The sequence below is a fragment of the Methylotenera sp. genome (genome assembly GCF_029946165.1).
Lineage (GTDB): Bacteria > Pseudomonadota > Gammaproteobacteria > Burkholderiales > Methylophilaceae > Methylotenera.
The window spans coordinates 230,687-277,577 of sequence record NZ_JAQSDZ010000006.1 but is presented as its reverse complement, the minus strand read 5'-3'; the positions used below and the strand labels follow the sequence as shown (position 1 = coordinate 277,577).

34 protein-coding genes, 1 tRNA gene and 2 pseudogenes (1 of these 37 only partly in view) are annotated in these 46,891 nt (G+C 40.4%); 21 read left to right on the top strand and 16 right to left on the bottom strand.

Features of this window, described 5'->3' with window-relative positions; all coding sequences use genetic code 11:
• Positions 1-313: 313 nt before the first annotated feature.
• Together PSV17_RS05490 and PSV17_RS05485 are read right to left on the bottom strand one after the other, a co-directional pair.
• Positions 314-1,363, bottom strand: coding sequence for a PepSY-associated TM helix domain-containing protein (locus PSV17_RS05490; protein WP_300480393.1), 1,050 nt, complete (start codon positions 1,361-1,363; stop codon positions 314-316).
• A 22-nt stretch (positions 1,364-1,385) separates the two neighbouring features.
• A complete protein-coding gene (locus tag PSV17_RS05485; RefSeq protein ID WP_300480390.1) occupies positions 1,386-1,544 on the bottom strand; it encodes a hypothetical protein in 159 nt (52 codons plus the stop codon).
• Positions 1,545-1,967: 423 nt separating this feature from the next.
• On the opposite strand from PSV17_RS05485, the gene PSV17_RS05480 reads away from it, so the two are divergent.
• A complete protein-coding gene (locus PSV17_RS05480) occupies positions 1,968-4,145 on the top strand; it encodes a TonB-dependent siderophore receptor (protein ID WP_300480389.1) in 2,178 nt (725 codons plus the stop codon).
• A 396-nt stretch (positions 4,146-4,541) separates the two neighbouring features.
• Here the strand turns inward: PSV17_RS05480 and PSV17_RS13925 are convergent, their stop codons facing one another.
• Together PSV17_RS13925 and PSV17_RS05475 are read right to left on the bottom strand one after the other, a co-directional pair.
• Complete coding sequence (locus PSV17_RS13925; RefSeq protein WP_366910390.1) at positions 4,542-4,763, bottom strand: aldehyde dehydrogenase family protein; 222 nt, start codon at positions 4,761-4,763, stop codon at positions 4,542-4,544.
• Entirely contained in the window at positions 4,708-5,019 is a 312-nt protein-coding gene (locus PSV17_RS05475) for a hypothetical protein (RefSeq protein ID WP_300480386.1), read from the bottom strand. Before PSV17_RS05475 ends, PSV17_RS13925 begins: the two co-directional genes overlap by 56 nt.
• 508 nt (positions 5,020-5,527) lie before the next feature.
• Between PSV17_RS05475 and PSV17_RS05470 the strand changes: the two genes are divergently transcribed.
• Positions 5,528-5,920, top strand: coding sequence for an MAPEG family protein (locus PSV17_RS05470; RefSeq protein ID WP_300480384.1), 393 nt, complete (start codon positions 5,528-5,530; stop codon positions 5,918-5,920).
• A 43-nt stretch (positions 5,921-5,963) separates the two neighbouring features.
• A complete protein-coding gene (locus PSV17_RS05465) occupies positions 5,964-6,962 on the top strand; it encodes an LLM class flavin-dependent oxidoreductase (protein WP_300480383.1) in 999 nt (332 codons plus the stop codon).
• A 31-nt stretch (positions 6,963-6,993) separates the two neighbouring features.
• Here PSV17_RS05465 and PSV17_RS05460 read toward each other — a convergent pair whose 3' ends face one another.
• Complete coding sequence (locus tag PSV17_RS05460; RefSeq protein ID WP_300480380.1) at positions 6,994-7,197, bottom strand: heavy-metal-associated domain-containing protein; 204 nt, start codon at positions 7,195-7,197, stop codon at positions 6,994-6,996.
• A 148-nt stretch (positions 7,198-7,345) separates the two neighbouring features.
• Between PSV17_RS05460 and PSV17_RS05455 the strand changes: the two genes are divergently transcribed.
• The 9 genes and pseudogenes from PSV17_RS05455 (at position 7,346) to ligD (ending at position 18,885) form a co-directional block, all read left to right on the top strand.
• Positions 7,346-9,538, top strand: a complete 2,193-nt coding sequence (locus tag PSV17_RS05455; protein WP_300480377.1) for a heavy metal translocating P-type ATPase — start codon at positions 7,346-7,348, stop codon at positions 9,536-9,538.
• The gene (cueR, locus tag PSV17_RS05450) at positions 9,535-9,939 is read left to right on the top strand and encodes a Cu(I)-responsive transcriptional regulator (RefSeq protein WP_366910387.1); all 405 of its coding nucleotides are present in this window, start codon (positions 9,535-9,537) and stop codon (positions 9,937-9,939) included. The genes PSV17_RS05455 and cueR overlap by 4 nt, the downstream gene beginning before the upstream one ends.
• A 59-nt stretch (positions 9,940-9,998) precedes the next feature.
• A complete protein-coding gene (locus tag PSV17_RS05445) occupies positions 9,999-11,423 on the top strand; it encodes a PLP-dependent aminotransferase family protein (protein WP_300480375.1) in 1,425 nt (474 codons plus the stop codon).
• A gap of 117 nt (positions 11,424-11,540) precedes the next feature.
• Positions 11,541-11,616 (top strand) — tRNA-Thr (locus PSV17_RS05440).
• A 159-nt stretch (positions 11,617-11,775) separates the two neighbouring features.
• Positions 11,776-13,311, top strand: a complete 1,536-nt coding sequence (locus PSV17_RS05435; RefSeq protein ID WP_300480374.1) for a SulP family inorganic anion transporter — start codon at positions 11,776-11,778, stop codon at positions 13,309-13,311.
• A 175-nt stretch (positions 13,312-13,486) separates the two neighbouring features.
• Positions 13,487-14,815, top strand: a complete 1,329-nt coding sequence (locus PSV17_RS05430; protein WP_300480372.1) for a chloride channel protein — start codon at positions 13,487-13,489, stop codon at positions 14,813-14,815.
• A gap of 139 nt (positions 14,816-14,954) precedes the next feature.
• Positions 14,955-15,269: pseudogene (locus PSV17_RS05425) on the top strand (MarR family transcriptional regulator); the annotation flags it as partial.
• Between the two features lie 197 nt (positions 15,270-15,466).
• A complete protein-coding gene (locus tag PSV17_RS05420; RefSeq protein WP_300480369.1) occupies positions 15,467-16,330 on the top strand; it encodes a Ku protein in 864 nt (287 codons plus the stop codon).
• On the top strand, positions 16,327-18,885 hold the full coding sequence (gene ligD, locus PSV17_RS05415) for a DNA ligase D (protein ID WP_300480367.1): 2,559 nt from the start codon (positions 16,327-16,329) through the stop codon (positions 18,883-18,885). Before PSV17_RS05420 ends, ligD begins: the two co-directional genes overlap by 4 nt.
• 84 nt (positions 18,886-18,969) lie before the next feature.
• Here the strand turns inward: ligD and PSV17_RS05410 are convergent, their stop codons facing one another.
• The gene (locus PSV17_RS05410) at positions 18,970-19,488 is read right to left on the bottom strand and encodes a hypothetical protein (RefSeq protein ID WP_300480365.1); all 519 of its coding nucleotides are present in this window, start codon (positions 19,486-19,488) and stop codon (positions 18,970-18,972) included.
• A 307-nt stretch (positions 19,489-19,795) separates the two neighbouring features.
• On the opposite strand from PSV17_RS05410, the gene PSV17_RS05405 reads away from it, so the two are divergent.
• The 3 genes from PSV17_RS05405 (at position 19,796) to PSV17_RS05395 (ending at position 22,186) form a co-directional block, all read left to right on the top strand.
• Positions 19,796-20,305 (top strand): hypothetical protein, encoded by a 510-nt coding sequence (locus PSV17_RS05405; RefSeq protein WP_300480362.1) that lies wholly within the window; start codon positions 19,796-19,798, stop codon positions 20,303-20,305.
• 199 nt (positions 20,306-20,504) lie between these two features.
• Positions 20,505-20,636: an MHYT domain-containing protein gene (locus PSV17_RS05400; RefSeq protein ID WP_300480359.1), complete on the top strand. Its 132-nt coding sequence runs from the start codon at positions 20,505-20,507 to the stop codon at positions 20,634-20,636.
• An 8-nt stretch (positions 20,637-20,644) separates the two neighbouring features.
• Positions 20,645-22,186, top strand: coding sequence for a diguanylate cyclase (locus tag PSV17_RS05395; RefSeq protein WP_300480356.1), 1,542 nt, complete (start codon positions 20,645-20,647; stop codon positions 22,184-22,186).
• A gap of 13 nt (positions 22,187-22,199) precedes the next feature.
• Here PSV17_RS05395 and treY read toward each other — a convergent pair whose 3' ends face one another.
• From treY to PSV17_RS05375, 4 genes are read right to left on the bottom strand one after another with little or no spacing between them, the layout of a single operon-like run.
• On the bottom strand, positions 22,200-25,016 hold the full coding sequence (treY, locus tag PSV17_RS05390; protein WP_300480353.1) for a malto-oligosyltrehalose synthase: 2,817 nt from the start codon (positions 25,014-25,016) through the stop codon (positions 22,200-22,202).
• 1 nt (position 25,017) lies between these two features.
• Complete coding sequence (gene treZ, locus PSV17_RS05385) at positions 25,018-26,877, bottom strand: malto-oligosyltrehalose trehalohydrolase (RefSeq protein WP_300480352.1); 1,860 nt, start codon at positions 26,875-26,877, stop codon at positions 25,018-25,020.
• Positions 26,870-30,277 (bottom strand): maltose alpha-D-glucosyltransferase, encoded by a 3,408-nt coding sequence (gene treS / locus PSV17_RS05380; RefSeq protein WP_300480351.1) that lies wholly within the window; start codon positions 30,275-30,277, stop codon positions 26,870-26,872. The genes treZ and treS overlap by 8 nt, the downstream gene beginning before the upstream one ends.
• Position 30,278: 1 nt before the next feature.
• Entirely contained in the window at positions 30,279-32,393 is a 2,115-nt protein-coding gene (locus tag PSV17_RS05375) for an alpha-1,4-glucan--maltose-1-phosphate maltosyltransferase (RefSeq protein ID WP_300480350.1), read from the bottom strand.
• Positions 32,394-32,717: 324 nt separating this feature from the next.
• Between PSV17_RS05375 and PSV17_RS05370 the strand changes: the two genes are divergently transcribed.
• Positions 32,718-34,931: a VTT domain-containing protein gene (locus tag PSV17_RS05370; RefSeq protein ID WP_300480349.1), complete on the top strand. Its 2,214-nt coding sequence runs from the start codon at positions 32,718-32,720 to the stop codon at positions 34,929-34,931.
• A gap of 4 nt (positions 34,932-34,935) precedes the next feature.
• Positions 34,936-35,625: an endonuclease/exonuclease/phosphatase family protein gene (locus tag PSV17_RS05365; RefSeq protein ID WP_300480348.1), complete on the top strand. Its 690-nt coding sequence runs from the start codon at positions 34,936-34,938 to the stop codon at positions 35,623-35,625.
• A gap of 12 nt (positions 35,626-35,637) precedes the next feature.
• On the opposite strand, the gene PSV17_RS05360 is transcribed toward PSV17_RS05365, so the two are convergent.
• From PSV17_RS05360 to PSV17_RS05350, 3 genes are all read right to left on the bottom strand, one after another.
• Positions 35,638-35,811, bottom strand: coding sequence for a hypothetical protein (locus PSV17_RS05360; protein ID WP_300480346.1), 174 nt, complete (start codon positions 35,809-35,811; stop codon positions 35,638-35,640).
• 85 nt (positions 35,812-35,896) lie between these two features.
• The gene (locus PSV17_RS05355; RefSeq protein ID WP_300480344.1) at positions 35,897-36,061 is read right to left on the bottom strand and encodes a hypothetical protein; all 165 of its coding nucleotides are present in this window, start codon (positions 36,059-36,061) and stop codon (positions 35,897-35,899) included.
• A gap of 180 nt (positions 36,062-36,241) precedes the next feature.
• A complete protein-coding gene (locus PSV17_RS05350) occupies positions 36,242-38,590 on the bottom strand; it encodes an ATP-dependent DNA helicase (protein WP_300480341.1) in 2,349 nt (782 codons plus the stop codon).
• 161 nt (positions 38,591-38,751) lie between these two features.
• Here PSV17_RS05350 and cls point away from each other — a divergent pair, with 161 nt between their 5' ends.
• From cls to PSV17_RS05330, 4 genes and pseudogenes are all read left to right on the top strand, one after another.
• Entirely contained in the window at positions 38,752-40,011 is a 1,260-nt protein-coding gene (gene cls, locus PSV17_RS05345; RefSeq protein ID WP_300480338.1) for a cardiolipin synthase, read from the top strand.
• A gap of 171 nt (positions 40,012-40,182) precedes the next feature.
• Positions 40,183-41,367 carry a hypothetical protein gene (locus PSV17_RS05340; RefSeq protein WP_300480337.1) on the top strand — a complete coding sequence of 395 codons (1,185 nt, stop codon included), beginning with the start codon at positions 40,183-40,185 and terminating at the stop codon, positions 41,365-41,367.
• A 5-nt stretch (positions 41,368-41,372) separates the two neighbouring features.
• On the top strand, positions 41,373-41,651 hold the full coding sequence (locus PSV17_RS05335; protein ID WP_300480335.1) for a MoaD/ThiS family protein: 279 nt from the start codon (positions 41,373-41,375) through the stop codon (positions 41,649-41,651).
• A 624-nt stretch (positions 41,652-42,275) separates the two neighbouring features.
• Positions 42,276-43,505, top strand: a pseudogene (locus PSV17_RS05330) (diguanylate cyclase).
• 90 nt (positions 43,506-43,595) lie between these two features.
• Here the strand turns inward: PSV17_RS05330 and PSV17_RS05325 are convergent.
• The 3 genes in view from PSV17_RS05325 to PSV17_RS05315 are tightly spaced (at most 2 nt apart) and all read right to left on the bottom strand, a layout consistent with a single transcriptional unit that may run on beyond the window.
• Positions 43,596-45,683, bottom strand: coding sequence for an EAL domain-containing protein (locus tag PSV17_RS05325; RefSeq protein WP_300480333.1), 2,088 nt, complete (start codon positions 45,681-45,683; stop codon positions 43,596-43,598).
• A gap of 1 nt (position 45,684) precedes the next feature.
• Positions 45,685-46,200: a YfiR family protein gene (locus tag PSV17_RS05320; RefSeq protein WP_300480331.1), complete on the bottom strand. Its 516-nt coding sequence runs from the start codon at positions 46,198-46,200 to the stop codon at positions 45,685-45,687.
• A 2-nt stretch (positions 46,201-46,202) separates the two neighbouring features.
• Positions 46,203-46,891, bottom strand: the 3' end of a protein-coding gene (locus tag PSV17_RS05315) for a TonB-dependent receptor (protein WP_300480328.1). 1,321 nt of this gene lie beyond the right edge of the window; only the last 689 of its 2,010 coding nucleotides appear in the window; its start codon lies off the right edge, out of view; the stop codon is at positions 46,203-46,205.

Below are 46,891 nucleotides of genomic sequence, written 5' to 3'. Positions count from 1 at the left end.
ATTACACGAGAGTTATAATACAAGGGCGCAATAGCTTGCGTATTGCGCCGCATGAAATGTATCTTTTCGCCCCTCGGCGAGTTACTTTCTTTTGCTTGCTCAAAACAAAGTAACCAAACAAAAGAGCACCCCACTACCGCTTGTTTCCTGCGCTGCTCAGCTTGATGGGCGTCAATCGGAAGTCGCCAAAAAAATCACTTGGCTCAAACAGCCCTTGACGAAAACTCCCCTCAAACTTGCGCTGCTCGGCGCGGTATAAGGGGGTTTTAACGTCACAGACATGTTGCTTTGCAGCTGCTTGATTCAGATTTATTTAATTTTTGATGAATTTTGACCGAATTAAGTACATATAAAGACTTGTGAATAGCAGGAATGTAGGGACTAAACCCACTACCAATAAAACCCACTGCAAATAAGGAAGGGCCTCTCCGCTATGTAAAGGGTATGCCCAGTTGAACCATCGCTTGGAAGGTTCTGCATAATCTAATGTAACTACCTGAAGTACGGAAGCGTCTGAGGGATTAATATAAATCATATTGAGCCCATTGGGGTGGGGTTCGCTGGGTAATCGTTTTCTAACTGCAACAGGTTTATCAAGCGAATTGGGGATTTGTATAGTGCCTATACGGCCCCCAGGTAATGCCGCATTTGCATTGCTAATAATGTCATCCAGCAAAGCTCTTGAGCCATTACTAGTTAATTTCACTAAAGGGAGTTTAGGCGATTGCTTATTGAACAGATAGCTCAGTACATCATTGGTCACAGAAGAAAAGCTAAGGCTGATGCCTGTTATGAGTACAAGCATAAATAATGGGGCGACCAAAAGGCCACTTAGTTTATGCAGATCATAATGAAATACAAACCTTTGCTGTCGAAGCCTTAGTTTAAAAACCTTGGACCATCTCCTTGGCCACCCCAAATATAAACCGAAAAGGGTAATAATAAATATGCCAACACCAAACCATCCAATTATCTGCTTGCCTGGCTTCCCCTGAAGTAACTCGGCATGAAGGTGTAAAAGCCACCCATGTGGCCAGTAATCAATAGACCTTATGATTAATACTTCACCCGTATATTGATTGATGAGCATTTGCTTATCTTTGGCTCGGAATTGATAAGGCAGTTTGTCTTCTTTTGGAAGGCGTAACTGTATATCCGTATTAACAGGTAAATGTTGAATAGCCGTTTGATACAAAGTCTCCAAGGGCATCGTTTTGCTTAAAGGAATGATCTCGATGGCAGGTTTTGCTATTGCGCGGTCATAAATGAGCCAACTGCCGGTTAAGCCTGAGATCGCTAAAAAAACGCCTAGGCTTAAACCCAACCAGCGATGTAGTAATTTTATTGAATGAATTGATGGCATAAATATATCAAAATTATCTCAATCAGCAAGAAGCCAGATCTGATTGGGTGAAATGTTCGCGATGAAGTTGCGCGCAATCCGTCAGCAATACTACTGAAAGTCCTATTGTATTTGCGGCGGTAATAAAGCCTTCATTGATGGAATCTGATGGCACATGAGCAACGGTAACGAGTTCTCTCATAAACTCTCCTTGGAAATAAAAAGCTGGTATAGGCTGATAGAGCTACATGATAATCATTCTCATTAATAAATAGCAACCTATTTTTATAGGCGGTAAACAAATATGGACAGGTATTTATATTGTACTTGCAAATGATAACCGTTCTCATTTACAATTGTGTATGCAAACAGGATATATGCAAATTAAAAAATTATTAAGCGTAACTCACCCCTCATAGGATCGGAATAGGGTCGGAAGTGGAAACTTCCATAGACTCATTTGATTTATTTGGAAATGCTGAAGAAATCCATATTGAGCATTAAAGGTGAGATATACATTATTAAAAAATCAATGATCAAAAGGTGCTTGAGCTGATATCTGATTCCAATAATCTTCACTAAATTGGATCTATTTCGCTTAATTCTTTAAAACTTATAAGGGAAGATGACCGCAATGTTTTACCAACTACAACTAAAAATTATACATTTACCAGTATTGATGGCGCTAGCAAGTAGCACACAACTTGCGATAGCTGAAGAAAAAAAAGTAAATGCGAGTGCTGATTCGTCAAGTTTGGCAGAACTGCCACAAGTGAATGTTCAATCGACCACGACAACACCTTCTTATCAACCATTGACTACTAAGACGGCAGCCAAAATAGAAGCTCCATTGCGTGATATTCCTCAAACAGTAAACGTCATAACGCAAGCAATCATTCAGGATCAAGGAGCTCAATCACTGCAAGATGCTTTGAGAAATGTGCCAGGCATTGGTTTTAGTAATGGAGATGGTCAGCGTGACCAAGTGAATATCCGCGGTTTTTCTGCAATTTCTGATCAATTTGTAGATGGCTTTCGAGATGATGCTTTATATTTCCGCGATTTGTCGAATGTGGAAGAGATTGAAGTATTAAAAGGCCCAGCAGCGGTTTTATATGGCCGCGGCTCCTCAGGAGGTATCATCAACCGTATCACCAAAAAACCACTTGATAAAGCCATAGGCAGCTTGACTGCAACCGTAGGCTCGTATGACTTTTACCGCGTTGAGGCAGATGTCAATCAGCCACTCGGCGATGCAGCAGCCTTTAGAATCATTGGTGCCAAACAAGATTCACATGGCTTTCGAGAAGAAGATTTCGTAAAGCGTGAATTTATTGCTCCTTCACTCAGCTTGAATCTGTCTGATGCAACTAAACTGACGTTTCAACTTGAGCATCTGGATGACAAGCGTCTAAACGATTTTGGTGTACCAGCTATCAACGGTCGCCCTGTCAGCGTTTCAAGAAAAACATATTATGGCTCATCTAATGGTGAAAAAGATGACTATGTGCAATCACGTATGACGGCCGGCACAGCAGTCTTGGAACATGGCTTTAACGATGATGTGAAAATTAGAAATGCCTTTCGTGCATATGAATATGACTTAGATCGTAACAATACAGTGGCAGTGCGCGTATTACCCAGTGCCAATAGTCAAGTGACAAGACGCTACAGTACTGTACAACGACAAGAGGATGGCTATTTTAATCAAACGGATTTGACCATCAAAGCAAAGGGATTGGGCTTAGATCATTCATTGTTATTTGGTGTGGAAATCGGCAGGCAAATAAAAGATAATCAAAATGGTAATTTTGCTAATCCTGGTAATGTCAGTTTATATGACCCTGTGCTACCCCGTTCGCAACGCACTGGGTTTGCCGCAACCGCTGACACATCTGGGATCAGTGAAACCAAAGGTTTTTATGCACAAGATTTGGTAACACTCAGCAAAAACTGGAAAGCCTTGATTGGAGCGCGATACGATATATTCGATCAGGAAGCCAAGAATCGCTTGAACAATACAAAATTGAGTCGCGTCGATAAAGAAATTAGCCCGAGAGCTGGTTTAGTGTATCAACCAAACGACTTTGTGAGTTTGTATGGCTCTTATACCAAATCATTCCAGCCCTCACAGGAAAACTTTACATTGGCAGCAAATAACGCTGAAATTGCTCCAGAAGAAACCACCAATTACGAAGTTGGGGCAAAAATGGACTTTCTGGATGGCAATCTTTCAACCATGATCTCGCTGTTCAGACTTGAGCGCACAAATATTAAAAGTGCCGATCCCGCTGCACCGACTGTACTATTGCCAGTAGGTGAACAGCGCACAGATGGCCTGGAATTATCAGCGGCTGGTAAATTGGCAGATGGTTGGGATGTCACAGCAGGTTATGCATATATGGATGCTGAAATCACTGATTCCCCCTCAACCGTCACCAGTGTATTTGGTCCTACGGCAACAGCCAAAAAATTCGCTATCGAAGGCAACCGCCCAAGCTTGACGCCAAGACATAGTGCTAACGTTTGGTTGAGCCACCGCTTAGGCAACGGTTTTGGTTTAGGCGGCGGTGCTGTATTTGTTGGCGACCAGTACGCTTCAGTCAGCAATGAAGTGAAGTTGCCGGGCTATGTGAGATTCGATGCCAGTGCATATTATGAGACTAAGCATTACGATGTGAAGCTGACACTTAACAATATTTTTGATAGGGAATACTTCATATCCGCACATGGCGGTGCCGACCTTTACAATACATATGGCTCACCCAGAAGTGCATTGTTATCCCTTAAGTTAAAGTATTAGTTGCATATAAACTTTGAAAGGGCCAGTTATCTGGCCCTTTCAACATTTTAGAATGAGTAGATATTCAAAGTGGAATAAGTAGATATTTAAAATGACCGACGAAGTATCAAACTACACATGGCGCCAAAGGGACAATAGGGACATAGCATGTATTTATCACTGTTCGCGATAACAATTGCTATTGTCCGAAAAGCACACATTCATAACTTTATCCAGAAAGTCCTAGAGTCTGTATGTTTTCCTATTTGAAATAAAATGGTCTGCATCAGCGCTTATCGAAGGATGATGTTGAGAATACGGTCTGCCACCTTGCCAAATGGCGCTCGGAGCAACGTCAATATGTTTCAACTGCCTTGTTCATAAATGCCCTTGGCATGACTTAGTCGGCGGAAACCTTCAATGCCATGATAAGCCCCGATGCCACTTGCCCCGACGGTGGTCAAAAGGCAAAGCGGAAAAGGCTCCGCCGATTGCAGCATCGCCGTTTACAACCGCGACCTGGTCTTTGGAAAAGAGTGAGCCTAGTATCTCCTCGATCAGGGCGTTGATTGTCGGAGTGAATTCAGAGGGTTTCAGCATCACACGATTGCCAGCGGCTATGGCCGTTACCACTGGCATCAAGGCAAGTATGACTGGGTAGTTCCATTGTGCCATCACGCCAACCACCGAGCAGCTGATACTCAACGCGTGCTGAACCTGCTTGCATATGGATCGCGACGTGGAGCTTTTCTGGGCGCATCATACGGCCGAAGTTGGTGTGTAGATAGTCAATATCGCCGACCAAAGGCGAACCCTGAAGACGATAGGCTGCACGCTGTGCCGCGAGCAGTTGTTCTAGATTGATAGATGGTAAAGCAGTGGTATCAGAAATCACGGGAAAGCTTCTTAGTGGTCAGATAAACTGGTCATGTATTTTATAAAGCCGTTAAGAACACGATTTAGGTGCACGGACGGTAATGCCATGCCTTACACATACGTATCAGCACAGGTGCTATGCGGCTACTCATGAAGAAATTGGATCGTGTGTTTCAGGAAGCGTTCATGATAATGTTAGTGCACAGCATGCCCAGCGTCAGGGTAAATGAATAACTGGGCATTTGGGATATTTTGCGCCAAATGCCAAGAGTTAATCGAGGTAATCATCACATCGTTCACGACATTCAACACCACCGCTGGCTGCTTTAACGCGTTAAGATATTAATGCGCCTAACGACTAATGTCAGACGATTAGAAGTTGATAGTCCGCTTACTGATTTCGAACCTAGGGTTGCAAAGCAGGCATTTAAATTTGCCATTTGGAACTCCGTATAGAACTTATGCTGAGCACCAGCATTCTATGATATTAATATTAGATAGACATTTATAAACTAAGAGAGATTACTATGGCAGTTGAACTCATTTGTTTGGTGTGGTCAGTTTTATTAGGTCTCGCGCATATTCTTATAGCAGGTCAAGCTCGCACTAACGAGCTAGGTGCTAAATGGAATGTAGGTGCTCGTGACGGCGTTCAGCCTAAGCTGAGCGCTATGACAAATCGACTATTTAGAGCACAAGCTAACTTCTTTGAAACATTTCCTCTGTTTGCAGCAGTCATATTGATAACTGCTACCACTCAACTTTATTCTACTTACAGCCAATGGGGAGCAATTCTATATTTAGCAGCTAGGGTGGTTTATTTTCCCTTGTATGCATTTGGAATACCTGTTATCCGTTCTATTGTTTGGTTGATTTCATTATTTGGCATTTTGTTAGTGTTGTTTCCACTGGTTTTTTAAGTAAGTACTAACGAACGTAACGACGGTGTAAATCTAGCAAAGGATGCAATTGCAATCTAAACCAAAAATATCAGTTCTTGATCTTTCACCCATTGCTGAAGGAACTGTTGCAGCTCAGTCTTTCAAGCAGTCACTTGATCTTGCTCAACATGCGGAACAATGGGGTTACCATCGATATTGGTTAGCCGAGCATCATGGCATGCCGGGTATTGCGAGCGCTGCGACTTCTATATTGATTGGACATCTGGCTGCTGGAACAAAAACTATTAGGATTGGTGCCGGCGGAATAATGCTGCCAAACCACTCACCATTAGTGATTGCAGAACAATTCGGCACCCTGGAATCTTTATTCCCAAAACGAATTGATTTGGGACTTGGAAGAGCCCCCGGCTCAGATCAACTTACAGCACGTGCCTTACGCCGCAATCTAGATTCCACATCAGATAACTTCCCACAAGACGTCATGGAGTTATTAGATTATTTTTCAGAAGAACCAAAAAGTCCCGTTAAAGCTGTACCTGGCACAGGACTGAATGTTCCAATTTGGATTCTAGGTTCAAGTTTATTTGGCGCACAGTTAGCCGCTGGGTTGGGCTTACCATTCGCTTTTGCCTCACATTTTGCCCCTGCATATATGATGCAAGCGCTGGAAATTTACAGAGAAACTTTTAGACCCTCTGAATATTTGGCAAGTCCATACGTGATGCTTGGAATCAATGTCTTTGCGGCTGATACAGATGATGAAGCACATTTCTTAGCTTCGTCAATGCAGCAAGCATTCATCAATCTGCGCAGTGGAAATCCAACTAAGTTGCCACCGCCAGTTGCTAACCTTTGGAACCAAATTGGTGGAGCAGAACGCGCCATTCTTAATCAAGTCTTGTCGTGTTCTGCTATCGGGAATGATCAGAAAGTATTAAGTGAAATGCAAACTTTTATCGCCAAAACTGAAGCAAACGAGTTAATGGTGACTTCACAGATTTTTAATCATGCTGCACGCTTAAAATCCTATGAAATTACGGCTGCTATCTATAACTCATAACACTAACCGGTGTTTGGCGATCATTAGCTACTTAATTTGCGACGGCCAAGGCAGGATAACCAGCATTGGTAATCGCAGTTGCTAGTTCCTGCTCAGATCGCACACTTTCTACTTTGACGATCTTCCCTTGCAGATCAACCTCAACAATGGCGTTTTGATCCATACTCTTTATTACTTTCGTAATATTGCTAGCACATCCGCCACAACTCATTTTTGAAACATTGAAGGTATACATTTTAGTGATTCCTTTGTTTAAGAAAATTTAGTTTCAAGCTTCCAATGATAGCAAGGTCAAGTAAATAAAATTAAATTAATTGTATTGACCTTGCTATCATTGGAAGGTTAATGATGCATGTTTACTTAATCTATATTAGGGGCTGACAATGCAATCTCAAGTCGAAAAAAACTCAGAAATTGACCTCGCAATTAGCGGAATGAGTTGTGCTTCATGTGCATCTCGTATCGAAGTCGCTGTTAACAAGGTGCCTGGAGTTCTGTCAGTGGCAATTAATCTTGCGACTGAGCGAGCTCATGTTAATTTGACCAGTAAAGTGACACATAAGCAAATCCAACAAGCGATTAAAGATGCTGGCTATGGGTCTGAAATGATTGATCATGAACATCAGCATACGGAAGTTAAGGGCAATGGCTGGCATGTTGTATTTGCGACTTTACTGAGCCTCCCTTTGCTTGTTCCCATGATTCTAAATTTCGCAGGCGTGCATTTAATGTTGCCAGGCTGGTTGCAATTGGCCTTGGCTACTCCTGTGCAATTCTGGTTAGGGGCTGGTTTTTACAAAGCTGGCTGGAAAGCCGCTATCAATAAAAACGGCAATATGGATCTTCTCGTTACTATAGGCACCACCGCTGCTTATGGGCTTTCGTTATATATGTTATACAAAGGTAGCGTCCATTTATACTTCGAGGCATCCAGTGCTGTTATTTCGCTAGTCCTGCTTGGTAAATGGCTTGAACAACGTGCAAAGCGCCAAACTACCGAAGCCATTCGCGCCTTGCAGGCCTTAAAGCCAGATATTGCGCGTATCAAGCGCGAAAATGAAGAAGTGGATGTTTCACTGTCTTTAGTAAAGGTAGGTGATTTGGTGATCGTCCGTCCAGGTGAGCGCATTCCAGTTGATGGTCTTATCATTGAAGGCTCTGGATATGTAGATGAGGCACTCATTACTGGTGAAAGTGCGCCCGTCAATAAAACTATTGGACAGCAAGTCACGGGCGGATCAGTGAATTTGGACGCACTTTTGCTTATCAACACGCAAGTGATCGGTACAGAAACTACCTTATCTCGCATTATTCGTTTAGTTGAGGATGCACAGATTGCTAAGCCCCATATCCAAAGACTCGTTGATAAAGTAAGTGCAATTTTTGTCCCCGTTGTATTAGTCATCGCCTTCATCACGCTTGTAGGTTGGGTTATCACCACTGGTAGCTGGGAACAAGCGATATTAAATGCAGTTGCAGTACTGGTCATTGCCTGTCCTTGTGCGCTAGGGCTTGCCACACCTACAGCGATCATGTGCGGCACTGGTGCAGCGGCTCGCTATGGCATACTTATCAAGGATGCAAATGTACTTGAGCTTGCACTCAAGGTGAATACTGTCGTGTTTGATAAAACGGGAACATTGACCGAAGGTAAACCATTACTTACAGCACTTCGTGCTATTAATACTGATGAGATTAATCTCATTAAACTGGCGGCTGCCTTAGAAAAAGGTAGCCTGCATCCATTGGCAAAAGCTGTGCTGGATTACGCCACTAAGCATAATATTTTTGCGTCAAATGCAACCGACCTACGCGATATTGCAGGCAAAGGGGTTGAGGCATGGGTTGAGGATCGAACGGTTTACCTTGGCAATGAGCGCTGGATGGCCGAGTTGGAAATTTCAATGGATATTTTGATGCCTTTCGCTCAAACTCTAAAGGAGAAATCCCATACGATTTCATGGCTAGCAGAAGAGGTAAATGGGGTACGGAAAATATTAGGCTTCTTAGCATTTGCTGATGAGATTAAACCTGTTGCCAAACATGCTGTGTCAGCACTTAATCAACTCGGCGTGGAGTCAGTTTTGTTAACTGGGGATAATGCGATTAGCGCTAAGCAAGTGGCAAATGATATTGGCATCATGAAAGTCTTGTCTGAACAGACCCCAGAAACTAAATCAAAGGTCATCGCCGACCTCAAGAATCAAGGGAAAGTAATCGCGATGGTGGGTGATGGAATTAATGACGCACCAGCTTTGGCTATTGCAGACGTGAGCTTTGCTATGTCAGCAGGCTCTGATATAGCCATGCATACTGCGGATGTCACACTCATGCGCTCGGATCCCAGTTTAGTCGCAGACACCATCGATATTTCACGCAGAACCTATAGCAAGATTAAACAAAATCTATTTTGGGCATTTATTTATAATCTGATTGGCATTCCGCTAGCTGCATTTGGATTGTTAAATCCAGTCATTGCTGGCGTTGCCATGGCCTTAAGCTCAGTGAGTGTCGTGACCAACTCCTTGATGCTTAAAAGCTGGAAACCCATTGATTTTGATGAAAGGCATAGATGATGGAGCACGAACTATTCAATATCGGACAAGCCGCTGTTAAGTCTGGAATCTCTGCAAAAATGATTCGACATTACGAAGACGTTGGGCTTATTCCAAAGGCTTCACGCACCTTTTCTGGGTACCGACTCTATAACAACAGAGATATACATATGCTGCGCTTTATTTGCCATGCAAGAGACCTCGGTTTCTCCATCAAGCAGATATCTGAATTAGTAGGGCTATGGAGTGACAAAGATAGAGCAAGTAGTAAGGTGAAGGCGCTCGTGCGCGATCACATCATCGCACTAGACGAGAAAATCCTTAGTTTAAATACGATGAAGATACAGCTTGAACACTTGGCGAGTTGTTGTAATGGTGACTCACGTCCAGAGTGCCCAATATTAGAAGAGCTTTCAGCGTGATGCCAAAATAAGCAAACCTTTGAGCTAAACTTATAAATAGTTTAGATGAAAAAATATTCATGAAACTTTACGAACAACTAGCTAATACAATTGCAGAGTCAATTCAAAATGGCGTGCTTTGTCGCGGAGACAAACTACCTTCTATTAGGCATACCAGTCAAAGTAGAAGCATTAGCCCTTCAACTGTTTTTCAAGCATATTATTTACTTGAGGCAAGAGGTCTAATAAGCGCACACGAGCGTTCTGGGTACTTTGTCACTGGCGGTGCTATAGTAATTTCACCCTCGCCAGAACCTAAATCAGAGGTTAATGAGACCTCTACCCAAGTAGATGTCAGTGAGCTTGTTTTTGAAGTGCTTGAATCAATGCGCGCTAGAAATATAGTGCCTTTCGGCTCCGCTTTCCCTAGTCCATTATTGTTCCCGATGGCTAGCTTAGCTAGAACAATGGCCTCAAGCGTGCAGGTGATGGACGCGTGGCAAAGCGTAGATAACTTAAGTCCTGGTGATGCAAATCTGCGACGTCAAATTGCGCTTCGTTACATGATAGATGGCTTAAATGTGCCTGTTGATGAAATTGTGGTGACTAACGGTGCGCTAGAAGCTTTAAATCTTTGCTTAATGGCTGTTACGCGGCCGGGAGACTCTGTGCTTATAGAGTCCCCCACTTTTTATGCTGCATTACAGTCTATTGAGCGCATTGGACTACGCGCTGTTGAAGTGCCGAGCCATCCAAGAGATGGTATTGATCTTAAGGCTATGGAGTGGGCTTTAGAACACCATAAACCTAAAGCATGCTGGCTGATGACGAATTTCCAGAATCCGTTGGGGAGTCTGCTTTCAGATGAGAAGAAGCAGGCTTTGGTTGCTCTGCTAAGCAAATATCAAGTTCCATTGATTGAGGATGATGTTTACGGTGAGTTATATTTTGGGGAGAAGAGACCCGCACCAGCTAAAGCTTTTGATAAAGAGGGCTTAGTTATGCATTGTTCGTCATTTTCGAAGTGCCTTGCACCTGGCTACCGTGTGGGCTGGGTAGCCACGGGAAGGTACTCAAAATTGATAGAACGTTTGAAATTAACAACAACGTTGAGTGCGTCGGTTCCCGCCCAGGTAGCATTAGCCCAATACTTACAGAAAGGTGGTTACGATAAACACTTACGTACTTTACGCCACACGCTTTTAGTTAACCAGATTAAATTCATTGAATCGATAGAGCGATATTTTCCTAAGGGAACAAGACTCACGCCACCTCAAGGAGGCTATTTTTTGTGGATGAAACTTCCTGACGGGGTCAATGCACTAGAGCTTCATCGCATAGCACTTGCCAATGGTATAAGTATTGCCCCAGGGCCGATATTTTCTGCTCAAAAGAGTTTTACAGATTATATTCGGTTGAACTATGGTCATATCTGGGATGCGCGCACCGAAGCTTCTTTAGCGACACTTGGAGCCATAGTAAGTGATCTAAGTCCATATTCTTAATTTGGGAACAAATCTCGCTGCCCTTTTTGTCTTTTTTGAGCTAATTAATTTTAAATAATACGTTTGCAATGCATGACAAACGTAAAATTTTTAGTATAATTTGCCTCCTGTAAAAACGCCGGATTAGCTCAGTTGGTAGAGCAGCGCACTTGTAATGCGAAGGTCGTCAGTTCGATTCCGACATCCGGCACCAGTTTTTAGTTAACACTATCAATCGTAAGCCCGCGTAGCCTAGTTATAGGTGGTGCTTAATCTCCCTCATCTCATTTTCAAATTTCATCTTAATAATCAGTCTTGCCTATAATCGTCAAATTAAGCAGGCGATGAATCTTATCGTATCTGGAGAAACAGTTTGACTACATTAAACTTTAAAAATATTAATCTGCCAGAAATAAAAACAAATTTATTAAGTGGCTTAACTGTGGCATTAGCCATGGTGCCAGAGGCAATTGCATTTGCAATCATTGCCCATGTTTCGCCACTCACTGGCTTGTATGCTGCCGTTATTGTTTCATTTATAACCTCTACATTTGGTGGTCGTCCAGGCATGATTTCTGGTGCAGCTGGCTCTCTCGCGGTCGTCATGGTGGCTTTGGTTGTTCAGCATGGGGCTGAGTACCTTTTTGCTACCGTTGTTTTAATGGGTTTATTGCAAATGTTGTTTGCTGTAGCGAAATTAGGCAAGTTTATTCGGATGGTGCCTCATCCTGTGATGTTAGGTTTTGTAAATGGGCTGGCTATCGTTATCTTTTTGGCGCAGTTTAGTCATTTTAAAACAGTATCGACTGATGGCCAGGCTTCATGGATGAGCGGCGAGCCTCTTTATATCATGGCGGGTTTGATTGCACTCACAGTTGCCATCATCTATTTGTTACCTAAAATCACAAAGGCTATTCCATCTACACTTGCCGCTATTATGGTAGTGGCATTTGGCGTGCCATTTCTTGGTGTTGATACTAAAACTGTTGGAGATTTAGGCTCTATCGCTGGTGGATTACCTAGTTTCCATTTACCTGAAGTGCCATTTAACTTTGAAACGTTGAGGATTATTTTTCCTTATGCATTGATTCTTGCCGCAATTGGGTTAATTGAAACTTTACTAACGCTCAATCTAATTGACGACATGACAGATACCAGAGGCAAACCAAATCGTGAGTCATTAGCACAAGGCGTTGCCAATGTAGTGACAGGTGTGTTTGGCGGCATGGGCGGTTGCGCCATGATTGGTCAAAGTATGATTAATGTGAATAACGGAGCATTGAAAAGATTATCAGGCATCGCAACTGCTTTATTTTTACTTTCATTTATTCTGTTTGCATCTCGTTGGATAGAGATGATTCCATTGGCTGCATTGATTGGAGTGATGTTTGTGGTTGCCGAAAAAACATTTGAATGGGGCAGCTTTCGACTATTTGGCAAAGTGCCAAAAGCAGACCTTTTTGTAGCCTTATTAGTCACCGTGACCACAGTTTTCACCGATTTAGCCATTGCCGTGATTGTTGGAGTGATTGTGGCGGCGCTGGTATTTGCTTGGGAGCATGCCAAACAAATTAGCGCAAATGCATTTGTAGATGAAAAAGGCTGGAAAATATACGAGTTGCAGGGCAGTTTATTCTTTGCATCAGTTTCCGCTTTTCAGAACCTTTTTTTACCGATTAATGATCCAGATGATGTTGTGATTGACTTCCGTAATGCCCGTGTTGTTGACCATTCCGCACTAGTTGCCATTGATGCCTTGGCTATTAGATATCAATCTTTGGGTAAGACCTTGCACTTAAAACACTTGAGTCAAGATTGTTTAGAATTGTTAGACAACGCCAAAGGCATGATTGAGGTTAATGTAATGGAAGACCCAAAGTATCATATTGCCGATAATAAATTGGGTTAGTTTAACTATTCATTTATAAGCAGATTTGTGGTCTTTAAAACTGTCATTGTTAAATGAATAGTTTAAGCGAATTATTTTTATAAATACTATTGTACAATTGTATTTTATCAAGACAAATCTCCATGTACCTACTCATAGCTTATTTGAAGATTAAATACTTCCAAGAAAAGCGATCATGTTAACCCTCAGTGAAATTATCGCTACATTTCAAACCTTTAAATTAACTAATCTTGATGCATGGCGTGGTCGACTGATTGTTTGGACTGCCGCTGCAACTGCAGGATTAATCGTAGTGCTGTTTGCCAAAGCTTCCGAACATGCTATTGATCTGTTCTTTTCAATGCAACAATCGTACTGGTGGGCGCCAATATTAATCACGCCACTGGCAGGTATGCTGATTGTTTGGGTCACTAACCGCTGGTTTAAAGGTGCAGGTGGAAGCGGTATTCCGCAAACCATAGCCGCCCTGCATGTAGAAAACCAAAACCTCCCTCTATCCTCTTTTGTTTCACTCAAATTAGCGATTGGCAAAATAACCCTTGGTGTGGGTGCTTTAGCCGCCGGATTCTCTGCTGGGAGAGAAGGCCCATCAGTGCAAGTAGGTGCAAGCATCATGCATGCCTTTAGGCGATTTTTGCCAGTTGGATTTTCGGTTCATCCTAAGCATTTAATTTTAGCAGGCGGTGCAGCCGGCATTTCAGCTGCATTCAACACACCTTTAGCTGGTGTAGTGTTTGCCATTGAAGAATTAGGAAGAGGTTTTGAACAAAAAACCAATGGCGTTGTAATCACGGCCATTGTATTGGCAGGGCTTGTATCAATGTCTATGCAAGGAAACTATATATACTTTGGTAATCTTGCTGTAGGGGTGATTGATAGAACAATTATCCTACCAGTCATTCTTTGCGGTATGGTTTGCGGAATATTTGGAGGATTTTTTAGTAGAACCCTCATTGAATCTTCCAGTCGGCTCAAAGGGCGATTAGGTGCATTTCGCAAATTGCATCCGCTATGGTGGACAGGGTTTTGCGGCTTGATGGTCGCCTTGCTAGGTGTCATCAGCGCGGGTGCTGCCCATGGTTCTGGATATTCATACACCCAAGAGCTATTGAAAGGAGGAGGCGTTGATAGCTGGCAATACGCGCCGATTAAATATCTCGCGACAATTTTTACTTACATGAGTGGCATTCCCGGCGGAATATTTGCACCGTCATTGTCTATTGGGGCTGGCATAGGCCATGATATGTTGCCTTTGTTTAGCAATAGCCAGTTACCAATAGCAATTATTGCACTGTGCATGGCTGGGTTCTTATCTGCGGCAACGCAAGCACCTTTAACATCATTCATTATTGTCATGGAGATGATAGATGGGCACGAAATGGTTATTAGCTTAATGGCGGTGACTATGATTGCTTCATTAACCGCGAGAGTATTTAGCCCACCACTTTATGCAAAACTGGCTGACATTCAGTCAACGCAACTCACACCCTTAGTAAAGAAATAAGGCTTTTTCTTATGATTACTTTGAACAACTAAAAATCTGCACTAGATACATTGGCACTTTTTCGCATTGTATTTAAATCAGCCAATCGGCATTTTCATGAAATCGAAAAAAAAGCTGGAATAGGTGGAGCCTCTTTTGGGCACTTGCAGAAATTACCGAAAATGAAAAGTTAACGGTTTCAGGATTGGCTAAAGCAATGGCTGTGCATCAGTCGACGGCAAGCAATTTAATGGAAAAGCTTGAATCTAGTGGTTACATTTTGAGAACCAGAAGCATAGATGACAAGCGCGTGGTATATCTTGAAATAACTCCAAAAGGACGAGCCCTTTTAGAAAAATGCCCGCCCCCATATCGTGGAATATTGCCAGATGCACTTCAAAATCTCAATAAGCTGGTTTCAACTCTTGAACATAAACAAGTTGATGCGGGTTATGAGCCATTAGGCAATGAGTAATAGCTTTCATCCCTTATTCGCCAAATGTAAAGCACCCAACATTTAAGCATAGTCCAGAAATTGGATTCCTATGGCTTCGTTATCTTAGTCAATCCGAAACTTTCATCAGAAAAATCTTACATTCTTTTCAGTCCTTACATGACACGTAAAATTTCCCCGAATATATAAACTTAACAATTTGTTAAGTTGGATAAATCATGCCACGAGCTTTATGGAAAGGCGCGATTAGTTTTGGGCTGATACATATCCCCGTTGATTTGTATTCGGCAGAGAGTGCGCAGCAGTTAGATTTGGATATGTTGGATAAACGTGACTTTGCGCCTATCGGTTATAAGCGCATTAATAAAAACACGGGCAAAGAGGTTGAGTGGGAACATATTGTTAAAGGCTATGAGTTTGAGGATAAACAATATGTGGTCTTGAGTGAACAAGATATTAAACGCGCTAATCCTGAATCTACTCAAACCATTGATATTTTATCTTTTATCGATACAGAAGAAATTTCCCCAATTTATTATGAAAAGCCGTATTACCTCACTCCGGCGAAGGGTGGGGATAAAGTCTATGCCCTGCTACGCGAAACGTTAAAAAAATCTGGAAAAATTGCCATCGGCCAAGTTGTGATTAGGGTTAAACAACACTTGGCAGCACTTATACCGATTGATGACATGATTGTTTTAAATTTGTTACGTTATCCAGAAGATATGCATCCAATGGATGAATACAAAGTTCCTAAATTAAAAAACAGTAAAACAGAAGTTTCCACCAAAGAAGTACAAATGGCTTTATCATTAGTTGAAGGCATGTCTGAGACTTGGGATCCTAAACAGTACAAAGACAATTATCGAAATGATTTATTAAAACTCATTAATAAAAGAATTAAGTCCAAGCAAACTAAATTGCTGGATGATAGTGAGCCGCCGCCAGTTTCAACCGAATCAAACATTGTAGATATTATGGCTTTACTTAAACAAAGTATCGAAAGCAAAAATAAGAAAGGTTCACAGCAGGCAGAACAGCAAGAGAGCGGTAAAAAAGACAAAGTGAGCAAAGCCTCATGAGTCTTGATAAATACTGGGAAAAAAGAGACTTTGAGATAACCGCTGAACCTCGTGGAGAAGTCATTAAATCAAGTGAGACTTTGAGTTTTTTTATTCAACGACATCACGCCTCTAGGTTGCATTATGACTTTAGATTAGAGCTCGATGGCACACTTAAAAGCTGGGCTGTGCCTAAGGGGCCAAGCTTAGACCCAAGCGATAAACGCTTGGCCGTTCATGTTGAAGATCACCCGCTAACTTATGGTAGTTTTGAAGGCCGCATTCCTAAAGGCCAATATGGTGCTGGTGGAGTGGTGTTGTGGGATAAGGGTATTTGGATTCCAATAGGTGATCCAAAAGTTGATTACCAAAAAGGTAACCTAAAATTTGAATTACTTGGGGAGAAATTAAGTGGTAAATGGGCATTGGTTAGAATGAAAAAGAAATCAGATGAGGATGATAAACAAGACAGTTGGCTGCTTATAAAAGAAAAAGATGACCATGCTAAATCAGGGCAAGCTGCGAATGTGACAGAAAATCGAGCTGAAAGTGTTTTGAATTTAAAAACCAAAACAGTTGAGAAAACAAAAACAACAAGCGCTTCCTCTAAAACTCAAACAAAGCAACCGAACACAGAAAAAATCCCCGATAAAATCAGCCCTCAATTAGCCACATTAGTTTCAGAAGCACCAGTAGGCGAAGAATGGATATCCGAAGTTAAGTTTGATGGCTATCGGGCTTTAAGTAGAATTGAATCAGGCAAGGTCAAGATGTTCACGCGCAATGGGCATGATTGGACTAAGCAATGGAAGATGATTGCCGAGCAGCTGGAAAAATTGCCCATCGATAATGCTTGGGTAGACGGCGAAGTGGTGGCAGTTAAAGATGGAAAAATTAACTTCGGCGCTTTAAGTAACTATGATGTGAATAATCCAAAAGATGATATTCAACTTAAATATTATATTTTTGATTTAATTTACTTAAATGGGCAGGATATAAGCTCATTACGTTTACTGGACCGTAAATTACTACTTAAAGAAATACTCTCATCTCAAACCGATCACTCAATTTTAAAATACAGTGAGCATAATACTGGTGCCGTTAAACTGTCTTTTGAAAGTACCTGCAAACTTGGCCTAGAAGGAATCATAGTCAAAAATCCAGCTGCGCCTTATGTTCAAGCTCGAACTAAAAACTGGCTGAAGCTAAAGTGTTCAAAACGTCAGGAGTTTATCATTGGTGGGTTCACTAAGCCTGCTGGTAGTCGGTCTGGGTTTGGCGCTTTATTGCTTGGCTATTATTCTGAGCAAAAAGAATTTATTTATGCTGGCAGAGTTGGTACCGGGTTCAATGTTCAGGTGATTAATAATTTAATGGAGCAATTTAAATCATTAAAATTGACTACCGCAGCTTTTGTAAATCCTCCTAAAGGTTATCAGACTAAAGGCATCACCTGGTTGAAACCTAAGCTGGTTTGTGAGGTTAAGTTTGCGGAATGGACAGAGGATAATGTACTAAGGCATCCATCTTATGTCGGCTTGCGCGAAGATAAAACCGCTTCGAAGATTAGCCGTGAAATTGAAATAGATGCAAGTAGCATTGACGCAAAGAGTACTTCAGAACTTGAGTCTGATGATGAATCTAGCACCAAAGCCGAAATGGCAACCAATAAAAAATCTAAGATTATGAGTAACGTTGAAACTAAAACCAAGATTTTATTAACGCATCCTGAAAGGGTAATTTACACATCTGAAAAAATCACTAAATCCGATGTTGCAGATTATTACCTTAAAATATCTGAATGGTTAATGCCGCATTTAATCGATAGGCCGCTTTCCTTATTACGCTGTCCTGATGGTGCTGAAAAGGCCTGTTTTTTTCAGAAACATTTAGATGAATTAAATTTTAAGTTTGTAAAAAGAATTGAGGTAGATAGCGACGATAAGGGTAAGTATTTAATCGCAAATGAAATCGATGCAGTCATGGAGTTGGTACAACTTGGCGTTATCGAATTTCATACTTGGGGTTCTAAGCTAGGTGACTTGAACAAACCTGATAGATTGACCTTCGATTTAAACCCCGATTTATCTCTGCCTTGGGAGAAGGTAAAGTATGGCGCACTCTTAATAAAATGCATGCTTGATACCATGGAATTACAAAGTTTTATCAAGACCACGGGTGGTAAAGGTTTGCATATAGTGGTGCCAATTAAACCTAAGCACGATTTCTCTGTGATTAAAGCTTTCACTAAGGGTATTGCTAACTATCTAGCAGAAACCATTCCATCGCACTTTACCGCGGTTATGAGCAAAGAGAAGCGTAAAAATAAGATATTTATCGATTATTTACGCAATGGAAAAGAGTCTACAGCAATAGCCGCCTACTCTTTGCGCGCGAGAGCTGGTGCAACCATATCGACTCCTATCACTTGGGAAGAACTCAAGGAGGAAGAAAGCCCTGATCGTTTCAAGCTGCTAAATATTTTTGAAAGAATGTCTGTATTAGATAACGACCCTTGGTCTCAATATAAAAATACTCAAATAATCTCTCCCTCGCTATTAAAAACCTATAGTTAAGGGAAACCAACTTCGTACTGTAACAAATTCAAACTTACTGCCAATATATAAAAACCTCGTACTTAATTTATTCTCGAAATCAAGTTAAGGGAACAAAGCCTGATCAGTGGCTGGCCATTGTCCATCATAAACAGCTTCAGGATGATCTTTGGTTAATTTATCCCGAACTTCCGTTAGCCTTTCAAGCGGGATAGAAATGATCATTAATATTTTTCCCTGTTCAATTTTTTTCTTGAATTTGCCAATTCTACGGTTGGTAATGCCAATCGCTAGTATTCCTGCCCAAAGCGCGCAAAACACACCGCCAACAAGCATATAGTAAGGAATTACACGTGGGGAAACCTCACCAAACCAGTTAGGGAACATCACCGCCATCAAACCGCCTAACAGGCCAAAAGCAACACCAAACAACAGTCCGATCACAGCACTTATTAATAAGCCAGATCTTTCAATGATGTTAGCAACAGGTAGGTTTTCTAAAGGTTTATTTCGGTTTGCAACAAAATGAATTTGCTTGGCTTTGATACCGCTCTGCAACAACTCATTCATCATCTGTTGGGCACTTTTTATATTTGGTAATAAGAAATAGATTTTTCTGCGCATATTGATCTCCTCATTCTAACTAGGTGAATAAAGTGGTATTTCACCTTTTTCGTCTGGTGAATGTTTTAAGATTTATTTATTTAATCATTTTTCTAGATTGTCACTTATTAAGTAATAGGAAAGTTGCCTAAATAGCCGTAGGACTTGGCTTATTAATATTAAATAACCTAGTGCTTAAGCAAACTATAAATATGCCTTAAGCCATGAAATTTCAAATAATACCCATATGTACGCTATCACACTGATTAGCGAAGTTTGCTTAGGTAATATTGATTTTAGATTTTTCATAAAACTAAAGGATACCTTGATGAGCTATTTAACCCGTTTATTTAAAGATAAAGAAACTGCTGATCGTGCATATAAGAGCGCATCTCAAGCAGGCTATTCTGGCGAAGAAATCAATGTCGTGATGTCAGAGGAAACTAGAGAACGCTACTATGGAAAGAGTGTCATTCTAGAAACAGAAGTAGGCAATAAAGCAAGTGAAGGCGCTACTGTTGGGGGCGTAACGGGTGCAACTATTGGCGCCATTGCGGCAGCTGTGGTTGCAATGGGCACCACCTTAGTATTGCCTGGACTGGGAATTTGGGTTGCTGGTCCATTAGCTGCTGCTATTGCAGGCGCGGGAGCTGGCGGTGTGACTGGTGGACTTGTTGGCGCGCTCATTGGTTGGGGCCTTCCTGAAGATCGTCTAAAAGAATACGAGCTTGGTATTAAAGAAGGTGGAATACTTTTAGGTGTCAATCCTCGTTCGGATGCGGATCGTGATCGTCTTGAGAAAGAATGGGGAAACTCTGATATTCCTACTAACACTTAACTCAATTAAAAACCTTCATTGCTTGTCCATATTAAACAGTCTAGATATTGAAAAATCTGGCGAATAAACAGCGATTGATGGACAGGCCGATTAACTTGAAACCTACACGAAAATAAAGCGTGATTTTGAAAGAAACCGATCTGAGTTTTAGGTTGCGACTTCAATTACTTAATTAAATTGAAGTGTTAGGAGAAAGCGCTTGAAGATTAGCTGGGACGGTGATCTTGTCGTTTTATCTGTGTTAATAGCTATTTTTGGCTCTTTCATAGCGCTTTCTCATGCAGAGCGTATGCGAGAAAGTACGGGCTACCCTGCCTCGCATGGATGGTAGCAGGAGGTGTGACTTGGGGTATAGCTATATGGGCGCTGCATTTTATTTGTATGCTTGCCTTTCATTTACCCATCCCTCTGGCTTATGATAGTCGCCTGACGTTTATTTCAGCAATACCAGCGATTGTAGCTGCAATCGCTGGGTTCTATTTTCTCCGAAACCCTAAGTTACCGTTGAAAAATATGTTAATCGGCGGTTTATTAATGGGCTTAGGCATAGTGAGCATGCATTATGTGGGCATGTCAGCGCTTAGAATTGAACCGTCAATTACCTATAAACCCATCTTAGTCATCCTCTCAATTGTTATCGCAATAACCACCTCTATTAGTGCGCTTCTTATCGTATATGCTGGTAACAAAACTGTATTACATCCACTTTTTCGGCATTTGTTCGGGGCAATAGTGTTGAGCCTGGCAATTGCAGGTATGCACTACACCGCAATGGTGGGTACTGTTTTCTCTCCTAATAGTATCTGCGCTGTTGGCAATTTACAGTTCAAACCTCATTTACTCGCTGTCATTGTCACCTCTGGGTGCTTTCTTCTTTTCAGTGGAGGTGGATTTGCTAATGCGCTTGATCGACATTTCGCGATAGATGATTTGCGCTTAGCCAATATGCAATTGGAAGAACAACAGAGGGAATTACACCTAGTGGCAAGTGCATTTGAAGTGCAGGAAGGCGTATTGGTGACAGATGCTAAAAACATCATTTTGCGTGTAAACAAATCCTTCACCAAATTGACTGGATACAGTATGGAAGAGGTGCTGGGTAGGTCTATAGAAATACTTATTTCCAAGCATCATAATGAAATGTTTTATGATGACATTTTGAAAAGTTTATCTGATAAAAAGTCTTGGTTAGGAGAAATCTGGAGCGAACGTAAAGATGGTGTAATCAATCCTTATCGGTTGATGATAACCGCAGTATCCGCGCCTGATGGGCATGTCACCAATTACGTCGCGGCTATATCTGACATCCGAGATTTTAAAGAAGCTCAGGAGAACATCATTCTCCTTGCCTTTCATGACCCACTCACGGGGCTGCCGAATCGCCGCCTGCTTCAGGATCGTCTACATCAAGCCATCACAAGTAGCATTAGAAGCCATCGCTACGGCGCGATAATTTTTATCGATCTGGATCACTTCAAACTATTAAACGATACTCTAGGGCACAATTTTGGAGATTTGTTGCTGATAGAAGTGGCCGTCCGTTTACAAGATTGTGTGCGCGAAGGTGATACCGTGTCGCGCTTAGGTGGTGACGAATTTGTAGTGATGTTAGAGGATTTGAGTGACGGTGCAGAAGGGGCTACTGTTGAAGCTAAGATCGTTGGAAAAAAGATTATTGCTGCCATTAACCAGCCATTCTTTCTACAGGATAACGAGTACTCTATTAGCTGTAGTATGGGGGTTACCCTTTTTCACGGTAATCGGTATGACGTGGATGAATTACTTAAACAAGCTGATATTGCCATGTATAGCGCAAAAAATTCTGGGCGGAATGCCATGAGTTTTTTCAATTGGTCTATGAAAAAGTGCTTAAGATATTAAATTAATGCGTGAATTACCTTAGGTAAAGTAAGACAGAAAAAGGCAAATCCTTAAGTATTTTAGATAAGTCTAATTTTCCATTACTAATCTTAAAATTCCTTTTTGTGAAGATATCGTAGAGGCTTTCGATACCCGTTTCTAAAGTTAATATAAGTTCATTCTCTTCTAGAATCAGGCTTGGGTTATTGTGGCCTGATAATATTCTTGTTAAGATTCTCGGTGCAATGACTATGACTGATTCACTTTTAAAGTTTCTAGCGAAACTAATAAAATGCTCACTCTTCGAACCAGTTAATTTTAAGGGTGTGTAATCACCTTTGTTAAAAAGAGAAGGTTTAGCTTTTTTAAGATTTAACACCTCCTTAATTAATCCTAGCTTAATGGACCCATCTTCCCAATTTTTTAATCTGACTTTTAATTCAAAATCCTCGTTAATTACTTGCTGCCTAAATTCATAATTAACTTCACGTCGGTTGTCTGGATCTACCAAGTTAAAATCCCAAAGCTCTGTCCCTTGATATAAATCTGGTACTCCCGGGCATGTCAAACGTAGTAAACACATCGATAAACTATTGATTATTCCAGCACTCGATATACGTCTTACAAAAGCAGAGACTTCCTTTATAAATTGCTGATTTTCTAGCTTTAAAATATTGAAAATGAATGTTGTGCAGGCGGTTTCATACTCTTCATTTACCTGAATCCAATTTGAAAAACGCTTGGCTTCTCTGATGCTTTTTAAAAACCATGCGTTTAATCTTATGGCATATTGTTCCAACGCATCCGCATCATCAATGGACAAGTCGTAAGGCCAATGCCCTACTAATGTCTGGTAGAGCATGTACTCATGATGAGGTCTTGGCGCGATATAAAGAGCATCCAAATTATTATTGGGCTGAATATCTTGTCTGTAAGCTGCATTTAACTGAAACCAATGACAAACAGTTTGTTGCCATTGCAAAGGGATTTCACTGAGCACGGCTAACCTTGCACGTGCATCTTCTCCGCGTTTGTTGTCGTGTGTCGCTGTAGCTAGCATACCCAAAGGATAATTTTTTTGACGCGTGAGGCATCGTTGATGAAATTCCTCAATGCTGATTGAGAATATTTCTGGGCTACCACCCACTTCATTTCGCGACAGTAATCGGCCATAACGATAAAAAGCGGTGTCTTCTACAGATTTTGCAACAAGTGCGGGCGTGAGTTGTTGAAAGCGGGAAATTGCTCGTCTGGAAAGGTCGGCAAAAAGGCTATTATCACCCGATTGAACTTGGTCTCCGATTAGCCAACTTAACACTATATTCAATAGAGGCTTATCTACATTGCTGAGCGTACGCAGTGCATTGATCGCTATTCCATCAAAGATAGATTGATCAAATATTGAAGGTTTTTCTGAAGCAACAATATAAGTCCGATAGACAGGTAAGTGCACCAAAATTTCTGTTAACACGCGCTTGATAGAGGCCAAAGAGTAATCTCTGGTATTTAAGTCTACTCTGGCTATTTTATGCAATGCCATTGCCGTCGCTTCAAATTCGGCAACAAAATTTTCTCTTAATAATTGTCTGCGGGCATTATGGATATTTTGATTGAAGTCGTTTTTATCTTGGGTAATCTTTTCCCATAAAAGCGTCAGTGGCTCTTCTCCGTTTGCATCATGCAATAATGCATTCACATCTTCCATAAAGTCATAGCCAGTGGTGCCTTCGAGTTGCCAATCCGTCACTAAAAATTCGTTATGCGCGAGAATTTTTTCAGCAATCAAATAAGGTTCTTGCTGCAAGTCTGGTGGTCGGTGATTAGATAGTTTTTGCAAACGTGACCGCAGTTTTGTGCAATATTGCTGTGGATAGGCTAATCCATCGATATGGTCGATTCTCAGTCCGTCGATAAGGCCTTCTTTATATAAATCAAATATAAGTGAATGAGTGGCTTCAAAAACCTCGTCTAGTTCAACCCTTATACCAGCAAGCTCAGATATTTCAAAAAATCGGCGCCAATTAATTTGATCGGTCGCGTTCCGCCACCATGTAAGTCGGTAATGCTGGCGTTCTAGTAAATCATGTAATCGGGATTTGGCTTCTTTAGAGTCGCCATTATATAAATCTAATATTTCAGTTAAAGTTAACAGGCCAGTTTCTGATGCACACAAGCTTTTTAACTGTTGAAATACTTTTTCTACATCATTTTCAATGATTAAAAAATCGAGTTCAAAATCTATTTCTGCTAATTCTGAAATTATTTTTTCAAAAGATTGTGAGTGGTTGTGACTTAATATTTCTTTATAAATTGATAGTGAGATAGGAAAACAATGGGAGAAATAATGAGCCTCTATGCGGCCCTCTGTCGGGTTAAATTTAAGTTTAATATCGCCATTTTCGAGTGAAGTGCCGTACGGATCACCCAAAAAAGGCGCCAATATTTTATTGTTTAAATGAACATCGGCAGAATCCCAATCGATATCAAACCAGAAAGCATAAGGGCTTTTGCGACCCCATTCCAACACATGCTGCCACCACGGGTTTTCATGACCACCAACGCCCATGTGGTTAGGGACAATATCAATGATTAATCCCATGTGATGATTTCTTAATGTCTTTACTAAGCGCCTTAATCCGTCGATACCACCTAGATTTGAATTAATCTGAGTAGGATTAACAATGTCATAGCCATGAGTGGAATTTTCTCTAGCAGTTAATATGGGTGATGCATAAATATGGGTAATTCCCAGCTTGGAATAATAATCAACCAAACTATTAGCATGATCAAAAGTGAAATTTTGATTAAATTGCAAACGGATGGTTGCGCTTATATGATTACTGCGCATCATATTAAACGCCGTTGATAGGCGCTTCTGACAGCGCAATGATGGAATTTCCAGGAAAAATATTCTTAGTTAAAGACTCCCATACCTCACTGTAATCAAATAAAACGTCTGAATTTTCCACCACACATAATGCCTGCTGCGAAATATCTAATATTTCGTTACCTAAATTAAATGCTAATATTAATTTTGAGCCATCACTCATCCGCCAGCTGACAACTACAGCAGATGGGCCAATCGCTTTTGCCGAGATGGATTTGGCCGTAGCAAGTTTAGGCGTAATGTGAGCATGCCTAATTGCAAGCAATTTACTCATCCACTGGCTCCAGTTAGATGCGCTGGTATAACCTTCCACACTTATTGGTCTTGGAATAGAAGTTTCAAAGGTATCCACATCATTTGAATCTGGAATTTTTAAGGCAAATGTGGAATCGGCAAACTTACTGAAAGAAGCAAATTGCTTTCGACGACCTTGTCGAATTGCTTCAATTAACGCTTCATCTTCATGGCTAGTGAAATATAAAAATGGTTGAGTAGCACCAAATTCTTCACCCATAAAAATCATCGGTATATGAGGGCAGAGTAAAACTAAAGCATTGGCAACACGTAATGTGCGATCTAGCACCAGTGTAGTTAATCTTTCACCAAATGGACGGTTACCTATCTGATCATGATTTTGTAAGAAAAATACAAAACTGGTCGGCGATAAACGGGATGTGTCGTGAGCAGAAAGCCGATTAGACGCTTCTTTATACAGATTTTCATTTTCAGAAAAAACAAATCCTTGGGAAAGGCATTTAGCTAAATTTTGTGCTGTGTTCTCTGCATAATAAGAATAATAACCTTCAGTCTCGCCAGTTAATAACACATGCATCAAGTGATGTGCATCATCATTCCATTGTGCCGAAAAACCGTTTTGCAATAAAGCGACAGAGTTGTCGTCGTTTTCTGCCATTAAGTTGATGTATCGTTTTGCGCCAATCGTTTCTTGTACAAGATTTGCCACCTCAAATAACCACGATTTATCATAAATGGCATGGCAAGCATCAAAGCGTAATCCATCAAATTGAAATTCTTCTAACCAATAAAGCACATTCTCTGTAAAAAAACTACGAACGATGGGGTGCTTTAAATTAATCGCTTTCCCCCAAAGCGTGTGTTCTTTTTCATCAAAAAACTGCGGTGCATAGTGATGTAGATAATTCCCATCTGGCCCAAAGTGGTTATAAACAACGTCTAAATAAATGGATAAATTTAAGGTATGGGCTTCGTCAATCAAAGACTTTAAATCATCTGCTGAACCATAAGAAAAATGCGGCGCATAAAGTAAAACACCATCGTAACCCCAGTTACGTTGGCCAGGAAAACATGCGATTGGCATGATCATAATTGCCGTAAAACCCATCGCCGCAAGCTCAGCTAATTTACTTTTAACACCGATAAAACCCTCAAATACACCTACATGCATTTCATACAAAACGGTTTCATGCCAAGGCCGCCCCGTCCAGTTTACTTGACGCCAATGATAAGAATGTTCATCGATAACAATGCTATAACCATGAACACTTTCAGCTTGTCCACGTGAAGCTGGATCTGGCACGAGTAAAGTTATATTTTGCTTATTAGTGATGTTGTATTTATAACGTGTACCTACTCCACATGTAACAGTTCCAACATAAAAATCTGGGAATTCGCCATCAGGGCTCAGTTCGAATTCTTCGCCACTTTCAAATATCACCGATACCTGAGTGGCTTCTGGCGCCCATAGACAGAACTGGGTATGTTCGCTATCAATTAAATGCGCGCCTCTTTTTAGTTGTGAGCTATAGGCTGTGTTTAAGCTTGAAGTGGAAGAGGCATTAAGCATGTGAAGGCTCCGCAACAAATTGCGTTACTTCTGCCAAAAGGACATTCAAATTTTGCGTTGGCACATCAAGCCAATCTGGCCTGTTATTAAACTCGTATAGAATTTCATGACTAATTCGTTCTATGGTAAAAAGATAAATCAATGATTGCATCTCTCGCTGAATGTTATTTTTCTTTGCTGCTGTATGACTAGATTGAGGTTTTGAAGCAATCACTAAATGCGCAGTTTCAGCAATATCGTTTGACAGGCATTTACAGTAAGACTGCATAAAAGCGGTCTGTGAAGCGTCTATATAACGCTGAATGATGTTTTGCTGGGCTTCATCATTATTAAGTTGATGTTCGTTTTTGTTGAGATAGGCTGCAGCATAGGAGAATGATCGTAATGCGCCAGCAACATCACGAAGCGGACTGTCTTTTGCGCGTCGCTCCTCTAAGCTTTGGTTAGGTTCGCCGTCGAAATCAATAATCATTACATCACCGTAGAGCACTAGGACTTGGCCTAAATGAAAATCCCCATGAATACGTGTTAACTTTTGATTTAATCCGGCGGAAGCTAATTGCTTAATCAAATCTGAACTGTTTTTTTGGAACTCATTCAATTTTGATTCTGGAATAATTTGAGTGTTTGCTGCAATTTTTAATGCATGTTGAAATTTCAAAAGAATGCGTTTGTGCCAGTGAGTTATATCTGTCCTTCTAGCTAAAATTGGATTAAAAGCAGCATTATTGGTGGCTGTAGCTAAAGCGTTATGTAACTCACCTAAGCGTTGGCCCAAAATATTTGCAAAACCTGTGAGCTCTTCTAGAGGGTTTGCCTTTTCAACGAGTGAGTTTTGCACAGCAACTTCACCTAAATTTTTAATTTGCAGCGCATACCCCAACCTATCTAGTGTCCACTCCCATCCATTGCCTTGGTTATGCACATAAGATTGGGCAACTAATAAACAGTAGGAATTATCGTTTTTGGTTTCGTAAGCAATATCGCCATAATAAATAGGCGCATTGGGGAATTTCATTTCAGCCAAATACTTAATCATCTCTAGTTCTGGGCTAATTCCCTCACTGAGTTTTCTGATTATTTTTACAAAAATCTTATCGTTAAAAATAAAAGAACTATTGGATTGTTCGGTTACCGCTCTTCTGACATCATTTTTACCTTCAATCTCTAATTCGCTTAACTGCGCACTGCCGTGGAAATGTATTTCACCTTCATTTGTGATTAGTGAAGTCTCAATTTGCAGATTTTTGATGAGCGTATAAGCAAAGTCATCAATAGAGAACGCATCGGAGAATAATCTAATAGTTGAGCCACGCCGCACTCTGGCTAAGCTTAATTTTTTTGTTAACGGGGAGGTGTAGTTGGCATCTTCCGCATAACCGAAGGTTAACAAATAATTTTCTTCGCCATTTTCTGTATGAACTTTTACCATACTCAAACTAAAAGGCATGCTAGCTTCATTCAAGGGATTTGTTAGCGTTACTAATTTTGAAAGTGAAGCGGACTCGATATTTTCTTGTTTATTCGCAAACCATCTCTGCTGAATTAAATAGTGAGGCAAGATTTGCTCTAAACGCGAAATCAAAGGCGGTTTATATATCTCAGCCAAATCTTTTTGTACTACTAATGTAACCACTTCAGGGGATTCGCTTAACTCTGTTAAGTTTTGTTCAGTGAGTTTTGGATCCATTAAGCGAAACCAATAAAAGCCATAAGGAGATAAAGTGATGATATAAGGTGAACTAGTAATGGCTGGGAATGAGGTTTCACCTAATAGTTCTACAGGCACATAAGAAATGTATTCGGATAAATTAAATTTTACCGCTTGAGCCGAACCCGAAAAATTAGCAATACATAGAATGATTTCTTTTTTCTCATTCAGCTCTGTATGGACGCCTTGATACTCTCTGAGATAGGCCAGAATCTTTCTATTTTGAGGGTAAAGCAATCTCAAGCTGCCTCTGCCAAAGGCTTGGTATTTTTTCCGCGTGATAAGTAATCTGCGCATCCAATTTAAAAAAGAATGTAAATCTTCAGACTGTGCTTCTACGTTAATCGCTTGATAACCATACTGAGCATCCATAATGATGGGCAGCACTAGCTTCGCTGGATCAATGCGTGAAAAGCCGCCATTGCGATCAGGTGACCATTGCATAGGCGTTCGCACGCCATCTCGATCACCTAAATGAATATTGTCACCCATACCAATTTCATCACCATAATAAATAACGGGCGTACCTGGCATGGATAATAAGAGGCTATTGAGTAACTCCATGCGACGACGATCGCGCTGTAGCAGCGGTGCTAAACGTCTGCGAATACCCACGTTTAATCTTGCTCTATTTTCCGCGGCATAAAAATTGAGCATGTAAGCTCGTTCGGACTCGGTCACCATTTCAAGAGTGAGTTCGTCGTGATTTCTTAAGAATATCGCCCATTGGCATTCTTTAGGAATATCAGGCGTTTGTTGCAGAATGTCCGTAATGGGGAATCTATCTTCTTGAGCTAAGGCTAAGTAAATGCGGGGCATTAAGGGGAAATGAAAAGCCATATGGCATTCATCGTTATCGCCAAAATAGTACTGAACATCTTCTGGCCACATATTGGCTTCAGCAAGTAATAGTCGACCTGGGTATTTTGCGTCGACAACTTTCCTGATTTTCTTAAGCACTTCATGTGTCTCGGGTAGGTTCTCGTTAGAAGTCCCTTCTCTTTCGATTAAATAAGGCACGGCATCTAAACGCAAACCATCCACACCAATATCTAGCCAAAACTCCATTACCCTAATCACCGCTTTTAATACTTTTGGATTATCAAAATTTAGATCGGGCTGATGCGAGAAAAACCGATGCCAAAAGAACGCATTAGCTACGGGATCCCAAGTCCAATTTGATTTTTCAGTATCGGTAAAAATAATACGCGTGCCGCTATAGGCGGTGTCAGTATCTGACCACACATAAAAGTCTCTTGCTGGTGAGCCGGGTTTTGCAGTTCTAGCTTTTTGAAACCATATATGTTGATCGGATGTATGATTAATGATGAGTTCTGTAATAACCCTTAAACCGCGCGAATGCGCTTCTGTAATAAAACGCTTGGCATCAGCTAAATTGCCGTAATCTGAATGTACATTTTTATACTCAGCAATGTCATAGCCATCATCTCTGCGCGGCGATGGATAAAAAGGCAATATCCAAATGGTATTCACCCCTAAATTAGAGATATAGTCCAGTTTCTCTATTAAGCCTTTAAAATCACCAATGCCATCATGATTGCTGTCATAAAAAGACTTAACGTGTAGCTGATAAATGATGGCATCTTTGTACCAAAAGGGGTCGTCACTAAATGTTAAAACTGCATTTATTGAGGCGTGAGTGCCGTTGGTTTTTTTTCTTTTGAGCATTTTAATGCTCCCTCGCTTTGATGTGCCAGATGACAAATACATACTGGCTAGGGTCTAAGCATAATTTTTGCCACTTACCATCTAAACTAAAATGGCTATCGCTCATCAAATCATGCACTTCAAATTGGGCGTTATCATGCAAGCCAAGCATATATAGAGGCACTTCGAGATTGGCCTCTTGTAGATGGTTTGCGGATAAATTGACCGCTACTAAAATTAAAGAATCTAATTTTTCCTCGCTGTGTGTTTTGCCTTTTTTAGAGTAAAAAATGACTTGATCATTATCACAAAAGTGAAAATCGATACCTTGTTGTGTTTGAAGTGGTTTATAGGTTTTACGAAGTCTATTTAGTGTACTAATCTCACTAACAATATTGCCTTCGCTAGTCCAATCCCAAGCGCGAATCTCGTATTTTTCTGAATTTTTAAACTCTTCTTTACCTTCAATGGCTTCTGCTTCACATATTTCAAAGCCGCTAGAAATTCCCCATAATCCGCTAGTTGATGCCGCTAAAGCTGCCCGTACCAAAAACCCATTTCGCCCATGCTGTTGCAAATAGAATGGATTAATATCAGGGGTATTTACAAAAAAGTGAGGTTTAAAGTAATCTGCAAGGCCGTCTTCGTTTAGCTCTTGCAAATAACTAGTTAGCTCATACTTGGTATTTCGCCAAGTAAAATAGGTATAAGACTGTGTGAAGCCTATTTTAGCTAGCCGAGCCATTATTTTTGGGCTGGTAAATGCTTCAGATAGAAAAATAGTATCGGGAAAAGTATCTTGTACCTCGGCGATTAACCATTCCCAGAATGGAAAGGGTTTTGTATGTGGATTATCAACACGAAAAGTGCGTATGCCTTCATTTGCCCAAAAAAGCACCACGTCTTTTAAAGCTATCCATAAAGCAGGAATGGCTTGTGGCGCATAAAAATCCACATTGACTATATCTTGATATTTTTTAGGTGGATTTTCTGCATATCTTAGCGAGCCATCTAAACGCCAGTTGAACCATTCAGGGTGTTCCGTGAGCCAAGGATGATCGGGGGAGCATTGAATGGCAAAGTCTAATGCAATTTCAATATTTATTGATTTAGCGGCATCACGCATGCACCTAAAATCTTGCCAACTACCGATGCGAGAATTGATAGCGTCATGCCCGCCTTCATGTGAGCCAATGGCATACGGACTTCCTGGATCGTCAACATTGCAGATAAGACTATTATTTTTACCTTTTCGAAATTTCTCACCGATCGGGTGGATAGGTGTTAAGTACAAGGTATCAAAGCCCATTTCCTTGATATGGGGTAATCGCGCCATTAAGTCCCCGAACGTGCCATGCCTATTACTATCGCCACTTTGAGAGCGCGGAAATACCTCGTACCAATTAGAAAATTCAGCTTGAGTTCTTTCTACGCGTAAGGGGAAAATTGAACTGTGTGTCAGGAATTCTTTTTGGCAGTTAGTTTGATGCAGTGTTTGAATGTCATTCGAAAGTAAAAGAAGTAAAGCAGAGGTATCTTTTAAGTCGTAGTATTCTAATAAATCGGCTTCAATGGCATAATTTTCAAAAGCGGAATTAATAGTCAAACTAGCTTTATCTAGGGGTTTATTTTTGTACGAGCATAAGTAATTTTCTAAATGAGCTAAAACTTCGTCATGTGTGGTTTCATGACTTAAATTTAAAGTTTTTTTTATTAATTCAACACCTTCTTCAAGCTCTAGCTTTATATCCATTTTAGCTTCGACTTTTTTGAGTAGCTTATGTAAGTGGTTTGCAAAATTATCTAACCATGCTTCCACCTGAAGATCGAACAGTCCGAGGTTGTCAAATGTTACTTGACAACGCCATCTATCATTATTGATAAGCTGCATCGGTGATACATTCCATTGCTTACTTTTTTTTTGCTTCCACAGCAGGTTGCAACTTAATTTGTCATGCGAATCAATGTAGATATCTGCTTCAATATTGACAGGTTCATTGCTAAGAAATTTTGGAGTAAAACGACCAGCGTCAATTGCAGGTGAGAAATTTTCAATCACTATCCTACGTCGTTTATCTGTGACATCAGCTAGATTGATTGTGGAGGAGTGGCAAGATAAACCATCATCTGAATTCATTGGCTTCCTCTCCCATCCTTACAAATACCTAAAAAGTTTTAAAAACAGCTTGTAGCTACTTTGTTCACTTTAGATATAAATGCATAAACTGAATGTAGTTAAATGTAGAAAGTTGGCATCAGAAAAATCTTACATTTTTGATTAACTCAAACTCATAGCGTAGGTAATGACAAGGAATATAGAGAAGCGAAGCTGGGGTTTTTAACAAAATATTTCGCTAAATGTCAGACGTTTCTTACTAAATTCTCAGCATTTGCTGAGTTATTTTGTTTTGTTCTTAATGAAATAATAAGTAACACGGGTAGCTTAATTGTGAAAGTTAAAATGAACGACTCAATAAAAAAACAGGAAAATGAACCGAGTCATCAAGAAAGCATATTAACTTTGCGGCGTAACTGTTGGCGAATTGAAAACTCTTCCTTTGCTTCCCCAGTGGTCGATTGCTCGAATTATTACCGAGCTATTCACGAAGCTATTTGTAAGGCTCAACATAGCTTGTTTATTGTAGGTTGGGATATTGATAGCCGCATTGAACTCATTCGGGGTGAAGAAGCGGAGGCTAGCAAATGCCCTACTACTTTGTTCGAGCTACTCAAATGGAAGTCTGAGCAGTCCCCTGAGTTAAGTATTTATCTTAATCGGTGGAATTATTCGATTTTTCTGGCTGCAGAACGCGAGACATTTTCTTCAATGAAATGGAAGATGAATGGCATTCAAAATTTAGAGTTTATTTTTGATGATCAATTACCACTAGGTGCCTCTCACCACCAAAAAGTGATTGTTGTCGATGACGAGATAGCTTTTTGTGGTGGAATGGATATTGCAATCGCTAGATGGGATAACCGTCAACATCATGTCAAAGAAAATAAAAGAAGAGACCCGCAAGGAACACTAGTTCTAGGGTTTGAAAAGAAATATATCCCTTACCATGATGCTCAAATGCTAGTCGCGGGAGATGCCGCACAGTCTTTAGGTGAGTTAGCGCGTAAGCGGTGGTTTTTGGCTACCGGCAAACATGCAAAGCCTCCTCAACCTTACGATATAAAAAAAATTCCTAGCGCTTGGCCTGATAGCGTTTCGCCAGTGCTAGAAAATGCTCGAATCGGCATTTCACTCACTATGCCAAGATTTCGCGAACAACACTTAGATCGAGGTGTAGAGCATTTGTACCTTGATATGATTGAAAAAGCAGAGCGGTTTATCTATATGGAAAACCAGTTTTTTACACATCGTGAAATAGCCGAAGCGCTAAATAAAAGGTTGAAAGAAAAACCTGAACTAAGAGTTTTAATGCTGAGTTGTAAAGATCCTCAGGGATTTATGGAACGAAAAACAATGTATTTTGGGCGCGTTCATTTTAAAGATGCGTTAACTAAAGATGGAGTCGGCGATAGAGTGGTCATGGCCTATCCTATTTCACAAGAGAATAACGCTAAAGAGCAGGTGCGGGTGCATTCTAAAGTCATGATTGTGGATGAAAACTATTTGCGGATAGGCTCTAGCAATTTGAATTATCGATCAATGACTTTAGATACAGAGTGCGACCTGCTTGTAGAAAGCACCAATAATAAAACCCGTGAAGGAGTAGCCTCGATTCGTGATGATTTAATTCGAGAACACACGGGTAGAGAAGTTGAGGATATTGAAAGAATTATATGTGAAGGTTTCAGCGTAAAAGAATTTTTACAGGATGTGCCTACCAGTCGCCAGCATTTACGTGAGATAAATGACGAAGCTTACCGGCATGAGAAATTTGCAAGGTTTTTTACACGCTTTGGCGACCCTTCAAAACCACTTCTTCCTAGTTATTTAACTTCTCATCGGCGAATAATAAAACCGAAAAAACTCCGGCATTCTAAACCTTTCCCTATGAAGTTATTGGTCACAATTTTGATCACCCTTGCCTTGATTGTGGCTTGGAAATTCACCCCCTTGTCAGAATGGGCGGACGCAGAAAATCTTGCTTCTTTATTAAGTAATGTATCAGATTCACCATGGTCATTACCTGTTGGCATTCTTTTGTATATCGCAGGTACTTTGATGTTTTTCCCTCACGTGGTGATGACCGCTGCTGTTGTCTTGGTTTTTGCTCCGATAGAGGCTTTTTTAGTAGCAATAATTAGCTCACTATTGAGTTGTTCAATCAGCTATTTTTTAGGTTTAAAACTGGGTAAAGAATCCTTAAATGCTATTTTTGGACAATATTCTGCAACCATTTGTCAATATGCGGACAAAGGCGGTGTAATGGCTTTAACAATTTTAAGGCTATTACCTATAGCCCCATTTACGGCGGTTAATATGATATTGGGAATGATAAAGGTGCCTTATGCAAACTTAATCATTTCAACTTTTCTAGGAATGTTGCCAGGCACAATTCTATTTATCTACCTCGGTAAATCCGCCGTAGAGTTATTGAAAAACCCCGACCCAATCAAATTCATACTCACTGGTCTAGGGCTAATTACTTGGATAGTGTTGATTTGGTTTACGCATCTGTTTACAAAGCGCTGGAGAAAAAAATTTGATACCAACGATTAAACTAATGACCATGAATATTCATGGGGGTAGGTCTAACAGAGGGTTAAGAAATATTGCAGGTGTTAAAAAGTTAATGGATGATTTTGACGTTAATATTGCCGTATTACAGGAGGTTGAAACTCGGATTAGCCGTGGTGGGTGTAATGACGAGTTAACGGCATTAGGTGGCAAAGAGCGCCCTTACCATTTAATCGCTCCAAGTATCATTGAACATGATGGCTGGTATGGCAACCTCATTGTTAGTCAATACCCGATTATTAGAGGGATAGTTCACAACCTTGAAACAATCCCTCAGTATGAGCCGCGCAATGCGGTAGATGCGCTCATTGAAACTCCTCTAGGCAAGCTTAGGATAATTGGTACTCATTTATCACTATCGATTTTTGAGCGTCGATCAGAAGCGAGAAATTTAATCCGCCTCATGAATTTAGTTGAGGAAACGGAGAGGAATCCGATTATATTAATGGGAGATATTAATGAGTGGCAAATCCCTTCATTGCTACTCAGGTTCTTGAATAGCCACCTAAATCCACTATCTTGTAGAGCAACATTCCCCACTTGGCTGCCATTTTTAAAGTTGGACAGAGTTTGGTATTGCAGTGATTATTTAAAAGTCAGTGCAAAAACAGTAAGAAATGGTGAAGTAAAAAAATTATCAGATCACCTACCAATCGTAGTAACGATAACCAATTAACTAAACATAAAGTTAGATATTCTTATCTTTTTTGAATTTTTCATTTAGCTTCTCAATATCACGATTAACCTCAGCCGCTGCTTCATTTACGTTTTTTGCAGGCTCAGAATTGGCTAAACCCTGATTATCTGGCGAAGACTTTTCAGCGATATTTTTAGAGCGATTCTCGGATTTACGGATTGCCATAGGATTAAGCTCCTTTAATAATGAATAAAATATTTGCAATTAAAAAAGGGAGCCATTAACTCCCTTTTGATAGATTAATTATTCATTAACTGTTTTTGTGGCTTTGGCTGCCAGCTTTACTATGCTGTTCGTTTGAACCGCCACGTTTTGATCCTTGAGAACTTTCATGACCTTTTGAATTTGATCCTTTCGAATCACTATGGCTTTTCGAACTGCTAGAACGACCGCTCGATTTTTTATCTTCACTCATGTCTTTCTCCTCAAATTTATAAATTTAAGTGTACTCAGTTGATACACAATAAATATTCTAGAGATGAGGCATACCTATCTTTATAGGTAGATGACCTAAACCCGCGTAGGAATAAGTTTATAAATTTTAATTGCACATACTTTGGGTATTGATGGAGCGATTAAGACTTTTGGAACTGGATTAATTCCATGACCACCACTTAGGCATTAATTCTTTGATGTTTAATTCGTTGTATCTATCATCCATTAAATGGATCACACCCGTATCCTCCGTAGTACGGATTACTCTACCTGCCGCCTGTACTACCTTTTGTAGCCCAGGATAGAGATAGGTATATTCATAACCTAGGCCATAAATTTCTTGCATTCTTAACCGCATCTGTTCATTGATGTCATTTATTTGAGGCAAACCCAAAGTGGCAATAAATGCACCAATCAAGCGGTCTCCAGGTAGATCAATGGCCTCACCAAAAGCCCCACCTAACACGGCAAATACAATGCCTTTAGATGTTCGAGTGAACGCATTGATAAAGTGCTCACGTTTTTCTTCGGACATATCTCTAGTTTGTGAGCGCGTTGGAATATCGGGATGCAGCATACTGAAAAGAGCTTTTACCTCTTCCAAGTAATCAAAACTACTTAAGAACAAAATGTAGTTTCCAGACCTCTTGTTATATTGCTCAGCAATTAAATCAACCATGGGTCTTAAAGACTTTGTACGTTGTTTGTAACGGGTCGAAATATGATGTGCGACCTTCACAGTTAATTGCTTTGCATCAAAGGGTGAGTCCACTTCAAGAAATGGTGTATCTTCAGGCAAACCCAGCATATCTTGGTAAAATTTAGCTGGGCTGAGTGTGGCAGAAAAAAGTGTGCTGGAACTTGCACAACTAAAACGTCTAGCTAGAAATTTCGCTGGAATGACATTTCTAATACTCAATACTGCCTCTTGCTGAAATAAACCTAATTTAGATTCACTTAGCGTAATGTCAAAGAGAGAGTGGCTTCCAAATGCTTCTGCCAGCGCCGAAAATTGTAGCGCATCAAAATAAAAGTTGAGCAATTCAGGCTCATTATGCGTAGGATTTTCAGCCAGATAATCTGTGATTTTTGATAAAACTCTTTGTAACGCCAATTCAAACTCTTCTGGAATACATTCGTACACTTGGTACATTTGCACCTGAGATTGATTAATTGAAAGCCAGCAGCTATTTAACTTTTCTAAAACTCCTTTTAAAGACTTAGGCGCTTTGGATTGCATTTCAATGAAATAACCATAACTTAACTCGGCGCTATACATCTTGCGAGCGCGTTCAATCATGTTATGCGCTTCGTCTATCAATACACTGACTTTCCATTCATTAAGTACAGTGCCAGCATATAACATGGCATATAAATCAAAATAATAATTGTAGTCGCCTACAACCACATCGCTCCAATTAGCCAGATCTTGCGCTAAATAATAAGGACAAACTTGATGTTGCAAGGCAACTGTGCGGATAGTAGTTTTATCCATCATGACTTGTCCCAAAGCCGATAAACGCGTCGCAGGCAAGCGATCATAAAAGCCATTTGCTAAAGGACAAGACTCGCCATGACAGGATTTATCTGGATGCTCGCAGGATTTTTCGCGGGAGGTTAACTCTAGCGTTCTGATATGCAGGTTTGGATTGCAATTTTGAATGGTTCTAATTGCATTTAAGCCCAATTCACGCCCAGAGGTTTTAGCTGTTAGAAAAAATATCTTATCCAGTTTAGATTCAGGCATGGCTTTTAATAATGGGAAAATCGTTCCCAAGGTTTTACCGATACCAGTCGTTGCCTGAACCATCAGTGAACGCTCTAATTTAGCGGCTTTATACACAGATTCAGCTAGAGTTCTTTGCCCTGTTCTAAATTCTGAATGTGGGAATTTCAATAGGGTTAACTCTGAATTTCTTGATGCTCGATGAGCCAACTCTTGGTCAGCCCATATTTGAAGTTTAATACAATGCTCTTGGAAAAAAGCTTGTAATTCATCAGCAGAAATTTCTTCAACCAATAAGGTTTCTATTTTTGAAGAGATGTTGTAATACACGAGTGCAATGTGGATTGAGGGTAGATCTCGTTCTTGGCACATTAACCAACCATATATTTTTGCTTGAGCCCAATGCAGTTGCCTATGATTATCAGGCATGCGCTCGAGTGAGCCCTTGAAGGTTTTAATTTCTTCTAATTGATTAAGTTCTGGGTCATATCCATCAGCTCTTCCTCTTACGAATATGTTTTGATATTCACCCGTGAGCGTGACTTCAGTCTGATACGAAAAATCTCTTCGTGCGGTAACCGCATGATGACCCATTATCCCTTCTAATGCGGTGGGGGATGGCGTAAAACGCTGATCGAGGCTGCCAGTCTTTGCCGTGAGTTCGCACAGCATGCGCACAGAGATTACATACTTAAAGGCCGCTTTAAGATCTTCTGAAACTGAAAAGTTAGAGGCTAGTTTGATGAAAGTACCTGAAAAAATAAATGAAGCAGAATCAATCATAACTTTTCGGCTTCGGATAATCAAAGGCAGCTCAATACGCTTAAGCAAAAAAGTTTTTAATTCGAATGCCAGAATTGCAATGATGGATTATTATTAGTTAATTAGAGCGGTCATTTTAACTTTAAGCTGAGTCTATCAATCAAAACATCATGAAAAAAACCATGACTATATTAATCACGATAATACTCACGACGCTAGTCGTTTTAGTGGGTATGAATTTTTTCACTGGCGAAAAGCGCATTGAAAAGAAATTAGAGCAAAGTTATGAAATTAATGACGAACAATTTCTGAGGTCCATGAGTGTTCTTTTAGGGCCTCCTTTCCTTGAAGGCAATGAGGTTAAGACCCTAAACAATGGAGATGAAATCTTTGCTGCAATGATTCAAGCGATCAAAGGTGCTGAAAAAACCATTACCTTTGAGACCTTTATTTATTGGAATGACAGTATTGGTATTGAGTTTGCTGAAGCTCTCAGTGAACGCGCCAGAGCTGGGGTAAAAGTACATGTGCTGCTCGATTGGTTAGGCAGTGTGAAAATGGAAGAAAAGCAACTAGACCAAATGAGACGCGCTGGCGTTGAAATTCAACGCTACCATAAACCACACTGGAGTCATCTACCACGCTTAAACAATCGTACGCACCGTAAAATCTTAGTGATTGATGGAAAGCTTGGTTTTACTGGCGGCGTAGGTATCGCAGATCAATGGCGTGGTGATGCCCGTAATCCCGAAGAGTGGCGTGATTCTCACTTTCAAATCACTGGCCCAGCCGTTGCACAGTTACAAGCAGTATTTATGGACAACTGGATTAAAGCTCAAGGCCGCGTGTTGCATGGCGAGTTGTATTTCCCGGCATTAAAATCTACCGGGCAACTCAAAGCGCAAGTATTCAGCAGCTCTCCCACAGGAGGCAGTGATTCTATGCAGCTCATGTATATGATGTCTATCACCGCCGCTAAACAGTCAATCGATATTTCTAGTGCCTATTTCGTCCCGGATGAGTTAACGATGACAACGTTAATATCTGCTGCTAAACGAGGCGTTAAAATCCGCATCATTACTCCAGGAAAGCATATTGACACAGAAACAGTTAGGAAAGCATCTAGGGCTGATTGGGGAAAACTATTGGAAGCAGGCATCAGAATTGCGGAATATGAACCTACGATGTACCACTGTAAAATCTTTATCGCAGATAATTTGTTAGTTTCCGTCGGCTCTACCAATTTCGACAATCGTTCATTTAGGTTAAATGATGAAGCCAATTTAAATATTTACGACTCAAAGTTTGCGAGCGAGCAAGCCGAAATATTCAATGAAGATTGGTCGCATTCACATTTGATTACCTATCAAGAGTGGGCTAATAGACCATTGACTGATAAAGCCATGGAAAATCTAGCAGCTATTCTTAAAACACAACTATAAATTTATTCAAATTAGAGAGTTGCTCTTGCCAGAAGTTTTGATCAATTTTACTTTTCAACCATACCTCGATAAAACGGACAGGTATTCTTGAGAATCCAAACTTTGTTACTATAGACTTCTGAATTTATATTATTATAATTACCTTAAGTCATACGTATTAGAGGATTAATTATGTCTGATATGATTTTACTAGGGACGCGTAAAGGCACCTTAATATTTGATCGTATAAACTCTAATTGGCAGCCCCGACCGATTCTGCATGCGGGAACTCCCGTGTGTTATGCGGCGCGCGACCCTCGTGATGGTACATTATGGTCTTCTTTGGATCATGGTCACTGGGGACCTAAGTTATCTCGTTCTCATGATGAGGGTGCAACTTGGGAAGACATTTCCTCTCTGAAATATCCTGACGGCGCACGTTATATCGTCAAATATCTACCTACCCCAGATTTCAACCCAGAATCACCCTTCGCTCAACCAGAGTATGCCGATGCAACCGTGCTTAAAATATGGAATATTGCATTTGGGAATGCAGATCAGCCTAACAGGCTCTATGCAGGTACTATCCCGGGTGGTTTGTTTTTTAGCGACGATGGCGGCGATAGTTGGCAACTTAACCGACCACTTTGGAACCATCCTAGCCGCGGAGGTGACTTATTTGCAGGTGATGCAACGAGTGAAAATCAGTGGAATGGCACGCCAGCAAGTATCGATTATGGCATATTTGAACCTGGCATTCATTCTATTGTCATTAATCCGCAAGATTCAAATCATATATATGTAGCGGTATCGACAGCAGGAGTGATCGAAACTACCGATGGCGGTCAAAGCTGGAAGAGTCGTAATCATGGAATGCTAATGGATTATTTGCCAAATACTGAATCAGAATGGGGGCACGATCCGCATTATGTCACTAACTGTCTTGGACAGCCTGAGCATCTTTGGCAGCAAAATCACTGCGGTATTTTTTACAGTGATAACGGCGCAATGAGTTGGCAAAAAGTTAGCAAGCCCGATATTGGTGTAAATTTTGGTTTTCCCATCGCGGCAGATGCAAAGGACGGACGCATAGCGTGGGTGGTTCCAGCACGTGCAGATTCCGAACGAATGGCGATTGATGGTGGTTTATTTGTCGCCCGAACCAACGATGGTGGAAAGACATGGCAAACTTTTCGAAATGGTCTACCGCAAGATAATGCCCACGACATTGTTCTTAGACATGGGCTTGATATATCGGGTGATTGTCTATGCTTTGGAAGCACGACTGGAAATGTTTACCTTTCAGAAGACCGTGGCGAATCATGGCAATGTTTGGGTAACAATTTCCCGCCAATTTATTCAGTACGATTTGGCTAAAAACCATGCCTCATGTGGAAATGACGCAACATCTTTATAGGTTCTTTCCGCAATTAAAGAACACAACGCTGACTGTTCCAGCTGGATCAGTTAAAGAGGCTTTACTTGCCATCAATGAGATTGCGCCAGGGTTTACAGATTACGTGCTCGACGAACGCGGTGCGTTGCGACGGCATGTGAATATCAGTATCAATGACAACATCGTGATTGATAAATTAAAACTTTCTGATCTTATTCCAAATGATGGAACAGTGTATATTTTTCAGTCTCTAAGCGGTGGCTAAGGAGAGCTCAGCCATACTTCCAGCCACTTATTATCAAAAGTTGCATTTGGGATGAGCTAATTACATCGCTTTCGCCGCATTTCATGTAACAATTTATGGTCTATTTAAGCGATTCAATATTTAAAATTATAAGTTGAATGCATTGCTTCCTAGCTTAAGGCGGATTTTAAATTTATCTTTTTTATTTAATTATTTGACGACTTTCTGCTTAAAAAATATTTGGCCGAACGATTACTTTATTTTTCTAAAATAGCTCGAACTTTACTTGACAGTAAGTTATTGTGGGTATTATGGTGTCATAATTAACTATGATAACATTATGGTTATAATAAAAATTCGTAACTAGATGAGTTTTCGCCCACCCATTTTTTCTTGCCTTGTCCTTGTCACGCTGCTGCCAAGCGTAGTCTTTGCACATGCCAGCCATATCGTCCGACAAATCAGCGATGCACCCTCTGCCGTTTCTGTTGTCCCTGCACAAGACATTCACGATTTTTGCTATTGCTCACTATCCGACATCCTTAAGAGCATGCGCGGGCTTTATTTTAGATCTGACCCAAACAACGACTTTTTAGGAGGGGCTTGGTTAAAAGCGCTGCGATTGGCGAGGAGTGTTAGCTAATCATGACACCAGGTGCATGGTTTAACAACCAATCAATTCACAGGAAACTGGTACTCATAAATGTACTGGTGATTATGATGGCACTCATTCCTATCATATCCATAATGTACGCTTATGAATATTATGATAAACGCCAAAATAACCTGCAGGAGATTCGAATACAAGCCGAAATCGTAAGCGACAGCGCAGCAGCAGCAATGGCTTTTGAAGATATCCCCATGGCCTCCGAAGCCCTAGCAACTTTGCGATCCTCACCCGATATGTTGCGTGCCACACTAGTACTAGAAAATGGTACGGTGCTTGCAACATACCAGCGCAAAAACATTCCCTCTATGCGAGTTATCCAAGCAAAAGTCTTGCGCACACCAACGGAAGAGCTAACGTGGAACCGATTCAGGTTAAGCAAACCAGTTTATCTACGCTCCAAGTTTGTTGGCACACTTACACTGGAAACTAGCCTAGATTCATTTTACAGAAGCGTTATCATTTACACGTTGGTTATTTTTCTGGCTACAACCATTGGCTTAGCTGTTTCTCTAAAGCTAGCGGCAAAGCTAAGACAATCCATTCTCGATCCTTTGTCGCAATTGATGGGCATCGTCAATCATGTGACAGAAAAACAGGATTACAACGTACGTCCCATGACCACGCAAACTGATGAGATTGGTGACCTATCGCGTGCATTCCATGGCATGATGTCCAATCTACAAGAGCGTGATGAGAAATTACAAGAACTTGCTTTCTACGATGCGGTGACTGGTCTGCCAAATCGACATTTTTTCCAAGAGCGTATCGAACAAGCGGTTTCTAACGCAATACGCTACCAAATGCGTTGCTGCCTAATGTTTATTGACCTTGATGATTTCAAAATCGTCAAGGTCACGCTCGGTCACCATATCGGTGACGATTTACTACGAGAGGTCGGTAACCGCCTTGCTGGAATACTGCGTAACAACGATATGGTCTGCCGTATTGGAGGAGATGAGTTTGCAGTGATTCTTGAAAACGTCAAGGATCTAGAAACCTCGGTGAAGATCGCTTAAAAAATAATCTCTGTTATATCACAACCCGCCATATTGCAAGGGCATCCTGTGGTGGTCGGCGCCAGTATCGGTATTAGTGCCTGCCCTGATTTTGCTAGCGATACCACCCACTTATTAAAGACAGCTGATAGTGCAATGTATATTGCTAAAGCACGTAGCAAGAATACGTTTCATATGTATAAACCTTAAGTTATTCAACTGTTACAACACAAGCAAATAAGAATATTGCTATGCGTCCTAAAATCACTGCCAAGTGCCACCTATGCATCAAAATGAATGTTATCCGTCATCTTCATACATCTCCATTTCAATTAAGCGCTTTATTTCATTTGATTGCATCAGTAATCGGTCTATTTCTATTACGGGCAATGGTCTGTTAAACAAATAGCCTTGCACTTTAGCGCAGTTTTTATGTTTAAGAAAATCGTATTGGGCTTCCGTTTCTACACCCTCTGCAACGACATCTAGTTTCAAGCTTTTGGCTAATGCAAAAATCGCTTCCACAATCGCTACATCAACGTCGTCTTGGGGTATGCCTCTTACAAAGCATTTATCAATTTTAATGGTGTCCACTGGAAACTGCTTGAGATAACTCATTGAGGAGTGTCCAGTACCAAAATCATCCACAGCAATGCCCACGCCCAATTTTTTAAGCTCTCTGAGTATGACTATTGCTCTATTTACATCTTCCATCAAACTAGATTCGGTTAACTCTACGTTAATGCATTTTGGGTCTACCTCAAACTCTAAAATAGCATCACCAATTACATCAATGATACGTTTATCAAACAACTGACGTGCCGAAACATTTACATTCACAAATAATTGTGGCCCATTTAATCTCTCCCACGTTTTAAGTTGCTTAAGCGCTTCTCTAATCACCCACTCACCTATAGGTGCAATAAGTCCATTTTTTTCAGCTATGGGTATAAAAATATCAGGACTGATGGTGCCTTCATCTTGATGGTGCCACCGTAATAAGGCTTCTACACCCACCATGTGCCCAGTCTTTACATTAATAATGGGTTGATATAGAAGCTCAAATTCATTATCTTTTAAAGCATTATGTAAATCAGTGGTGATTTTTTGAAAAAAGCAATTCGCTGTTTCTATTTCATCTGAGTAAAATTTAAAAGTATTTTTCCCCGCAGATTTTGCCCAATACATAGCAATGTCGGCATTTTTAATCAAATTTGTTTCTGAAAAGTTACGATTTTGGTATTGTGAAATACCGATACTGACCCCCACAAATATTTCGTGACCATTCACCATAAATTTTTGCGATATAGTTTCAGTGATGCGGCCACATACTTTTTCAACATCATCAATAGATTTAACATCCTTTAATACGATGGCAAATTCATCACCACCTATTCTAAACACGAAGTCTTCTTCGTTAAGCATCCAATGCAGACGTTGCCCGCACTGCCTTAAAAGCTGGTCGCCGATGTCGTGACCAAAGCTATCATTAACAACTTTAAAGTTATCTAAATCTAGCAAGAGCAAATAAAAATGCTCAATACCATCATCCCCAAATCCCGTTAATCTGTTAATGCTGGCAGTGAAAGCATGGCGGTTTGATAATTCTGTTTGACTATCTGTATAGGCTAGGCGATCCAGCTTTTGTTCTACCTTGGCTCTACGATCAAGCTCATCAAGCAGCTTATTATCTCGCTGTTGAATGCCATCCAGCATGTTGTTGATACCTATAGATAACGCACCAATTTCATCGATGGAATGAATCGTTGATCGCTGGAAGTAATCGTGGTTTTTAGTAACTTTCGTTACCAATTGCTCTAAATAGATAATGGGCTCAGTGATGAATCGACTTAATCTATTTGAAACATATTTAGCTAATAGCACAGCGACTGACATGGCTATCATTAAGAAAAATGAGAAAATATTGATGCGATATCGAACCTGATTTAGGTTTGCATCTAAATGCAAGCTTCCTAGAGACATACCATTGACAATAATGTCTCTAGTAATGTGCACGTCACCATTTTTTATAGCTGATTTACTTAATGGTACATTAATCTCCCCCGATTTATTATCTCTTTGATATTCAGCAAATATTTTGTTATTTTCGAGTTGAACATAAGCTTTATCAACACTTTTGTCTAATCGTAATGTCTGAAAAATCTCATTTGCGGTGACTATATCCTCAAAAGCAATAGCAGAGCCAAGGTTACTCTCAATCACTGAAATTTGTGAATTCAGGTTGGAAATCAGCTCGTTTTTATAAGTCGCATATTGATAAGCCACCGTTAATACAAATAAAAATAACATGGCAAAACCTACTACTAGAAAATTCATGAGCAGTAGTTTTTCTTTGATTACTCTTTTCTCAAAGTAAGGTTTTAACATGCTAATACACTTTGGATGCAAGCCGTAGAAGCTTGGAACTCAACAGCAGGTTTAGTTGCTTAGCCGCTTGATTATTAATAGTAAAATTATATTTTTTATTTTCTAGCTTGATATTAATAATGCTGGAATTATTTAAACGATGACTATTTTCTGAAATGGTTAAAATGGCTAATTTATCGATTAGTTGTGAATATTTACTGTGGTAGATTTGCCTTGCTTCTTCTACATAAAGCACTTGGCAGTTTTGGATATCTGCCACATCGCGAATCACTTCAAAATGAATAGGCTTGCCATTAATTTTTTTTGATTCAAGCAGACTTGTATTAATATTTTCTTGGTCGTCTTCAAATGTGCAAACATTAAAACTATTGCTATTCGCTTCGGGCCAAGCGGTGTAGATGGAAAAGTTATAGATTAGCGCGGCCTTCATATCCCGCTCATCAACGAGTATGGTATTAGCTTGCACAGGCAAAACTAGCAAGGCCAATGAGCAAAAAGTATGATTTAAGTGCTTCATGATTATCTAAAATCGTAAGTCAGCTGAAGCCAAAAGTTTCGATTATCTTGCTCAAAACTATCTGGCGTATAAAAATCAGGCGCAGCAACAGAATAATGTTTATTGAACAGGTTTTTAACGCTTGCTGAAATCGTGGTATTTTTGATGAATGTGGTGTTATATAAACTCAAATTGGTGACAACATAACTACCTAAGATATTTAGTTGCTCAGTTAAACGCTTACCAACATACTGGACTTCAATTCCAGTATGTAGATTGTTGTTAAACAAGGCTTGCGCATAATTCAATTTAGCTAAATTTTTAGGAGAGTTCACCAGCCATTTACCTCCATCATCTCTGGCATATTGCCATGCATAGCTTGCCCTTATTCGAGACGATGTACTTAATTTTCTCTCATACTCAAAATCGAATCCTCTAGTCTTATTGGTTCCTGCATTCTGTGCTTGCAGCAAACCTGGCAACACGGTTGAATCTTCAACTTCGATTAAATTTTTTGTTCTATAAAAAAACAATGAACTTAAAAACTTACTGAAATTATCTGGCCGATACTCAAATACTAGTTCTGAAGCTGACACTTGCTCTTTCTTTACATCTGGATTGGCAAGTTGCGAATCACCCGCATCATCGTAATATTTCTCATATTGGTTAGGACGTCTAAATGCAGTTGAATAGGATGCCTTAATATCGATAT

What these genes read in the sequence shown, in the direction of transcription:
- PSV17_RS05430 (WP_300480372.1), top strand. Translation starts at nt 13,487, where the DNA reads ATGTTAACCCTCAGTGAAATTATCGCTACATTTCAAACCTTTAAATTA.
- treS (WP_300480351.1), bottom strand. Translation starts at nt 30,277, where the DNA reads ATGCTCAAAAGAAAAAAAACCAACGGCACTCACGCCTCAATAAATGCA.
- PSV17_RS05355 (WP_300480344.1), bottom strand. Translation starts at nt 36,061, where the DNA reads ATGAGTGAAGATAAAAAATCGAGCGGTCGTTCTAGCAGTTCGAAAAGC.
- PSV17_RS05365 (WP_300480348.1), top strand. Translation starts at nt 34,936, where the DNA reads ATGACCATGAATATTCATGGGGGTAGGTCTAACAGAGGGTTAAGAAAT.
- PSV17_RS05420 (WP_300480369.1), top strand. Translation starts at nt 15,467, where the DNA reads ATGCCACGAGCTTTATGGAAAGGCGCGATTAGTTTTGGGCTGATACAT.
- PSV17_RS05480 (WP_300480389.1), top strand. Translation starts at nt 1,968, where the DNA reads ATGACCGCAATGTTTTACCAACTACAACTAAAAATTATACATTTACCA.
- cls (WP_300480338.1), top strand. Translation starts at nt 38,752, where the DNA reads ATGACTATATTAATCACGATAATACTCACGACGCTAGTCGTTTTAGTG.
- PSV17_RS05320 (WP_300480331.1), bottom strand. Translation starts at nt 46,200, where the DNA reads ATGAAGCACTTAAATCATACTTTTTGCTCATTGGCCTTGCTAGTTTTG.
- PSV17_RS05350 (WP_300480341.1), bottom strand. Translation starts at nt 38,590, where the DNA reads ATGATTGATTCTGCTTCATTTATTTTTTCAGGTACTTTCATCAAACTA.
- PSV17_RS13925 (WP_366910390.1), bottom strand. Translation starts at nt 4,763, where the DNA reads ATGCCAGTGGTAACGGCCATAGCCGCTGGCAATCGTGTGATGCTGAAA.
- PSV17_RS05335 (WP_300480335.1), top strand. Translation starts at nt 41,373, where the DNA reads ATGCCTCATGTGGAAATGACGCAACATCTTTATAGGTTCTTTCCGCAA.
- PSV17_RS05325 (WP_300480333.1), bottom strand. Translation starts at nt 45,683, where the DNA reads ATGTTAAAACCTTACTTTGAGAAAAGAGTAATCAAAGAAAAACTACTG.
- treY (WP_300480353.1), bottom strand. Translation starts at nt 25,016, where the DNA reads ATGATGCGCAGTAATCATATAAGCGCAACCATCCGTTTGCAATTTAAT.
- ligD (WP_300480367.1), top strand. Translation starts at nt 16,327, where the DNA reads ATGAGTCTTGATAAATACTGGGAAAAAAGAGACTTTGAGATAACCGCT.
- PSV17_RS05455 (WP_300480377.1), top strand. Translation starts at nt 7,346, where the DNA reads ATGCAATCTCAAGTCGAAAAAAACTCAGAAATTGACCTCGCAATTAGC.
- PSV17_RS05410 (WP_300480365.1), bottom strand. Translation starts at nt 19,488, where the DNA reads ATGCGCAGAAAAATCTATTTCTTATTACCAAATATAAAAAGTGCCCAA.
- PSV17_RS05490 (WP_300480393.1), bottom strand. Translation starts at nt 1,363, where the DNA reads ATGCCATCAATTCATTCAATAAAATTACTACATCGCTGGTTGGGTTTA.
- cueR (WP_366910387.1), top strand. Translation starts at nt 9,535, where the DNA reads ATGATGGAGCACGAACTATTCAATATCGGACAAGCCGCTGTTAAGTCT.
- PSV17_RS05405 (WP_300480362.1), top strand. Translation starts at nt 19,796, where the DNA reads ATGAGCTATTTAACCCGTTTATTTAAAGATAAAGAAACTGCTGATCGT.
- PSV17_RS05465 (WP_300480383.1), top strand. Translation starts at nt 5,964, where the DNA reads ATGCAATTGCAATCTAAACCAAAAATATCAGTTCTTGATCTTTCACCC.
- PSV17_RS05445 (WP_300480375.1), top strand. Translation starts at nt 9,999, where the DNA reads ATGAAACTTTACGAACAACTAGCTAATACAATTGCAGAGTCAATTCAA.
- PSV17_RS05470 (WP_300480384.1), top strand. Translation starts at nt 5,528, where the DNA reads ATGGCAGTTGAACTCATTTGTTTGGTGTGGTCAGTTTTATTAGGTCTC.
- PSV17_RS05460 (WP_300480380.1), bottom strand. Translation starts at nt 7,197, where the DNA reads ATGTATACCTTCAATGTTTCAAAAATGAGTTGTGGCGGATGTGCTAGC.
- treZ (WP_300480352.1), bottom strand. Translation starts at nt 26,877, where the DNA reads ATGCTTAATGCCTCTTCCACTTCAAGCTTAAACACAGCCTATAGCTCA.
- PSV17_RS05485 (WP_300480390.1), bottom strand. Translation starts at nt 1,544, where the DNA reads ATGAGAGAACTCGTTACCGTTGCTCATGTGCCATCAGATTCCATCAAT.
- PSV17_RS05370 (WP_300480349.1), top strand. Translation starts at nt 32,718, where the DNA reads ATGAACGACTCAATAAAAAAACAGGAAAATGAACCGAGTCATCAAGAA.
- PSV17_RS05340 (WP_300480337.1), top strand. Translation starts at nt 40,183, where the DNA reads ATGTCTGATATGATTTTACTAGGGACGCGTAAAGGCACCTTAATATTT.
- PSV17_RS05360 (WP_300480346.1), bottom strand. Translation starts at nt 35,811, where the DNA reads ATGGCAATCCGTAAATCCGAGAATCGCTCTAAAAATATCGCTGAAAAG.
- PSV17_RS05375 (WP_300480350.1), bottom strand. Translation starts at nt 32,393, where the DNA reads ATGAATTCAGATGATGGTTTATCTTGCCACTCCTCCACAATCAATCTA.